This window comes from Methylobacterium sp. WL8 (assembly GCF_008040045.1).
Classification (GTDB): domain Bacteria; phylum Pseudomonadota; class Alphaproteobacteria; order Rhizobiales; family Beijerinckiaceae; genus Methylobacterium; species Methylobacterium cerastii.
On the sequence record NZ_VRVF01000003.1, the window covers coordinates 1 to 56,576 of the forward strand.

At 70.1% G+C, this 56,576-nt stretch carries 53 protein-coding genes and 1 tRNA gene (1 of these 54 running past the window's edge); 23 read left to right on the plus strand and 31 right to left on the minus strand.

Features of this window, described 5'->3' with window-relative positions:
* Positions 1-394 precede the first annotated feature (394 nt).
* From FV234_RS01595 to thrC, 6 genes are all read right to left on the minus strand, one after another.
* On the minus strand, positions 395-1,324 hold the full coding sequence (locus FV234_RS01595; RefSeq protein ID WP_187273547.1) for a ferredoxin--NAD(+) reductase: 930 nt from the start codon (positions 1,322-1,324) through the stop codon (positions 395-397).
* 34 nt (positions 1,325-1,358) lie between these two features.
* Positions 1,359-1,730 (minus strand): hypothetical protein, encoded by a 372-nt coding sequence (locus FV234_RS01600; protein WP_246686099.1) that lies wholly within the window; start codon positions 1,728-1,730, stop codon positions 1,359-1,361.
* Between the two features lie 312 nt (positions 1,731-2,042).
* Entirely contained in the window at positions 2,043-2,474 is a 432-nt protein-coding gene (locus tag FV234_RS01605; RefSeq protein WP_187273548.1) for a DUF805 domain-containing protein, read from the minus strand.
* 167 nt (positions 2,475-2,641) lie between these two features.
* Positions 2,642-5,512 carry an EAL domain-containing protein gene (locus tag FV234_RS01610; RefSeq protein ID WP_147827922.1) on the minus strand — a complete coding sequence of 957 codons (2,871 nt, stop codon included), beginning with the start codon at positions 5,510-5,512 and terminating at the stop codon, positions 2,642-2,644.
* A gap of 210 nt (positions 5,513-5,722) precedes the next feature.
* Positions 5,723-7,018 (minus strand): pitrilysin family protein, encoded by a 1,296-nt coding sequence (locus FV234_RS01615; protein WP_147763346.1) that lies wholly within the window; start codon positions 7,016-7,018, stop codon positions 5,723-5,725.
* A gap of 115 nt (positions 7,019-7,133) precedes the next feature.
* Complete coding sequence (gene thrC, locus FV234_RS01620; RefSeq protein WP_147827923.1) at positions 7,134-8,546, minus strand: threonine synthase; 1,413 nt, start codon at positions 8,544-8,546, stop codon at positions 7,134-7,136.
* A gap of 187 nt (positions 8,547-8,733) precedes the next feature.
* Between thrC and FV234_RS01625 the strand changes: the two genes are divergently transcribed.
* Both FV234_RS01625 and FV234_RS01630 read left to right on the plus strand, forming a co-directional pair.
* Positions 8,734-8,961 (plus strand): hypothetical protein, encoded by a 228-nt coding sequence (locus FV234_RS01625; RefSeq protein WP_147750908.1) that lies wholly within the window; start codon positions 8,734-8,736, stop codon positions 8,959-8,961.
* Entirely contained in the window at positions 8,958-9,236 is a 279-nt protein-coding gene (locus FV234_RS01630; RefSeq protein WP_147827924.1) for a type II toxin-antitoxin system RelE/ParE family toxin, read from the plus strand. The genes FV234_RS01625 and FV234_RS01630 overlap by 4 nt, the downstream gene beginning before the upstream one ends.
* A gap of 229 nt (positions 9,237-9,465) precedes the next feature.
* Here FV234_RS01630 and FV234_RS01635 read toward each other — a convergent pair whose 3' ends face one another.
* The 9 genes from FV234_RS01635 to coxB form a co-directional block, all read right to left on the minus strand.
* Positions 9,466-9,879 (minus strand): DUF4864 domain-containing protein, encoded by a 414-nt coding sequence (locus tag FV234_RS01635; RefSeq protein WP_147750906.1) that lies wholly within the window; start codon positions 9,877-9,879, stop codon positions 9,466-9,468.
* A 64-nt stretch (positions 9,880-9,943) separates the two neighbouring features.
* Positions 9,944-10,711: an SURF1 family protein gene (locus FV234_RS01640; RefSeq protein ID WP_147827925.1), complete on the minus strand. Its 768-nt coding sequence runs from the start codon at positions 10,709-10,711 to the stop codon at positions 9,944-9,946.
* The gene (locus tag FV234_RS01645) at positions 10,708-11,079 is read right to left on the minus strand and encodes a DUF983 domain-containing protein (protein WP_147827926.1); all 372 of its coding nucleotides are present in this window, start codon (positions 11,077-11,079) and stop codon (positions 10,708-10,710) included. The genes FV234_RS01640 and FV234_RS01645 overlap by 4 nt, the downstream gene beginning before the upstream one ends.
* Positions 11,080-11,233: 154 nt before the next feature.
* Positions 11,234-12,091, minus strand: coding sequence for a cytochrome c oxidase subunit 3 (locus FV234_RS01650; protein ID WP_147750903.1), 858 nt, complete (start codon positions 12,089-12,091; stop codon positions 11,234-11,236).
* Between the two features lie 185 nt (positions 12,092-12,276).
* Positions 12,277-12,879, minus strand: coding sequence for a cytochrome c oxidase assembly protein (locus tag FV234_RS01655; protein WP_147763342.1), 603 nt, complete (start codon positions 12,877-12,879; stop codon positions 12,277-12,279).
* Position 12,880: 1 nt separating this feature from the next.
* On the minus strand, positions 12,881-13,060 hold the full coding sequence (locus tag FV234_RS01660) for a hypothetical protein (RefSeq protein WP_147725195.1): 180 nt from the start codon (positions 13,058-13,060) through the stop codon (positions 12,881-12,883).
* Positions 13,060-14,004 carry a heme o synthase gene (locus FV234_RS01665; RefSeq protein ID WP_147763357.1) on the minus strand — a complete coding sequence of 315 codons (945 nt, stop codon included), beginning with the start codon at positions 14,002-14,004 and terminating at the stop codon, positions 13,060-13,062. The genes FV234_RS01660 and FV234_RS01665 overlap by 1 nt, the downstream gene beginning before the upstream one ends.
* Before the next feature lie 328 nt (positions 14,005-14,332).
* A complete protein-coding gene (gene ctaD, locus FV234_RS01670) occupies positions 14,333-15,961 on the minus strand; it encodes a cytochrome c oxidase subunit I (RefSeq protein WP_147750901.1) in 1,629 nt (542 codons plus the stop codon).
* Positions 15,962-16,037: 76 nt separating this feature from the next.
* A complete protein-coding gene (coxB, locus tag FV234_RS01675; RefSeq protein ID WP_147750900.1) occupies positions 16,038-16,874 on the minus strand; it encodes a cytochrome c oxidase subunit II in 837 nt (278 codons plus the stop codon).
* A gap of 329 nt (positions 16,875-17,203) precedes the next feature.
* Between coxB and fdhD the strand changes: the two genes are divergently transcribed.
* Positions 17,204-18,049, plus strand: coding sequence for a formate dehydrogenase accessory sulfurtransferase FdhD (gene fdhD, locus FV234_RS01680; protein ID WP_147763340.1), 846 nt, complete (start codon positions 17,204-17,206; stop codon positions 18,047-18,049).
* A gap of 9 nt (positions 18,050-18,058) precedes the next feature.
* On the opposite strand, the gene FV234_RS01685 is transcribed toward fdhD, so the two are convergent.
* On the minus strand, positions 18,059-19,060 hold the full coding sequence (locus tag FV234_RS01685; RefSeq protein ID WP_147827927.1) for a hypothetical protein: 1,002 nt from the start codon (positions 19,058-19,060) through the stop codon (positions 18,059-18,061).
* A 757-nt stretch (positions 19,061-19,817) separates the two neighbouring features.
* Here FV234_RS01685 and gltB point away from each other — a divergent pair.
* From gltB to FV234_RS01710, 5 genes are all read left to right on the plus strand, one after another.
* Complete coding sequence (gene gltB / locus FV234_RS01690) at positions 19,818-24,518, plus strand: glutamate synthase large subunit (protein ID WP_147827928.1); 4,701 nt, start codon at positions 19,818-19,820, stop codon at positions 24,516-24,518.
* An 84-nt stretch (positions 24,519-24,602) separates the two neighbouring features.
* Positions 24,603-24,839, plus strand: coding sequence for a BrnT family toxin (locus FV234_RS01695; RefSeq protein WP_246685417.1), 237 nt, complete (start codon positions 24,603-24,605; stop codon positions 24,837-24,839).
* Positions 24,781-25,071 carry a BrnA antitoxin family protein gene (locus FV234_RS01700; RefSeq protein ID WP_210246517.1) on the plus strand — a complete coding sequence of 97 codons (291 nt, stop codon included), beginning with the start codon at positions 24,781-24,783 and terminating at the stop codon, positions 25,069-25,071. Before FV234_RS01695 ends, FV234_RS01700 begins: the two co-directional genes overlap by 59 nt.
* 93 nt (positions 25,072-25,164) lie before the next feature.
* Entirely contained in the window at positions 25,165-25,776 is a 612-nt protein-coding gene (locus FV234_RS01705; protein ID WP_147763354.1) for a glutathione S-transferase family protein, read from the plus strand.
* A gap of 48 nt (positions 25,777-25,824) precedes the next feature.
* Positions 25,825-27,258: a glutamate synthase subunit beta gene (locus tag FV234_RS01710; protein ID WP_147763337.1), complete on the plus strand. Its 1,434-nt coding sequence runs from the start codon at positions 25,825-25,827 to the stop codon at positions 27,256-27,258.
* A gap of 15 nt (positions 27,259-27,273) precedes the next feature.
* Here FV234_RS01710 and FV234_RS01715 read toward each other — a convergent pair whose 3' ends face one another.
* From FV234_RS01715 to galE, 3 genes are all read right to left on the minus strand, one after another.
* A complete protein-coding gene (locus FV234_RS01715) occupies positions 27,274-28,575 on the minus strand; it encodes an SGNH family hydrolase (RefSeq protein ID WP_238272555.1) in 1,302 nt (433 codons plus the stop codon).
* Positions 28,576-28,748: 173 nt separating this feature from the next.
* A complete protein-coding gene (locus FV234_RS01720; RefSeq protein WP_147814437.1) occupies positions 28,749-29,963 on the minus strand; it encodes a lytic murein transglycosylase in 1,215 nt (404 codons plus the stop codon).
* Entirely contained in the window at positions 29,963-30,955 is a 993-nt protein-coding gene (gene galE, locus FV234_RS01725) for a UDP-glucose 4-epimerase GalE (protein WP_147763334.1), read from the minus strand. Before galE ends, FV234_RS01720 begins: the two co-directional genes overlap by 1 nt.
* Positions 30,956-31,117: 162 nt before the next feature.
* Between galE and FV234_RS01730 the strand changes: the two genes are divergently transcribed.
* The gene (locus tag FV234_RS01730) at positions 31,118-31,984 is read left to right on the plus strand and encodes a UTP--glucose-1-phosphate uridylyltransferase (protein WP_147763333.1); all 867 of its coding nucleotides are present in this window, start codon (positions 31,118-31,120) and stop codon (positions 31,982-31,984) included.
* Positions 31,985-32,392: 408 nt separating this feature from the next.
* Here the strand turns inward: FV234_RS01730 and FV234_RS01735 are convergent, their stop codons facing one another.
* On the minus strand, positions 32,393-33,295 hold the full coding sequence (locus FV234_RS01735; protein WP_147763332.1) for an N-formylglutamate amidohydrolase: 903 nt from the start codon (positions 33,293-33,295) through the stop codon (positions 32,393-32,395).
* A gap of 211 nt (positions 33,296-33,506) precedes the next feature.
* Here FV234_RS01735 and FV234_RS01740 point away from each other — a divergent pair, with 211 nt between their 5' ends.
* From FV234_RS01740 to FV234_RS01755, 4 genes are all read left to right on the plus strand, one after another.
* Positions 33,507-33,863 carry a response regulator gene (locus FV234_RS01740; protein WP_147727374.1) on the plus strand — a complete coding sequence of 119 codons (357 nt, stop codon included), beginning with the start codon at positions 33,507-33,509 and terminating at the stop codon, positions 33,861-33,863.
* Positions 33,864-33,950: 87 nt separating this feature from the next.
* Positions 33,951-34,220, plus strand: coding sequence for a glutaredoxin 3 (gene grxC / locus FV234_RS01745; RefSeq protein ID WP_147763331.1), 270 nt, complete (start codon positions 33,951-33,953; stop codon positions 34,218-34,220).
* Positions 34,213-35,070: a carbon-nitrogen hydrolase family protein gene (locus FV234_RS01750; protein ID WP_147763330.1), complete on the plus strand. Its 858-nt coding sequence runs from the start codon at positions 34,213-34,215 to the stop codon at positions 35,068-35,070. The genes grxC and FV234_RS01750 overlap by 8 nt, the downstream gene beginning before the upstream one ends.
* Positions 35,071-35,074: 4 nt before the next feature.
* Positions 35,075-35,545: a DUF1178 family protein gene (locus FV234_RS01755; RefSeq protein WP_147763329.1), complete on the plus strand. Its 471-nt coding sequence runs from the start codon at positions 35,075-35,077 to the stop codon at positions 35,543-35,545.
* 31 nt (positions 35,546-35,576) lie between these two features.
* Here the strand turns inward: FV234_RS01755 and FV234_RS01760 are convergent, their stop codons facing one another.
* Together FV234_RS01760 and FV234_RS01765 are read right to left on the minus strand one after the other, a co-directional pair.
* Positions 35,577-36,065: a disulfide bond formation protein B gene (locus FV234_RS01760; RefSeq protein ID WP_147763328.1), complete on the minus strand. Its 489-nt coding sequence runs from the start codon at positions 36,063-36,065 to the stop codon at positions 35,577-35,579.
* Positions 36,066-36,647, minus strand: a complete 582-nt coding sequence (locus FV234_RS01765) for a YqaA family protein (protein WP_147727379.1) — start codon at positions 36,645-36,647, stop codon at positions 36,066-36,068.
* Between the two features lie 141 nt (positions 36,648-36,788).
* Between FV234_RS01765 and FV234_RS01770 the strand changes: the two genes are divergently transcribed.
* The 3 genes from FV234_RS01770 to FV234_RS01780 all read left to right on the plus strand — a co-directional run bounded on the left by FV234_RS01770 (position 36,789) and on the right by FV234_RS01780 (position 37,583).
* Positions 36,789-36,873: transfer RNA gene (locus FV234_RS01770), tRNA-Leu, on the plus strand.
* A 187-nt stretch (positions 36,874-37,060) separates the two neighbouring features.
* Positions 37,061-37,366, plus strand: coding sequence for a BrnT family toxin (locus FV234_RS01775; RefSeq protein ID WP_210246516.1), 306 nt, complete (start codon positions 37,061-37,063; stop codon positions 37,364-37,366).
* A complete protein-coding gene (locus FV234_RS01780) occupies positions 37,350-37,583 on the plus strand; it encodes a CopG family antitoxin (RefSeq protein WP_238272545.1) in 234 nt (77 codons plus the stop codon). The genes FV234_RS01775 and FV234_RS01780 overlap by 17 nt, the downstream gene beginning before the upstream one ends.
* Positions 37,584-37,599: 16 nt before the next feature.
* Here the strand turns inward: FV234_RS01780 and FV234_RS01785 are convergent, their stop codons facing one another.
* Both FV234_RS01785 and FV234_RS01790 read right to left on the minus strand, forming a co-directional pair.
* Positions 37,600-38,292 (minus strand): gamma-glutamyl-gamma-aminobutyrate hydrolase family protein, encoded by a 693-nt coding sequence (locus FV234_RS01785; RefSeq protein WP_147827930.1) that lies wholly within the window; start codon positions 38,290-38,292, stop codon positions 37,600-37,602.
* Positions 38,293-38,356: 64 nt separating this feature from the next.
* Entirely contained in the window at positions 38,357-39,538 is a 1,182-nt protein-coding gene (locus tag FV234_RS01790) for a ceramide glucosyltransferase (RefSeq protein ID WP_147763325.1), read from the minus strand.
* Between the two features lie 121 nt (positions 39,539-39,659).
* Between FV234_RS01790 and FV234_RS01795 the strand changes: the two genes are divergently transcribed.
* Entirely contained in the window at positions 39,660-40,610 is a 951-nt protein-coding gene (locus FV234_RS01795) for an FAD-dependent oxidoreductase (protein WP_147763324.1), read from the plus strand.
* Positions 40,610-41,512 (plus strand): histone deacetylase, encoded by a 903-nt coding sequence (locus FV234_RS01800; protein ID WP_147827969.1) that lies wholly within the window; start codon positions 40,610-40,612, stop codon positions 41,510-41,512. The genes FV234_RS01795 and FV234_RS01800 overlap by 1 nt, the downstream gene beginning before the upstream one ends.
* Here the strand turns inward: FV234_RS01800 and FV234_RS01805 are convergent.
* Positions 41,506-42,084 carry a TetR/AcrR family transcriptional regulator gene (locus FV234_RS01805; RefSeq protein ID WP_306422431.1) on the minus strand — a complete coding sequence of 193 codons (579 nt, stop codon included), beginning with the start codon at positions 42,082-42,084 and terminating at the stop codon, positions 41,506-41,508. The two genes, FV234_RS01800 and FV234_RS01805, sit on opposite strands and share 7 nt — an antisense overlap.
* Before the next feature lie 88 nt (positions 42,085-42,172).
* Here FV234_RS01805 and FV234_RS01810 point away from each other — a divergent pair, with 88 nt between their 5' ends.
* The 3 genes from FV234_RS01810 (at position 42,173) to FV234_RS01820 (ending at position 47,712) form a co-directional block, all read left to right on the plus strand.
* A complete protein-coding gene (locus FV234_RS01810) occupies positions 42,173-43,297 on the plus strand; it encodes an efflux RND transporter periplasmic adaptor subunit (protein WP_147763323.1) in 1,125 nt (374 codons plus the stop codon).
* A 182-nt stretch (positions 43,298-43,479) separates the two neighbouring features.
* On the plus strand, positions 43,480-44,607 hold the full coding sequence (locus FV234_RS01815; RefSeq protein ID WP_246686100.1) for an efflux RND transporter periplasmic adaptor subunit: 1,128 nt from the start codon (positions 43,480-43,482) through the stop codon (positions 44,605-44,607).
* A gap of 39 nt (positions 44,608-44,646) precedes the next feature.
* Positions 44,647-47,712, plus strand: a complete 3,066-nt coding sequence (locus FV234_RS01820) for an efflux RND transporter permease subunit (protein WP_147763322.1) — start codon at positions 44,647-44,649, stop codon at positions 47,710-47,712.
* Here the strand turns inward: FV234_RS01820 and FV234_RS01825 are convergent.
* The 3 genes from FV234_RS01825 to tsaA all read right to left on the minus strand — a co-directional run bounded on the left by FV234_RS01825 (position 47,699) and on the right by tsaA (position 49,640).
* The gene (locus FV234_RS01825) at positions 47,699-48,217 is read right to left on the minus strand and encodes a MarR family winged helix-turn-helix transcriptional regulator (protein WP_187273549.1); all 519 of its coding nucleotides are present in this window, start codon (positions 48,215-48,217) and stop codon (positions 47,699-47,701) included. The genes FV234_RS01820 and FV234_RS01825 overlap by 14 nt on opposite strands.
* A 218-nt stretch (positions 48,218-48,435) precedes the next feature.
* The gene (locus FV234_RS01830; RefSeq protein ID WP_147763320.1) at positions 48,436-49,137 is read right to left on the minus strand and encodes an SGNH/GDSL hydrolase family protein; all 702 of its coding nucleotides are present in this window, start codon (positions 49,135-49,137) and stop codon (positions 48,436-48,438) included.
* Positions 49,134-49,640, minus strand: coding sequence for a tRNA (N6-threonylcarbamoyladenosine(37)-N6)-methyltransferase TrmO (tsaA, locus tag FV234_RS01835; protein ID WP_147763319.1), 507 nt, complete (start codon positions 49,638-49,640; stop codon positions 49,134-49,136). Before tsaA ends, FV234_RS01830 begins: the two co-directional genes overlap by 4 nt.
* 142 nt (positions 49,641-49,782) lie before the next feature.
* Between tsaA and FV234_RS01840 the strand changes: the two genes are divergently transcribed.
* Positions 49,783-51,252: an AMP nucleosidase gene (locus FV234_RS01840; RefSeq protein ID WP_210250839.1), complete on the plus strand. Its 1,470-nt coding sequence runs from the start codon at positions 49,783-49,785 to the stop codon at positions 51,250-51,252.
* 10 nt (positions 51,253-51,262) lie between these two features.
* On the opposite strand, the gene FV234_RS01845 is transcribed toward FV234_RS01840, so the two are convergent.
* The 3 genes from FV234_RS01845 to FV234_RS01855 form a co-directional block, all read right to left on the minus strand.
* Positions 51,263-52,423, minus strand: a complete 1,161-nt coding sequence (locus FV234_RS01845; RefSeq protein ID WP_147827932.1) for an alpha/beta hydrolase — start codon at positions 52,421-52,423, stop codon at positions 51,263-51,265.
* 123 nt (positions 52,424-52,546) lie between these two features.
* On the minus strand, positions 52,547-55,024 hold the full coding sequence (locus FV234_RS01850) for a PBP1A family penicillin-binding protein (protein ID WP_147827933.1): 2,478 nt from the start codon (positions 55,022-55,024) through the stop codon (positions 52,547-52,549).
* A gap of 129 nt (positions 55,025-55,153) precedes the next feature.
* Positions 55,154-55,789, minus strand: coding sequence for an HdeD family acid-resistance protein (locus tag FV234_RS01855; RefSeq protein WP_147763929.1), 636 nt, complete (start codon positions 55,787-55,789; stop codon positions 55,154-55,156).
* Positions 55,790-56,002: 213 nt separating this feature from the next.
* Here FV234_RS01855 and FV234_RS01860 point away from each other — a divergent pair, with 213 nt between their 5' ends.
* Positions 56,003-56,576, plus strand: the 5' portion of a protein-coding gene (locus FV234_RS01860; RefSeq protein ID WP_147827934.1) for an HlyD family secretion protein. Its footprint extends 656 nt past the window's final position; 574 of the gene's 1,230 nt are visible here — the first part of the coding sequence; its start codon is at positions 56,003-56,005; its stop codon lies off the right edge, out of view.

Sequence of the window (56,576 nt, forward strand, 5' to 3'; positions counted from 1 at the left end):
AGGGGCGGCTTTCGCGCGCAAGCTCGGTGCGAGCGGTAGGGGTCCACATCGGCGATCCAGGGTGAGCGTCAGACACTCTCCCAACGCCCGCGACACCTGCCGCTCACCCCATTATGAAACGGGGTCTAAGCGCGGCTTCGCCGGTTTCGATCCTGGGTCGGGGCGGACGGCCTCCTCAACCGTGCAGGTCGCACGCGGGTCCCCTCTCCCGAGCGGGAGAGGGGCAGGGTGAGGGACGAGAACCGTCCGGAGAGGTCACGCCCCTCACTCCAACCCTCTCCCCATGGGAGAGGGAGCCGCGCGGTGCTTCGAGCGATCCTTCCGGGACCGTTGCGCGGCGATGCGTGAAACACCGCGGCCCGAAAGCGTCAAACAAGGCGGCGCGGCGCGCGGTCTACGCGTCGACCAGAACCGGGTAGCAGCGCGCGCCGACGGCGGCGGCCAGCACCTGCACGGCGCCGACGGTCGAGCTGTCGCCGGCCACGTGCACCACGTCGGTGGCTCGGAGCGCCGGAAGGTGGGCGGTGAGCGGGCCCGGCCGCACGTCCGGCGGTCGCTGGCGGCTCCGGTCGGCGCTGAGCACGATGCGCCCGACGCCGGTGGCCCGCAGCCATTCCAGGCTCTCGCGCATGTAGAGGTCGAGGGGATCGCGCGCGCCGACGACGACGCACATGTCGCGGGTCGGCTCGATGTAGCGCGCCGCCCGGGCGATCGACCAGATCTGGCCGAAACCGCAGCCGGCGGAGACGAGGACGAGGCGCCCGCCGCCGGGGCGGTACTGGGCTCGCCCGACCGGTCCGCGGACCTTCACGTCGGCGTGCAGCGGCAGCGAGTCGGCGAGCGACCAGCCGTCCTCGTCCCGCGCGAGGTGGAACACGAGCTCGTTCAGCTCCGCCGAGCCGTCGACGCGCAGGGTCGGGCACAGGGTGCGCAGGCCGACGCCGTCGAGCGCGAGGGCGACCTGGGCGCCGGGGCCGAGCGGCAGGTCCTTGTTCACGGTGACGACCAGCTCGATCACGTGTGTGGTCAGCGCGCGGACGTCGGTGACGGTGCCCGTGCGCATCGCGACCGCAGGCGCCGGTTCCTCGGCCTGCGCGAGGATCGCGGGGCCGGCGGGCAGGGCCAGCCGGATCGGGTCGGTGCGCTCGCGCCGGCCCGGCACGCGGCGCGCGCCCGGGCTTGCGCCCTGTCCCGGCACGGCGGCGCCGTGGGTGGCCTGGGCGTAGGCGATCATCCCGTCTTCGACGGCCGCATCGAGCGGGGTGTCGCCGGTGGCGACGCGCACGGACTTGCCGTTGACGACGAGCGAGCAGCGCGCGCTCATGGTCGTCTCCCGAATGTCATGAGGATGGCAGCGATCAGCGCGCGGACATCAGGAGGCGGTCGACCATCCCGGCCCAGCGCTCGCGGGTGGCGCGCGCTTCCGCGCCGATCGGCTCCGGCTCGACGTACTGTTCCATCCGGGCGCGAAGCGAGGCGGCTTCGGCCCGCTCGGCCATCAGGATCGCCTTCATCACGGCCATCTCGGCCTGGAGACGCTCGACGACGTCCTCCTCGACCTCGTCATCGAAGTCCGCATCCTCGGCCTCGACGGCTTCGAGGGCGGCCTCGTCCGCGATCGTCTCGGAAAACGAAGCCTCGGCGCGCCGCTCGAACGCGGTCGGGGTGGGCATCGCCGCGACCATGTGCGGCGGGTCGAGGCGGATCGGGCGCGCGATCAGCCGGCGCACCACATCGGATCCGCTCGTCTCGCGAAACCGCCTTGCCGCTTCGGCCATCACTGTTCTCCAGCACGCAGGGGGCACGCCGTGCGCCCCGCCATTTCTCCACACAACCTTGCGTCGGCATGGTTAAGGGAGGTTTAAATGGCATGCGGAACCGGTCACGTCGGCCGCCTTTCGACAGGCGCACGCGGCGCCCATTTGGCGACCGAGACACGACGAGCGCCCATCCCCGAGGAACCCGGGAGCGGACGCGCGTCTTCCTCGCGAATCGCTTCGCAGTCCGGCATCCGGCCCCTTCGAAGCGGCGGTCGCGCGGCGTCAGATCGCCGGCGACAGGCCCGTCGGGGCGGCGAGGCTGCGGCCGCGCGGATCGGGACCGAAATTGTTCGGGCCGACGGTGCCGCCGAGGAACCCGGTCTCGATGAAGTACCAGATGTTGGCCAGCGGCACGAGCGACAGCAGCACCCACACGCCGGGCTTGTTGCGGTCGTGGTAGCGCTTGATCCCGAGGCAGACCGACGACCAGACGATGAAGACCGTGGTGAGCAGGTTCAGGACCAAGAACGGGACCGCGTTGGCGCCGTTGACCGAGAAGCCTTCGCCCGCGCCGGCCTCGTTCGGGATCGCCTGAGCCAGGGCGTAGTTCAACGCCGCCGCGACGAGCATGGCACCGAAGACCGAGACGATGACGCCCTTCCAGAAGGTCCCGCGGCCGATCCGGCCTTCGGCGGAGAAGAGTAGTTTTTTCATGATGTTCGCAGCCCTGTCGGCAACCCGGCCACGCATGGTGCTGGGGGATCGGCCGGTGGTCGAGCGTTAGGGCGCGGCGCCGACGCGTTCAACGCGAACCGCAGCCTTGGGACGGTTGGGCAAGAGATCGGGACGCCACGACAAGCGCCCTGTGGATCGAATTTAGATCAGGCCGCTTCCGGTGCCGCGCCGACGAGCTGGCGGGCCTGGAGCATCGTCATCGGCTCGCCGAAGGCGTAGCCCTGAGCGTAGTCGCAGCCGAGTATGGCCAGGGCCTGGGCGTCGGCTTCCGACTCGGCACCCTCGGCAACGATGGCGAGGTTCAGCTCGTTGGCCATCCGCACGATCGAGCGCAGGATCGCGGTCTTGCCCGACGCCATCTGGCGCACGAAGGATTGGTCGATCTTGATCGTGTCGAACGGGAAGCGCTGGAGATAGGACAGCGCCGAATAGCCGGTGCCGAAGCCGTCGAGGGAGAGCCCTGCGCCGAGGTCGTGGATGCGGGTCAGCATCTGGGCGGCGTATTCCGGGTTCTCCATTACCAGGCTTTCGGTGAGCTCGAGCTTCAGCGAGCCCGGGATCACGCCCGAGCGGGCGAGCACCGTCTTCACGTCGTGCAGTAGGTCGTGCCGCAGCAGCTGGCGCGAGGAGACGTTGACCGAGGCAAAGATCGGCGGGTCGACCTCGAGCGAGCGCTGCCAGGCCGCGAGTTCGAGCGCGGTGCGTTCCAGGGCGAAGATGCCGAGGTTCACGACGAAGCCGCTCTCCTCCGCCACCGGCATGAAGGTAGCCGGCGGGATGCGGCCGAGCTTCGGGTGGTCCCAGCGCAGGATCGCCTCGAAACCCGCCACCGTGCGGTCCTCCAGGCGGACCACCGGCTGGAACAGCACCTTCATCTCGTTGCGTTCCAGCGAACGGCGCAGGTCGCTCTCCAGCATCAGCCGGTCCGAGCGCTCCGCACGCATGTCGGCGCGGAACACGTCGATGCGGTCGCCGCCGCCGCGCTTGGCCTGGACCATCGCCGTCTCGGCGTTCTTGAACACCTCGTCGCGCTTCAGGCTGGCGCCGGTCTCGTGCAGCGCCAAGCCGATCGAGACGGTGAGGAAGATCTCGCGGTCGGCATAGGTGATCGGCGTCGCGATGGCGCGGCGGATCATCTCGGCGAAGGCCAGGATGCGGTCGGATTCGCGCTCCGACAGGAGGATGACCGCGAACTCGTCGCCGGCCACTCGCGCCAGCGTGTCCTGCGGCCGCAGCAGGCGCCCGAGCCGGCGCGACAGGGTGAGCAGGATCGAATCGCCGGCCGAGAGGCCGATCGCGTCGTTGATGCCCTTGAATCGGTCGATGTCGAGGACGATCACCGTCGGCTTCAGGCGCGGGTCCTGGCTTGCGAAGGCGAGCGCCGCGTCGAGCCGGTCGCCGAACAGCTCGCGATTGGGCAGGCCGGTCAGGCTGTCGTGCACGGCGTCGTGCAGCAGGCGCTCCTCGGCGGTCTTGATCTCGGTGACGTCGGCGATGGTGCCGACGATGCGGATGACCTCGCCGTCGTTGCCGATCACGGGGCGCGCCTTGAGGCGATACCAATAGTAGGCCCCGCCGGTGGTGCGCAGGCGGAAGTCGTGCACGATGCGACCGCGGCGCTCCTCGATCATGGTGTCGAGGGTCGCCGAGTAGCGCTCGATGTCGAACGGGTGGAGCAGCCCGAGCCAGTTCGCCGCCGGGCCTTCGAGCGCCCCACGCTTGAGGCCGAGCTGGACCTCGATCTCCTGGCCGGCGAAGACGCGGTCGCCCGGCACGTCCCAGTCGAACACCACGTCGCCGGCGCCGGTGAGCGCCAGCGCCCGCCGCTCGGTGTCGGAGACCAGGGCGTGGGTGAGACCGCCGCCGGCGAAGGCGTGCTGCATCACCGTGAAGCCGATCAGCATGACGATCAGCACCAGGCCGCCGATCAGCGCGGGCTGGGTCAGCTCGCTGCCGATCTGTCCGATCACCGCGAAGCCCGCGGCGGTGACCCAGACCACCAGAAGCGTCCAGGTCGGGACGAGCAGGATGGCGCGGTCGTAGCCGTTGTGGGCGGCAAGGTACGCGATCAGCAGCAGCCCGACGCCGGCCACCGCCGCGATCGAGATGCGCGCCACGCCCGCCGCCACCGGCGGATCGAACAGGGCCAGCCCGACGAGGCCGGCGAGGAAGGTCAGCCAGAAGAACGCCACGTGGCTGTAGCGCACGTGCCAACGCGAAAGGTTGAGGTAAGCGAACAGGAACACCAGCAGGGTCGCCGCCAGCACCGCCTCGGCGGAGGCGCGGTAGACCCGCTCGGCCAGCTCGGTGACCGGAAAGACCCGCTGCAGGAAGCCGAAGTCGATGCAGGCGTAGGCCAGCACCGACCACGCCAGGGCGGCGGCCGCGGGGAAGATGATCGCGCCCTTGACCACGAAGACGATCGTCAGGAACAGCGCCAGCAAGCCGCTGATGCCGATGATGATTCCCTTGTACAGCGTCAGCCCGGCGGCCTTCTTGCGGTAGGCGTCCTGATCCCAGAGGTGCACCTGCGGGATGTTGGGGCCGCGCAGCTCGGCGACGTAGGTGATCGTCGTGCCGGGATCGAGGGTGATGACGAACTCGTCCGCCTCGGGGTTCTCGTTGCGCTCGGGCCGGATGCCCTGGCTCGCGGTGATCGCGGCGATGCGCGAGCCGCCGAGATCGGGCCAGACCACGCCGGAATCGACCAGCCGGAAGTGCGGCGCCACGAGGATGCGCTCGATCTGCTCGTCGGTGTCGTTGGTGAGCGCGAACACCATCCAGTCGGGCCGCGCGCCGGCATCGCGCGCCTTCACGACGATGCGGCGGACGATGCCGTCCTTGCCGGGCGCCGTGGAGATCTGGATCAGGTCGCCGTCCGAGCGGTAACGCTCGATCGCCGTGGTCAGGTCGATGACCGGCGCGTCGAGGGTGACCCGCACCGCCTCGACGGCCCGCGCGGAACCGCTGAACAGAAGGCCGCCGAGGAGTGCGAGGGAGAGGGCGAGGATGCGCAACGGGCGAGTGTTCCGGCCGGGTACGGCGGCGAGTACGGCTCAGGTTCCGCGCAGTGGTAGAGGCGGGATTAACCGTGAGCAAGGCGGCTGAGGCCCGGCGGCCGGCGTCACCCACCGCTGGTATGCGCGATCGTCCGGGCCGCAGATCGCCCGCTTTTGCGGCTAAAACAAGTTTCGGGACGCTCCTGAGGGGGGCGTCCCCGGCCGCGTTCAGGCGGCGCGTAAAGCCGCGGTGATCCGGTCGAGGGACGGCAGCTTCTTGATCGGGCCGATGGCGGCGAGCGTCGGCGCGCCCGCGAGGACCGCTCGGCCCGCCGCGCGCACGTGGTCCACCGTCACGGCGTCGACCTTGGCGATCACTTCGTCCGCCGGGATCACCCGGCCCCAGGCGAGGATCTGGCGGGCGTTGCGCTCGATCCGGCCGCCCGGCGTCTCCAGCGCGGAGAGCAGCGAGACCTTCAGCTGCGCCTTGGCCCGGGCGATCTCGACGGTGTCGAGGTCGCGGGCGGCCCGCGCGGTCGCCTCCAGCGTCACCTCGACGAGCTCGGGCAGGTCCGCGCCGGAGGTCGCCGCGCCGATGCCGAACAGGCCGCAATCGGAGAACGGCCAGTGGAAGGCCTGGATCTCGTAGGCGAGGCCGCGGGTCTCGCGCACCTCCTGCCACAGCCGCGAAGTCAGCCCGCCGCCGAGCACCTGCGAGAACATGTGAAGGGCGTAGTAGGCCTCGTCGCGGAACGACAGGCCGGGCAGGCCGATCACGAGGTTGGCCTGCTCGAGCTTCTTCGGCATGCGCCGCTCGCCGCCGCCGTAGGTTCCCGGGATCGCCTCGGGCGCCGCCGCCTTCGCCATGCCGCCGAAATGGCGCTCGGCCGACGCCACGAAGGCCTCGTGCTCGACGGCGCCGGCGGCGGCCACCACGAAGCGGTCGGGGGTGTATTCGCGGGCGAGGTAGGCGCGGATGCCGGCCTCGTCGAAGCTCTTGATCGTCTCGGGCCGGCCGATGATCGGGCGGCCGATCGGCTGGTCGGGGAACGCGGCCTCGGTGAAGGCGTCGTAGACCACGTCGTCCGGCGTATCCTCGATCCCGGCATGCTCCTGAAGGATCACCCCCTTCTCGCGGGCGAGCTCGCCCGCGTCGAACACGGAATCGGTCAGGATGTCGCCGAGCACGTCGAGCGCGGTGCCGACATCCTCGCCGAGCACCCGCGCCGTGTAGCTCGTGCCTTCGGCCGAGGTCGCGGCGTTGATCTCGCCGCCGAGGTTCTCGATGTCCTCGGCGATGGCGCGGGCCGAGCGCGTGCGCGTGCCCTTGAACGCCATGTGCTCGATGAGGTGGCTCAGGCCGCTCTCGTCCGGACGCTCGTGGCGCGATCCGGCCCCGACCCAGACGCCGAGCGTCGCGGTGGCGACGCCGGGCATCGCCTCCGTCGCGACGGTGACGCCGTTGTCCAAGGTGGTGATGCGCAGGCCCGGCGAGGCGGCGTGTGTGGCGAAGTGCTGGTTCATCGTTGTTGCCCTCGATGCAGACGCCTCAAGGGCGTTCCGGCGCACCGGCGCCGATGCGCATTCGCGCTTGCCGACGGTTTCCCGTCGGAGTGGCCGACCGAATCCTGCCCGTCGTTCATGCGCTCCTCGTGATGCGAGCGCGATCCCGGATCAGGGCCTCGACCTCGGCCTGGTCGTTGCCCACTCGTGTCATGCGCTCCGGCCGGTCCATCAGGTCGGCGAGGTGCGGGGGGAGGGCGGGGCGCAGGCCCCCGGTGGCGCGGCTCACCGCGTCGGGGAACTTCGCGGCATGCGCCGTGGCCAGCGCGACGACCGGCGTCGCCGGGTCCCGCTTCAGCAGGCGGCGGGCGGCGCGTACGCCGATGGCGCTGTGGGGGTCGAGCACCATGCCGGTGGCAGCATGGGTCTGGGCGATCTCGTCCATCACGTCGGGCTCGGACACGGCGGTGGCGTCGAACTCCGCCCGCACCGCAGAGAGCACCGCGTCGTCGAGGGTGAAGCCGCCGGACTGCTTCAGGCCCGCCATCAGCCGGCCGAGGGCGGACGCATCGCGGCCGAGCGCCTCGAACAGAAGCCGCTCGAAGTTCGAGGAGATCTGGATGTCCATCGAGGGCGAGGTGGTCGCGTGGACGCCGCGCAGCTCGTAGGCGCCGTGCTCCAGGGTGCGCGCCAGGATGTCGTTGGCGTTGGTGCCGATCATCAGGCGCTCGATCGGCAGCCCCATGCGCTTGGCGACCCAGCCCGCCAGCACGTCGCCGAAATTGCCCGTCGGCACCGAAAACGACACCCTGCGGTGCGGCGCGCCGAGCGCCACCGCGCTGGTGAAGTAGTACACCGCCTGCGCCGCGACCCGGGCCCAGTTGATCGAGTTCACGCCCGAGAGCTTCACCGCGTCGGCGAAGTCGCCGTGCTGGAACATGGCCTTCACCATGTTCTGGCAGTCGTCGAAGTTGCCGTCGACCGCGAGCGCGTGGACGTTGGGCGCGTCGACCGAGGTCATCTGTCGACGCTGCACCTCCGACACGCGGCCGTGCGGGAACAGGATGAAGACGTCGACCTGGTCGAGCCCGCCGAAGGCTTCGACCGCGGCGCTGCCGGTGTCGCCCGAGGTCGCGCCGACGATGGTGGCGCGGCTGCCGCGGGCGCGGAGCACGTGGTCCATCAGGCGCCCGAGCAGCTGCATCGCCACGTCCTTGAACGCGAGCGTCGGGCCGTGGAAGAGCTCGAGCAGGAACAGGTTGTCGTCGAGCTGGGTCAGCGGGCAGATCGCCGGGTGGCGGAAGGTGGCGTAGGCCTCCTCGATCATCCGATCGAGGTCGGCGTCGGCGATCTCGCCGTCGATCAGGGGGCGCAGCACCAGCTTGGCGGCGTCGGCGTAGCGCTTGCCCGCGAGCCCCGCGATTTCCGGTTTCGTGATCGTCGGCCACGCCTCGGGCACGTAGAGCCCGCCGTCGCGGGCGAGCCCGGCGAGCAGGGCATCGGAAAACGAGAGCGGCGCGGCGGATCCGCGGGTCGAGACGTGCAGCACGGGGGCCTCCGGGGAAGGCGCCCCCTCTACACGATCGGTTCGGGCCTGTCGAAACGGGGTCGGCCACAGATCGCCCTCGGCTTTCGCGGCCGCCTGAGAAGGATCGCGCTCGCGATGGCCGACCGAGCCTGTGGCGACGCCATCGATTCCGCTTTTGCCGTCCGCCGATTCCGTCCATCGTGCGAGCATGACGGATCTCCTTGAAAAGGCGGTGGCCACCGCGCGCGGGCTTTCCCCCGAGATGCAGGACGAGGTCGCGCGGGTGGTGCTGGCCTTCGTCGGCGACGACACGGCCGTTTATCGGTTCACGCCTGAGGAAACTGCGGGACTGGACGAATCCGAGCGGGCCGCCGACCGCCCCGAGTTCGCCACGGATGCCGAGGTGCGCGCCATCTGGGCCAAGCACGGCCTGTGAGGCTGCGTTTCACCCTTCCAGCCGCACGTCAGCTCGACCGCATCCTGACGACGATCGGCGAGCAGCATCCGACCGGCGCGCACAACGTGCAGGAACGTATCCGCGCCGTGATCGATGTGTTGCAGCAACAACCCAAGGCCGGCGCCGCGACGGCTCGCCCAGGGGGGCGGCGGATGGTCGTGCGGCCCTATTCCTATGCCGTCGCCGACCGCATCGGGGACGACGAGATCGTCATCCTCGGCGTCCGCCACACGGCTCGGCGGCCTCTCGCCTGAACCGAGGGAGGATCGCAGACGGCGATTCGCCGTTCGGAAACTCACTGGCACCACTGCGTCATCCCGGAGCCGCGCAGCGGAGCCCTGGATCCAGAACCACAGGTCGAGCAGGACTTTCCACCATCGGCGGTTCTGGATTCCAGGCTCGCCTATGGCGACCCGGAATGACGGTGTCGTGCCTTCTGCAAGCGCCCTGCAGGATCGAGGGCTCTACGCAGGCCGTCGCCGTTCAGGCGTTCGTGCCCTCGGCCTTCATCAGCCGGCAGCCGCTGATGCGCCATTGGCCGTCCGCGCCGCGCTCGAGGCTGTAGACGGCGGTCCAATCGATGCCGTCCTCGTCCTGGATCGCCACGTCCTGCGACAGGGCGCCGTCGCCGAGGTCGAGCAGCTTGCCGAAGACGAAGCTGCGGTGGCGGTAGACCGGGCGGTAGCTGTTGCGGACCATGCCGAGGAACACGTCCGCGGTCGGGAACATGCCCTGGATCGACGGCGCCGCCTGAGCGTAGGCGGTGGTGGCGTCGTCGCGCACCAGCGCTTCGGCCTGGCGCGTGATGGTCGCACGCGCTGCGTCACGCGCGCCGTCGTCGGCCGCGTGCGCCGGCGTCAGTGCGAAGGCGAGAAACAAGGCGAGCCAGCAGCGCATCGGGGACCACTCCGCCATCGAACGCGGCGAGTGTAGCCGGCCTCACCGCCGCCGCAAGTGCGACTCAGGCGGCAGGCGGCTCGAGCTCGTGCAGGCGCTTCCAGGCGAAAACGGAAAAGACACCGAGCAGGCAGGCGGCGATGCCGAACCAAGTGAAGGCGTATTGCAGGTGGTTGTTCGGCAGGTCGACCCGGAGCTGCCCGCCGCGCGGCCAGGTCTTGCTCCCGGGGGTGGCGTCGACCTCGATCAGGTAGGGCGTGGCGTCCGGGAACCCGCGCGCGGCGGCGATGCCGGGCACGTCGCGGTTGAACCACTCGTTGCGCACGGGGTCCGGCGCCGGCACGAACATCGTCCTCGGCTCGCTTCCGCGCAGCAGGCCGACGATGGTGGTCTCGCCTTCGACCAGCCCGTCGCGACGGTCGGCCTGGTCCTTCAGCTCGGTCGGCACGAAGCCGCGGTTGACCAGCACGATCGCGCCGTCGTCGCGCCGGAACGGCGTGATCACGTAGTAGCCCTGCAGCGCCCGGCCCGGCGTCTCACCGGCCGCGAGCCCGTGCACCAGGGTCTCGCGGTCGTTGAGGAAGCGCCCGGCGACGCGGACGTGCTCGAACTCGTCGCGCGTGGGGTTCCAGTCGGCGGGCGTCGTCACCGGTTCGGCCTGCGAGCGCGAGACGATGCGGGCGATCAGCGCCTCCTTCTCGCCCTTGCGCTCGAGCTGCCACACGCCGAGCCAGAGCAGGATCGCCAGGGCGATCAGCGTCGCGAGCGCCGGGGGGAACAGATCGCGGATCGCGCCGGGGCGCGTGCGCGGGGCGGTCTCGGCCGCGGTCACAGCTCGAAGCGCCCCTGCTCGGCCTTGTTCGCATATTGCAGGGCGAGGAGCATGCCCTTCAGCGGGCGTACCAGAAGGAGGCTCAAGCCTACGGAGAGCGATCCCGCCACGAGGCCGTGGACCCACATCGGCGGCTGGTAGGTGATCTCCATCCAAAGGGCGAGGCCGACCACGAAGATGCCGACGATCGACATCACAAAGAAGGCCGGGCCGTCGCCGGAATCGAACATCCCATAATCGAGGCCGCAGGCTTCGCAGGAGGGGGCGACGGTGAGGAAGCCCTTGAACAGGTGGCCTTCGCCACAGCGGGGGCAGCGGCCCCGCAGGCCGGTCGAGATCGGGGCTTGTGGCGTGTAGGTCCGGGCCAAGCTCAGGTTCCTTGCATGAGGTGAGGCCCCCCGGCGACGAACGATACGTCGGCCTCCACCACGATATGGGGTCTTGGATACGAAAAAGGGCGGCCTGAGCCGCCCTTCCACGCAATCCCGCCCTGCGTCACAGGGGATCGAGGCCCGGTCGCGGTCAGTGGGCCGCGTGGCCGGCGCCCGAACCCCAGACGTAGATGGCGGCAAACAGGAACAGCCACACCACGTCGACGAAGTGCCAATACCAGGCGGCGAACTCGAAGCCGAGGTGCTGCTTGACCGTGAACTGGCCGAGATAGGCGCGGTACAGGCAGATCCCGAGGAAGATCGTGCCGATGAGGACGTGCGCACCGTGGAAGCCCGTCGCCATGAAGAAGGTCGAGGAGTAGATGCTGCCGGCGAAGCCGAAATGCGCGTGGCCGTACTCGTAGGCCTGGCACGCGGTGAACAGCACGCCGAGGATGACGGTGAGCCACAGGCCGTACTTCAGACCCTTGCGATCGTCGTGCAGCAGGGCGTGGTGTGCCCAGGTCACCGTCGTGCCCGAGGTGAGCAGGATCAGCGTGTTGAGCAGCGGCAGGTGCCAGGGGTCGAAGGCCTCGATGCCCTTCGGCGGCCAGACGCCGCCGGTGAAGCCGACGCGAGAAGCCTGGATCGGGTCGGCGGTGTAGAGCGCCGCCTCGAAGTAGGCCCAGAACCAAGCGACGAAGAACATCACCTCGGAGGCGATGAACATTATCATGCCGTAGCGGTGGTGAAGCTGCACCACGCGTGTGTGGTCGCCGTGGTTGGCCTCGTGGACCACGTCCTTCCACCACGAGAACATGGTGTAGAGCACGCCGAGCGTGCCGGCGCCGAAGATGTAGGGGCCCGGGGTGAGCGTGCCGATCTGCAGGCTCTTCATCCAGAACACGGCGCCGAAGGCCATCACGAAGCCGGAGAAGGCGCCGATGAGCGGCCAAGGGCTCGGTGCAAGGATGTGGAAGTCGTGATTCTTGGCGTGCGCCTCGGCCATCTTACCCGTCTCTCCTCGACCCCGTCGGTCCTGCGCCGTCGCCGGCTCGCGGTCCGTGTACTCTAATACGCCGAATTCGGGCCGTTCGACCCGTCCGGTCTGCCCGCACCCTTAGCGGAGGCGGGCGCGTGTTGTCACGCTTCCCGCGTGGGGAAAACCGGGTGCGCCCGGAAATCCGCGCGCAGTCAGAAGTCGCGCTTCGTGCCGGTGGTGCCCGTGGCGGCGACTGACGCCGGAATCGGCTCACCGTTCTTCGACGCGAAGTAGGTGTAGGACAGCGTCATCTCCGAAAGGTGCGCCGTGTTCGAATCCTTGCGCACTTCGGGGTCGATGTAGAACACCACCGGCACGTCCAGGGTCTCGCCCGGCTGCAGCGTCTGCTCCTTGAAGCAGAAGCACTCGATCTTGACGAAGTAGCTGCCCATCAGGCCGGGTTGGACGTTGAAGGTGGCGACGCCGGTGGAGGGCGTCGCGCCGGTGTTCTTCACCTGGAAGAACACCGTCTTGGTCTCGCCGAGTCGCGCCTCGACGCGACGCGATTCCGCCTTGAACCGCCACGGCAGCGAGGCCGACACGTTGGTGTCGAAGTGTACGACCATGCTGTCGTCGGTCGAAACGCCGGCCGTGAGCGCCGGCCCTTGGCGCGGCGTGCCGTCGTAGCCGGTCGCCTTACAGAACGCGTCGTAGAGCGGCACCGACGCGAAGGCGAGGCCGATCATGCCGACAGCCATGCCCGCGCATGCGAAGGCGGTGCGCAGCATCGTCCGGTTCGGGTTCGGCATGCTCATTCTACAGCGGCCGGTTCAGGATTTGCGGTCCGAGCTTGGCGATCGTCAGGACGAAGAACAGCAGCACCATGGCGCCGAGCGCCAGGGCGATCGCGATCGAACGCTTGCGTCGGCGCGCCTCCTCCTCGGGGGTGAGGGGGCGCATCTCGATCTTGGGGAAGCCGTGCGGATCGTATTCCATCAGGCGAAGACCGGGCGGAACAGGCCGAGGCTCTGCTCGGCGAGCAGCGCCGAGAATAGCACGAACAGGTAGAGGATCGAGAAGCCGAACATCCCCATCGCGGCCTTCTTCTCCGCCTCGCCCTCGCGGTTGCGGTAGACCTGCACGCTGAAGGCGAGCATCCCGAGGCCGCCGACCACGGCGACCACCGCGTAGAGCAGGCCGGCAAAGCCGATCCAGACCGGCACGAGGCCGAGCGGCGCGAGCAGCAGCGTGTAGTAGATGATCTGGCGGCGGGTCGAGGTCGGGCCGGCGGTGTTCGGCATCATCGGGATGCCGGCCTTGGCGTACTCACCAGCCTTCACCAGGGCGAGCGCCCAGAAGTGCGGCGGCGTCCAGATGAAGATGATCGCGAACAGGACCAGCGACTCGATGCCGACCGAACCGCTGACGACCGCCTGGCCGATCACCGGGGGGAGGGCGCCGGCCGCACCGCCGATGACGATGTTCTGCGCGGTCGCCCGCTTCAGCCACATCGAGTAGATCACCGCGTAGAACACGATGGTGAAGGCGAGCAGGCCCGCCGAGAGCCAGTTGGCGGCGAGCCCGAGTACCATCACCGAGCCGACCGAGAGCACTAGGCCGAAGGCCAGGGCCTCGTTCGGCTGGATGCGGCCGTCGGGGATCGGGCGCTTGGCGGTGCGCGTCATGATCGCGTCGATGTCGGCGTCCCACCACATGTTGAGGCAGCCCGACGCGCCCGCGCCGATCGCGATCATCAGCAGCGAGATCACGGCCACGGCCGGCGGGACGTGGCCGTGCGACACGACCATGCCGACCAGCGCGGTGAAGATCACCAGCACCATCACCCGCGGCTTCAGGAGAGCGAAATAGTCCGGCACGTCGCCGCCGACGACGGGGACCGGCGGCACTCCGACGGGCATGCTGTTCGACAGGGTGGTCATGGACACCGCAACCATTCTGCTTTTCGCACTCAAGCCCGCGCGGCGGGAGCGCTCGTTCCGCCGCGGGTAGACGCGAACCGGAACAGGTCCAAACGTCCGGGCAAGGCTCACCCGGAAAAGGGGGGATCCCGCCGAGCTTCGCTCAGACGGGACCGTCGCACCGCCCTTGCCGGGACCCTTCGCGGGAAAGGTCCGGGGAAGGGCGGGGGCTGCAAGCGCAGCCCCCGCGATGGTCGTCGATTCCGCTTACGCGAAACCCACTTCGTTTCCAGTTGGTCGCGTTTTCTTCACGTGAGCCGGATTCCACCTCACTCGAAAACGCTTCCGATCAGTGGTGGCCCGGCTCGTCGACGATGCGGGGCAGCGTCTCGAACTGGTGGAAGGGCGGCGGCGAGGACAGCGTCCACTCCAACGTGGTCGCACCGGGACCCCAGGGGTTGTCCGCAGCCCGCTCCTTCGAGCGGAAGGCGAGGATCACGCCGATGACGAACACCATCATGCCGAGGCCGAAGATGTGGCCGCCGTAGGTCGAGACCTTGTGCCAGCCGGCGAAGGCCTCCGGGTAGTCGGCGTAACGACGCGGCATGCCGGCGAGACCGAGGAAGTGCATCGGGAAGAACAGGACGTTCGCGCCGATGAAGGCCAGCCAGAAGTGCAGCTTTCCGGCCCACTCGGGGATGATGTGGCCGGTCATCTTCGGGAACCAGTAGTAGATACCCGCGAAGATGATGAACACGGCGCCGAGCGAGAGCACGTAGTGGAAGTGCGCGACGACGTAGTAGGTGTCGTGCAGGTACTTGTCGACAGCCGAGTTCGCGAGCACGACGCCGGTGACGCCGCCGACCGTGAACAGGAAGATGAAGCCCACCGCCCAGTGCATCGCCGCGGTGAAGCGGATCGAGCCGCCCCACATCGTCGCGATCCAGGAGAAGATCTTCACGCCGGTGGGCACCGCGATGACCATGGTGGCGAAGACGAAGTACGATTGCGTCTGCAGCGACAGGCCCACCGTATACATGTGGTGCGCCCACACGACGAAGCCGACGACGCCGATCGCGACCATCGCGTAAGCCATCGCGAGGTAGCCGAAGACGGGCTTGCGCGAGAACGTGGCGATGATGTGCGAGACGATGCCGAAGGCCGGCAGGATCATGATGTACACTTCGGGGTGACCGAAGAACCAGAACAGGTGCTGGTACAGGATCGGATCGCCGCCGCCGGCCGGGTCGAAGAAGGTGGTGCCGAAGTTGCGGTCGGTGAGCAGCATGGTGATCGCGCCGGCGAGGACCGGGAGCGACAGCAGCAGCAGGAAGGCGGTGACGAGCTCGGCCCAGGCGAAGAGCGGCATCTTGTGCAGCGTCATGCCGGGGGCGCGCATGTTCAGGATCGTGGTGATGAAGTTGATCGCCCCGAGGATCGAGCCGGCGCCGGACAGGTGCAGCGCGAAGATCGCGAAATCGACGGCCGGGCCGGGGTGGCCCGCGGTCGAGAGCGGCGGGTACACGGTCCAGCCGGTGCCGGCGCCGGACGCGCCGGGCGCGCCCTCGACGAACAGCGAGCAGATCAGGCTGCAGAAGCCCGCCACCGTCAGCCAGAACGAGACGTTGTTCATGCGCGGGAAGGCCATGTCCGGCGCGCCGATCATCAGCGGGACGAACCAGTTGCCGAACCCGCCGATCAGGGCCGGCATCACCATGAAGAACACCATGATGAGGCCGTGGCCGGTCACGAACACGTTGTAGGTCTGCGGATTGGAAAAGTACTGGAGACCGGGCGCCTCCATCTCCATCCGGATGCCGAAGGATAGGAACGCGCCGATCATGCCCGCGCAGAACGCGAACAGCAGGTAGAGCGTGCCGATATCCTTGTGGTTCGTGGAGAGGAACCAGCGGGCGAAGAAGGAAGGTTTGTGGTCGTGGGCCTCGTGGGCCCCTGCATGCGCTGCGGCGGTTGCCATCTGAGCTGAGCCTTGTGCGTGTCTCTCGAGATCTCGGTGGGTCGGGCCGGCGCGGTGCTGGCCCGAGGCGCGCCCTCTATCGGGCGTCGGCGAACTTGGACCCGTCGTCGATGCGGGCGTACTTGGTCTTCGCCTCGCCGAGCCAGGCCGCGTAGGCCTCGTCGTTCACGACGCGCACGACGATCGGCATGTAGGCGTGGCGCTGGCCGCAGAGCTCGGAGCACTGGCCGTGATACGTGCCCTCGCGGTCGGCCTTGAACCAGAACTGGTTGAGGCGGCCCGGCACGGCGTCGATCTTGAAGCCGAAGGACGGCATCGCCCACGAGTGCATCACGTCGGCGGCGGTGACCTGGATCTTCACGATCTTGTTCACCGGCACGACCATCTCGTTGTCGGCCTGGAGCAGGCGCGGCTGCTTGTCCTCGTCGATGTTGGCATCGAACGAGAAGCCGCCGCCCTGGTCTGCGGGGTACTCGTAGGACCAGTACCAGGCGTGGCCGGTCACCTTGATCATCACGTCGGACTTCGGATCCGAGAGCTGAACGCGCAACAGGCGGAACGAGGGGATTGCGACGGCGACGAGGATCAGCACCGGGACGATCGTCCAGGCCACCTCGATCAGGGTGTTGTGGGTGGTCTTCGAGGGCGTCGGGTTCCGCTTCTCGCTGAAGCGGTAGATGCACCACAGGATCAGTCCGAGCACGAACACGCAGATCGCGAGCGAGAGCCAGTGCACCCACGACTCGAACTGGAGGATGTCGCGCGCGTTCTCGGTGACCGGAACCTGGCGGGTCATCTGCCAGGGCTCGGGCTGGCCGATGCCGGCGGCCAGGGCCTGCGACGACGTCAGGAGCAACGCGCCGAACGCGGCGAGCCCCCTCTTGGAGCGGTGTTTCGTCTGCGCCGTCCGCATGTGCCTCTCGTGGCTCCCCTTGGTCACGTTACGCTCCGTCGACCGCCCGCGTCTTGCTTGTACGAGGCCCGCGGTGTCGTCCGGCGGAGTTGGACGCCCTGTCGGCGCGATGCCCGGGTATCCGATCGCGGTGTCAGACCACAAGGTCGTGCAAGGTGCAACCGCACAAGCGTCGCATCGCACGCTTTCCGGATGCGCCGCAGCACCACCGAAAGCATCGCCGCAGGGGCCGGAAGCATTCATGAAGCGGGGGCAGCATCGCCGCAGGCGCGGTCCGGGTCGCCGCCTGCTATGAGGCGGATGCGGAGGCGATCGGCGGGACCAGCGGAATGGCGGACGGAATGCGGACCGGGCGGAGCAGACCGGAGACGGCGGTGCGGGTGGCGACGCGCGTCGTCGCCTACGCCGCGCCGGAGCCGCGCGAGGGCGAGCGTGCGCTCGCCGTCGAGATGCCGGTCAACCTCGTCTACGGAAGCGTGCCCTACGCGGTGATGATGGCGACGCCCGCCGATCTCGAGGATTTCGCCTACGGCTTCAGCCTCACCGAGGGCATCGTCGCCTCGGCCGACGAGATCCGCGGCGCCGCGGTCGAGCGGGGCGAGGGCGGGCTACGGTTGCTGGTGGACCTCGCGCCGGGCCGGCTGCGCGAGCACCTCGCCCGCAAGCGCGCGATCAGCGGGCGCACCGGCTGCGGCGTCTGCGGGATCGAGGACCTCGCCGCCCTGCCGCGGGCGGAGACGCGCGACGCGTCCACCGCCGTGAGCGTCCGGCCGGAGGCGATCGCGCGCGCTCTGTCCGACCTCGGTGACGCCCAGGCGCTCGGGCGCGAGACGCGCGCGGTGCATGCGGCGGCCTGGGCAGGTCTCGACGGCAGCCTCGTGGCTGTGCGGGAAGATGTCGGCCGGCACAACGCCCTCGACAAGCTGATCGGCGCGCTGATCCGCGCAGGCACCGACCCGGCCGAAGGTTTCCTGGTGATCACCAGCCGCTGCTCGTTCGAGATGGTCGAGAAGGCGGCGCATTTCGGCGCGTCGGTCCTGGTCGCGATCTCGGCGCCGACCTCGCTCGCCATCGACCGGGCCCGCCTCCACCGCATGACGCTCTGCGCCATCGCCCGCGCCGATTCGTTCACGGTCTTCTGCGGGGACGAGCGCCTGGGCGCCTGGGTAGCTTGAGGCTTCAGGTTACGGGGTCTGCGCATCCTTGTCGGGCGCACCCGGCACCAGGGTCGCGCCGCCGATGACGCGGACGTTGCGCTTGGTCTCGGGCGGGTTCTGCCAAGTCTGCTCGGCCGCCTTCGCAGCGGGGGGCTTTGCTTCCGCCGCCTTGGTCTCGGAAGCCTTGGTCTCGGAAGCCTTGGTCTCTGGGGATTTCGCCACCGTGCCGTCCGCGGGCGGCTGAACCGCTGCGGGCGTCGCGATGACGGCAGGCGCGGCCGCCTTCGGCGGCTCCGCCGTCGCGACGGGCGCTTCCGGCTTCGGCTCGGGTTTGGCGGCCTCCACCGGGCGCAGCTTCGGCACCTCGGGAACGGTGCGCGCCTGCGCTCTGCCTTCCGGGTTCTTGCCGTCGAGCGTCTTCCCGTCGAGCGTCCTACCGTCCGGCCCCCGGGTCGGGTTGCCGGTGCGTGCGAGCCGGCGCGGCGCCTCGACCGGCCCGCGGCGATCCGGGTTGATCCCGTGCGGGTTCGGCTCTGCAGGCGTGCGGCCGTAGGCGTCTGGTCCGCCCTCGGGCCGTACGAAGCCTGCGTCCGGCACAGGTCGGCGCGGGGGCACGCCGCGGCTCTCCGGCATCGGGATGTCGCCTGGCGGAAGAAGTCGCTCGGCCTGCCGCATCGGGCTCCGCGGCATCGCGTCCTCCTCGGTCCAGCCGTAGCCGGGGGCCGGGCGAGCGATCACCACCGGGCCGTCGTCGAGGCGCTGGCGGCCGAGGATCGCACCGTCTCGCGCGTCGACGAACAGGCGCACGCGGGCGCCGTTCGGGTTGAACGCCTCGACGACGTAGGCGCGGCCGTCGAAGCGCGGCCGGCTGATGCCGCTGAAGCCGCGCTCGCCCAGGCGCCAGGCTACCGCGCGGGGCGGCATGATCGCGTCGTCGAAGGCGTATTGCGCCTGCGCCGCGCCGGTGGCGCCGATCAGCAGGGCGCAGGCCGAGAGGCTCACGCGAAGACGACGATGGAATGGGTTCACGGCTGACATCCGGGTCACGCTCTCACAAATCGCCCGACCTCCTGCGGCGCTCGCCCCGCGCCGGGGAGTTTCGTCGAGGCCCGCCGACGATCCGGAGCGGGCCCCGCGCCGAAGGACCGCGTCCCGCGTGTCCTTCGGCCATTCCGGCAGGGTCGTTGCCCCGCATGCCGCTTGTGCTCGGCGTACGCCATTGACCGGACGATTCGGGCGCAATTGCGGGAGAATGCGGGCGCCAAGCGGCCGATTCCCGATGCAGTTCGACGGCGTTCGGTCGCTCCTGGCGCTGGGATCGAGCAGGGAAGGCGTGGGATGCGGCATCAAAACGCCGCTTTTGCCGGTGTGTGGGCCTTGCTGGAATATTTGAAATCTGCCAGTTTGCAGCGTTAGGACAGTATGACTGTCCCATTTCCGGTGGGCGCGCGCGATGGACGCCGCGCAGCGGGACCTAAGGGTCCGGGGTAGAGGGTTTCGGCACGTGATCATCGTGACGTCGAAACGAGATCTCAAGCCGGTCGCCGTCGAGGCGATCCGGGCCCACGCCGGCTGACATCGGGCCGGTGCGAGCCCGCGGGTTGCGGGCGCTTCCTCCACCGAGGACCCTCCCGAGACCCGACGAGACAAGATGACTGGCCCGGCCTCGCTTGAGTGTCGGGCATGAAACGTGCTCGCGTCGGCGGGCATGGACGTTCGGACGGGTCTGGTCGAACTTTTCGAACTTTCGGGGATGGTGGGCATGGCGGCTTTCGGGAATGCGGACATGACCGTGAGCGGAAACCTCGACGCGGACACCGCGCCGGCTTCGCGCGACGGCGTCGCGCCGCTCGTGGTGCGCGATCCGGCGATGCCGGTCGCCCAGGGTGCCTACGATCCGCGCAACGAGAAGGACGGCTGCGGCGTCGGCTTCGTCGCCGACATGCACGACCGGCGCACCCATGCCATCGTCGAGCAGGGCCTGAAGATCCTGGAGAACCTCGACCATCGCGGCGCGGTCGGCGCCGACCCGAAGATGGGCGACGGTTGCGGCATCCTCACGCAGATCCCGCACGCCTTCTTCGCCGAGGAGTGCTCGCGGCTCGGCTTCGAGCTGCCGCCGGCCGGCGACTACGCCATCGCGCAGCTGTTCATGCCGAAGGCCGAGGAGTCGCGCGCGATCATCGAATCCATCGTCGAGCAGTCGCTCGCCGCCGAGGGGCTTCCCCTGCTCGGCTGGCGCGACGTGCCGGTCGATCCCGAGGACCTCGGCGTCGCCGTGAAGGCGACCGAGCCGCATCACCGCCAGCTCTTCATCGGCCGCCCGGCCTCCGCGGCCGACGGCGACGCGTTCGAGCGGCGGATCTACGTCGCCCGTAAGGTGATTTCCGGCCGCGTCTACGGCCTGAAGGACCCACGGGTGATGGAGTTCTATCCCGTCTCCGTGTCGAGCCGGACCATCGTCTACAAGGGCATGGTGCTGGTGAACCAGCTCGGGAACTACTTCCTCGACCTGAAGGACGAGCGCTTCGTCTCGGCGATCGCCCTCGTGCACCAGCGCTTCGCCACCAACACCTTCCCGACTTGGCGCCTGTCGCACCCCTACCGGATGGTCGCGCACAACGGCGAGATCAACACGCTGCGCGGCAACGTGAACTGGATGGCCTCCCGCCAGGCGAGCGTCGATTCGGACCTGTTCGGCAACGACATCTCGAAGCTGTGGCCGATCTCCTACGAGGGCCAGTCCGACACCGCGTGCTTCGACAACGCGCTCGAGTTCCTCGTCATGGGCGGCTACCCGCTCGCCCACGCGATGATGATGCTCATCCCCGAGGCCTGGGCCGGCAACCCGCTGATGAGCGAGGAGCGGCGGGCCTTCTACGAGTACCACGCCGCGCTGATGGAGCCGTGGGACGGCCCGGCGGCGGTCGCCTTCACCGACGGCCGCCAGATCGGCGCGACCCTCGACCGCAACGGACTGCGCCCCGCCCGCTACATCGTCACCGACGACGGCCTCGTCGTGCTCGCCTCAGAAATGGGCGTGCTGCCGATCCCGGATGAGAAGATCGTCCAGTCCTGGCGCCTGCAGCCGGGCCGGATGCTTCTGATCGACCTGGAGAAGGGCCGCATCGTCGACGACGAGGAGATCAAGGGCGAGCTCGCGGCCGCGCACCCCTACGCCGACTGGGTGAAGAACACCCAGATCGTGCTGGAGGATCTCAAGCCCGTCACCGCTCGCGAGAGCCGCACCGACGTGTCGCTGCTCGATCGCCAGCAGGCGTTCGGCTACAGCCAGGAAGACCTCAAGCTGCTCATGGCGCCGATGGCCGTGACCGGCCAGGAGGCGGTCGGCTCCATGGGCACCGACACGCCGCTCTCGGCTTTGTCCGACAAGTCGAAGTCGCTCTACACCTACTTCAAGCAGAACTTCGCGCAGGTCACCAACCCGCCGATCGACCCGATCCGCGAGGAGGCCGTGATGAGCCTCGTCTCGTTCATCGGCCCGCGCCCGAACCTGCTCGACATGGAAGGCGCCTCCCGCCGCAAGCGCCTGGAAGTCCGCCAACCGATCCTGACCAACACGGACCTCGAGAAGATCCGCTCGATCGGCCATTTCGAGGACCGCTTCGACACAAAGACCCTCGACATCACCTATCCGGCCGAGACCGGCGCGGCGGCGATGAACGGCGCGCTCGACCGGCTCTGCGACCGCGCGGAAGTCGCGGTGCGCGGCGGCTACAACATCATCGTCCTGTCCGACCGCGCGGTCGGCCCCGATCGTATCCCGATCCCGGCGCTGCTCGCGACGGCGGCCGTGCACAACTACCTGATCCGCAAGGGGCTTCGCACCTCGGTCGGCCTCGTGGTCGAATCGGGCGAGCCGCGCGAGATCCATCACTTCGCCTGCCTGGCCGGCTACGGCGCCGAGGCGATCAACCCGTATCTCGCCTTCGAGACGCTGGTGGCGATGAAGCACGAGTTCCCGCCGGACCTCTTGGATGAGGAGATCATCTACCGCTACATTAAGTCGATCGATAAGGGCCTGCTGAAGGTCATGTCGAAGATGGGCATCTCGACCTACCAGTCCTATTGCGGCGCGCAGATCTTCGACGCGATCGGGCTGAACTCGGCCTTCGTCGCGCGCGACTTCTTCGGCACGGCGACGATGGTCGAGGGCGTCGGCATGGCCGAGATCGCCGAGGAGACCGTGCGCCGCCACGCCGACGCGTTCGGCGACGCGCCGATCTATCGCAACGCCCTCGACGTCGGCGGCGAGTACGCCTACCGGCTGCGCGGCGAGGCCCACACCTGGACCCCCGACACGGTCGCGACGCTGCAGCATGCGGTGCGTCTCGGCGTGCCCGAGCGCTACCGCGAATACGCCCGGCTGGTGAACGACCAGGAGCAGCAGCTCAAGACCCTGCGCGGCCTGTTCCGGATCAAGCTCGCCCCCGAGATCGGGCGCGAGCCGGTGGCGCTGGAGAGCGTCGAGCCGGCCTCCGAGATCGTCAAGCGCTTCGCCACCGGCGCGATGTCCTACGGCTCGATCTCGAAGGAGGCGCACGAGACGCTGGCCATCGCCCTGAACTCCTTCGGCGGACGCTCGAACTCGGGCGAGGGCGGCGAGGAGGTCGAGCGCTTCAAGCCGCTGCCGGACGGGCGCTCGCGCCGCTCGGCGATCAAGCAGGTCGCGTCGGGGCGCTTCGGCGTCACCACCGAGTACCTCGTCAACGCCGACATGATGCAGATCAAGGTCGCTCAGGGCGCCAAGCCCGGCGAGGGCGGCCAGCTGCCCGGCCACAAGGTCGACGCCAAGATCGCGAAGGTCCGCTACGCCACCCCGGGCGTCGGCCTGATCTCGCCGCCGCCGCACCACGACATCTACTCGATCGAGGATCTGGCGCAGCTGATCTACGACCTGAAGAACGTGAACCCGGCGGCCGACGTGTCGGTGAAGCTCGTCTCCGAGGTCGGCGTCGGCACGGTCGCCACCGGCGTCGCCAAGGCGCGGGCCGACCACATCACCATCTCGGGCTTCGACGGCGGCACCGGCGCGGCGCCGCTGACCTCGCTGAAGCACGCCGGCGGTCCGTGGGAAACGGGGCTGGCCGAGACGCAGCAGACGCTGGTGATGAACCACCTGCGCGGCCGCGTCGCGCTGCAGGCCGACGGCGGCATCCGCACCGGCCGCGACGTGCTGATCGCGGCGCTCCTCGGCGCCGACCAGTTCGGCTTCTCCACCGCGCCGCTGATCGCGGCCGGCTGCATCATGATGCGCAAGTGCCACCTCAACACCTGCCCGGTCGGCGTCGCGACGCAGGACCCGGTTCTGCGCAAGCGCTTCAAAGGCACGCCCGAGCACGTGGTGAACTACTTCTTCTACGTCGCCGAGGAGCTGCGCGAGCTGATGGCGGCGATGGGCTTCACCAAGCTCGAAGACCTCGTCGGCCGCTCGGACTTCCTCGACAAGGTCGAGGCGATCCAGCACTGGAAGGCGCGTGGACTCGACTTCTCGAAGTTGTTCCACCGGCCCGACGTCGGGCCGGACGTGGCGATCCGCTGGGTCGAGACGCAGAAGCACCCGATCGACGACGTCCTCGACCGGCGCCTGATCGCCGGCGCGCAGAACGCGATCGACACCGGCGAGCCGGTGGTCCTCCACGACGTGATCCGCAACTCCGACCGGACGGCGGGCGCGATGCTGTCGGGCGCCGTCGCCAAGGCGCACGGCCACGAAGGCCTGCCCGACGACACCATCGTGGTGAAGCTCGCCGGCACCGCCGGACAGAGCTTCGGCGCCTGGGTCGCGGCCGGCGTGACGATCGAGCTCACCGGCCACGGCAACGACTACGTCGGCAAGGGCCTGTCGGGCGGCAAGCTGATCATCCGGCCGAGCGATTCGCTCAAGGCGCCCGCCGACAGGACGATCATGGTCGGCAACACCGTGCTCTACGGCGCCATCGCCGGCGAGTGCTACATCCGCGGCTCGGCCGGCGAGCGCTTCGCCGTGCGCAACTCCGGCGCGATCACCGTGGTCGAGGGCATGGGCGACCATGGCTGCGAGTACATGACCGGCGGCGTCGTCGTGTCGATCGGCGAGACCGGGCGCAACTTCGCGGCCGGCATGTCCGGCGGCATCGCCTACGTGCTCGACGAGGACGGATCGTTCTCGGCCCGCTGCAACCTCTCGATGGTCGACCTCGAACCCGTCGAGGAGGAAGACGACCTGATGCGCCGCTTCCACCAGGACGGCGACCTCGAGACCAAGGGCCGCGTCGACATCCTCGCAGACATGTCGGGGCATGACGAGGAGCGCCTGTCGCAGCTCATCACCAACCACCTGAAGTACACGGGCAGCCCGCGCGCCAAGGCGATCCTCGAGGATTGGGCGGGCTACCGCACCAAGTTCGTCAAGGTGATGCCGGTGGAGTACCGCCGGGCGCTCCGCGAGATGGAGATGGCGCGGATGCCGGTGGCGGCGGAGTAAGGACCGTCGCTCTCTCGGTGAGAGACGCCCCTGCGCGTCGTCTACGATGACGAGCAGCGCGCGCACGCGTTGCGTGAGCGCGGGTTGGATTTCGCTCGATGTGGGCAAGTCTTCAACGGGACCGAAGCGACGCGTGAGGACGTGCGGTTCGGTTATAGGGAGACACGGTGGATAACAGTCGGTCTCCTCGACGGCCGAATGGTCATCGTGGTCTGGACGGAACGGGACGGCGATCGACGGATCATCAGCTTGAGGAAGGCCAATGAACGAGAGCAGGCGCAATTCGGCGGCCGCACCCGATCAACCGATGTTTCCCGATGAGATCGGCTGGGATCCCGACGACGCACCGGAGCTGGATGCTGCTTGGTTCGAACAAGCGGATATTCGGGTCGGCGGTCGCTTGGTCGAACGTGGTCATCGCCCTGGTGAGACGGAGCGACTTGTCCTCCCGACGAACCTCGTCGAACGGTTCCGGAGCGGTGGTCCGGACTGGCAGATCCGCATCGAGACCGCGCTGAAGGAATGGCTGAACGAACACCCCGGCCGGCTTTGAAGTCGGTCGGCCATGAAGGAAGACGCCGCCGACGATGGACAGCGCGAGGGGAGGCGCATGACGGATACGTTCTCGACGACGCCGCCCGCCGCCATGCGGATCTACGGCGACCTCACCTCGGGCAACTGCCTGAAGATCAAGATCGTCGCCGATGTTCTCGGCCTCGCCTACGAATGGGTCCAGGTCGATGCGCTAAAGGGCGAGACGCGGACGCCTGCGTATCTCGCCCTGTTCCCGGCCGGGCAGATCCCGGGGGTGGTGTTCGACGACGGGCGGCGCCTCGCCCAGTCGAACGCCATCATGCGGTATCTCGCCCGCGAGAGCGCGCTGCTTCCGGGCGACCCGTTCGCGGCGGCGACCGTCGACCAGTGGCTGTTCTGGGAGCAGTACAGCCACGAGCCGACCATCGCGGTCTGCCGCGTTGAGATGACGTTTCGCGGCGTGCCGCGCGAGGGGCGCGATCCGGGCCGGGTCGCGCGCGGCGAGGCGGCGCTCGACCTGATGGAGCGGCACCTCGCGGAAAGCGAATGGTTCGTCGGCGACGACGTGACCATCGCCGACGTCGCCCTGTTCGCCTACACCCAGTGGGCCGACGAGGGTGGATTCGACTTGGCGGGGAGGCCCGCGATCCGGGGTTGGCTCGACCGATGCAGGGTCGCGTTCCGGCTCGAACCCGACGCTATCGCCGCTGCCGCCGGTCGCTGACCGGAAAGCTGCGACACCGATTTTTCGCTACCGACGCTGAGTACACCGATGGGCAAGATCACCGGCTTCCTCGAATTCGACCGGCAGGACCAGAAGTACCAGCTCGCGGCCGACCGCGTGCGGCACTTCCGCGAGTTCACCCTGCCGCTCGACGAGCACGACCTGAAGAAGCAGGCGGCGCGCTGCATGGATTGCGGCATCCCGTTCTGCCATGGGCCGACCGGCTGCCCGGTGCACAACCAGATTCCCGATTGGAACGACCTCGTCTTCCAGTCGGATTGGGAGGAGGCGGCGCGCAACCTCCACTCCACCAACAACTTCCCGGAGTTCACCGGCCGCATCTGCCCGGCGCCGTGCGAGGAGGCGTGCACGCTGAACCTCGAGAACCAGCCGGTGGCGATCAAGACGATCGAGCAGGCCATCGCCGACCGGGCCTGGAACATGGGCTGGGTGAAGCCGGAGCCGTCGTCGATCCGCACCGGCAAGAAGGTGGCGGTGATCGGTTCGGGTCCGGCCGGCCTCGCGGCGGCGCAGCAGCTCGCCCGCGTCGGGCACGCGGTCCACGTCTACGAGCGCGAGCCGAAGGCCGGCGGTCTGCTCCGCTACGGCATCCCCGACTTCAAGATGGAGAAGCGCCACATCGATCGGCGCGTGAAGCAGATGGAAGCCGAAGGCGTGGTCTTCCACTACAACCAGAACGTCGGCGTGACGAAGCCGGTCGAGGAGCTGACCGCCGAGTACGATGCTGTGCTGTTCTCCGGCGGCGCCGAGGACCCGCGCAACCCGCAGCTGCCGGGGCAGGAGCTCGAGGGCGTGCACTACGCGATGCCCTACCTGATCCAGTCGAACCGGCGGGTCGGCGCCGAGCCGATGCGCGGCAACGGCGAGGCGCCGATCCTGGCGTCGGGCAAGAACGTGGTGGTGATCGGCGGCGGTGACACCGCGTCCGACTGCGTCGGCACCGCGTTCCGTCAGGGCGCCCTGTCGGTGACGCAGCTCGACATCCGCCCGCGGCCGCCCGAGCGCGAGGACAAGCTCTCGGTCTGGCCGTACTGGCCGACCAAGATGCGGACCTCGTCGAGCCAGGCCGAGGGCGCCGAGCGCGAGTTCCAGGCGGCCACCCTCCGGCTCGAAGGCAACAAGAAGGGGCGTCTCACCGGGGTCGTCTGCGCCCGCGTCGACGCCAAGCGCCAGCCCATCGAGGGCTCGGAATTCGTCCTGCCGGCCGACCTCGTGTTCATGGCGATCGGATTCGCCGGCTCGATCCAGAAGGGGCTTCTGGAGCAGTCCGGCATCACGGTCGACAAGCGCGGCAACGTCACGGCGAACGAGGAGGATTACCGCACCTCCGATCCGAAGATCTGGGCGGCCGGCGACATGCGCCGCGGCCAGTCCCTGGTCGTGTGGGCGATCCGCGAGGGCCGGCAGGCCGCCCGCTCGATCGACGAGACGCTGATGGGCGCCTCGATCCTGCCGCGCTGAGTCTCTGCCGGGCGTTCAGCCCGGGGGCCAGCGGAAGTCGTCGGCTCGTCCGGGCTGCGGCAGCGGCGCCGCGCCGCGTTGGAGCGCGCGTTCGACGGTGCCGGTTGCGTCGCCGTCGCGCGGCCGGCCGCTGACGAGGACGCCGCCCGGCGAGAGCTCGACCCGGCCGAGCGGCACGACCGGACCCGCCGCGGGCTTCACCGGCAGCGCCGGCACCCCCGGGGGCTCGGGCAGGCTCGGCAGCATCGCCGTGATCTGCCGGTCGATCGCGGTGACGTCGTCGAGCTTCGTCGGCGCCGCATCCAGCGGCGTCGCAGGCAGGGCCGAGACGGCCGCCGCCGGCTGCTCCGGGGCGGCCGGCGTCGTCGCGCCCATCAGGCGCTTCAACTCCACGTCGGCGAAATGCGCGAGCTTGCGGGCGCCGGCATGGGTGAAGTGCACGCCGTCGGCGGTGCGCAGCTTGGCGGTCTGCCCGTCGAGGTCCGGCCCGGTGGCGGTGTAGTGGTTGCGGTCGTCGGAGAATCCCGGCCCGACGTCGACGTAGGTGCCGCCGCCCTTGGTGACCGCGTCCCGGATGATGTCGTTGATGCTGCCGAGGTCGCGGGTCAGGCTCTCGCTGCGCATCGGCGGGGTGCCGACCCAGACCAGCGGGATCTTCCGGTCGGCGAACACGTTGACCAAGGCCTCGACGCGGGCGCGGTAGAGCTCGCGCCAGCGATCGGTGAGCGGGTCGAGGGTCTGGTCGCCGTCGCGTATCGGCTGGCGATCGTTGGCGCCGAGCATGACCACGGCGTAGCCGACCTTCGGGTTCGCCTTGAGGTAGTCGTCTGCGGCCTTCGGCCAGTCGATGACGTCCCGGCGCACGAGGCCGCTGTCGCCTTTGGCCCTGTCGATCACCGCGATGTCGGCGCTGTCCGCGAAGACGTCGTCGAGTCCGCGGCTCAGGTGGTCGGCCAGCGAATCGCCGAACACCGCGATCTGCACCTTCGCCTCGGTCTTCTTCAACGCCGGCGTCGGGGCCGCGATCGTGGGCGCCGGCCGGGTCTGCGGTCGCCGGATCTGGCGCGGTGCAGCGTCGGCACCGACCGGCGGGCGCGGACGTGGCGGACGGTAGGTCGGGGCGACCTGGCGCGGCTCGGGCGCGCTCGGCCTGTCCTCCCAGGGCCAGTAGAACTGCCTTCGTTCGGGCTCCGGCGCCGTGGCACGGCGCGGGGCCCGAGCATAGCCGTCGTCCTCGCGGTAATAGGCGTCGCGGCCGCGACGGCGCGGCTGGTCGTAGTTGTCGCCCCACTGCGCCTCGGCCGGCGACGGCGGCAGGAGGACGAGCGGTAGAGCGAGGCCGAACCCGAGCGCCAGGACGATGCGGGGCCCCTTGGCGGTTGTCACAACTCGGTTCGTCGCATCGCGTCTCATCCGCCCTCCGTTCATGCGCCCTCCGGTGCCGCGGACTTCGACCCGCGGTTGAGCATAGCCGAGCCCTTACTGCGCGTCTAAGGCCTGCCCGATAGACGGTCACGGAGCGCCGGCGTCGCGTAGCCGTCGGCGGTCAGGCCCTCGCGGACCTGATAGCGGCGGATCGCCTCGCGCAGCTTCGGGCCCGCCCGTCCGTCGGCCTCGCCGGCATAGAGTCCCTCGCGCGAAAGGCCCGTCTGCAGCGTCTGCAGCCCGGCCTTATCGAGGCGGGAGGCAGCGCTCGGCCAGGGGGCGGCGAGCGGCGGCCCTCCGGCCAGCCGGTCGGCGAGGTGCCCGATGGCGAGGGCATACGAGTCCGAGGTGTTGTAGCCGCGGATCACCTCGAAGTTGTCGGTGATCAGGAAGGCGGGACCGCCGGCGCCGCCGGGCAGGAAGACGGACGCGGCCCCCTTGTCCGGCAGGTCGCCGCCGTCGATGCGGCGCACGCCGCGGCGGGCGAAGTCGGAGAGGTCGGCCGCGTAGCGGGTCAGGTCGAACCGGTCGGGGAGGCGGACCGCGTAACCCCAAGAGATGGCGGAGTTCCACCCGAGATCCTTGAGGTAGGCGGCGATGGAGGCGAGCGCGTCGGCGTCGCTCGTCCAGATGTCGCGCCGGCCGTCGCCGTCGAAGTCGACGGCGTGCGCCAGGAAGGTCGAGGGCAGGAACTGTACCTGCCCCATGGCGCCGGCCCAGCTGCCGAGCATCCGCTCCGGCGCGACGTCGCCGCGCTGCAGGATCGCGAGGGCGGCCAGCAGCTCGTCGCGGAACAGCGTGCCGCGGTGCCGCGCGGCGGCGAGGGTCGCCAGGGCGCGGACCGTTGGTACCGTGCCGCCGCTCGCGCCAAAATCCGACTCGACGCCCCAAATCGCCAGCAGCACCGAGGCCGGGACGCCGTAGCGCGCCTCGATCGCCGGCAGGGCCTGACCGAGCGCTGCGGCACGCGCCCGGCCGCGGGCGATCCGCCCGGGCGAGACCGCGCCGACGAGGTATTCCCAGACCGGCCGCCCGAACTCGCTCTGACCCTTGATCCGCGCGAGGACAGTTGGATCGGGCGTCACGCCCCGAAACGCCGCATCGAAGGTCGCGGGCGTGATGCCCTTCGCCAGGGCGTCGACGCGCAGGGCGGCGACGAAGGCCGGAAACGCATCCGATTGGCCGGCCTTCCCGACAGGGGCGGCCTGTGCCGCGAACGCCCCGGAGGCGATGCAGAGGCCGAGCGCGAGAAGCGCGGCGGGGAACGGGTGGATTGCCATCAGATCCGGTTGCGTTTGGACAAGGCGTCTTCCCAATCGAGCGCCTGCCGGACGATCCCGTCGAGGTCGTCGTATTTCGGGCGCCAGCCGAGGCGGTCGCGGATCCGCGACGCCTCGGCGACGATCCGTGCCGGGTCGCCCGGGCGGCGGGTCGAGACGCGAACCGGGAAGTCCCGCCCCGACACGCGCTTCACCGTGTCGATCACCTCCAGCACCGAGTAGCCGGTGCCGTAGCCGCAGTTCAGCGTCAGGCTCTCGCCGCCGGCGCGCAGGTGGTCGAGGGCGACCCGGTGCGCCTCGGCGAGGTCCGAGACCTGGATGTAGTCGCGCAGGCACGAGCCGTCCGGGGTCGGGTAGTCGGTCCCGAACACCTCGAGGTGCGGGCGCTGGCCGAGCGCGGCCTGGGTCGCGACCTTGATCAGGTGGGTCGCGTTCGGCGTCGATTGCCCGGTGCGCCCCCGCGGGTCGGCGCCGGCGACGTTGAAGTAGCGCAGGATGACGTAGCTGAAGCCGTACGCGGCGGCCGCGTCCCGGATCATCCACTCGCTCATCAGCTTCGAGCGGCCGTAGGGGTTGATCGGGTTGGCGGGCAGGTCCTCCGGCACCGGCACCGTCTCCGGCTCGCCGTAGACCGCGGCGGTCGAGGAGAAGATCACGTGCTTCACGCCGGTGCGGACGGCGGTCTCGATCAGGGCGCGGGTCTTGACCGTGTTGGCGAGGTAGTAGTGCAGCGGGTCGGCGACAGAGTCCGGCACCACGATGCGGGCGGCGAAGTGGGCGATCGCGTCGACCCGATGCTGCAGGATCGTCTCGGTGACGAGGGCGGGGTCGCCGACGTCGCCGCGCACGAGCGGCACCTCCGGCGGCAGCGCCCAATCGAAGCCGGTGGAAAGGTCGTCGAGGACGACCACCTCCTCGTGCCCGGCGTCTTGAAGCGCCAGAACCATGTGGCTGCCGATATAGCCGGCACCGCCCGTGACCAGAACCGCCATCGTCGCCCTTGGAAAGAAATCGCTCGCGCAGGCCTGCGCGAGCTTGCTTTTAACCGATAATGCTCAATCGTGCGCCGCGACGGCCCATGGCCGATCGCTCGCCGTGCTAGTGTTGCCAGGAACGCCCGGCCCGTCCAACTCCCACGTTTGGGTTTTTGCTTGATGAAACCGATCCGAAAGGCCGTCCTCCCCGTTGCGGGCCTCGGCACCCGCTTCCTGCCCGCCACCAAGGCCGTCCCGAAAGAGATGCTGACGGTGGTCGACCGGCCGGTCGTGCAGCACGTGGTCGACGAGGCGCGGGAAGCCGGCATCGAGCACTTCATCTTCGTCACGGGCCGCGGCAAGGCGGTGATCGAGGACCATTTCGACATCGCGTTCGAGCTCGACCGGATGCTGCAGGAGCGCGGCAAGCAGGCCGCCTACGAGGAGCTGAAGCGCGACCTGCCGGCCGCCGGCCAGACCAGCTTCACCCGTCAGCAGGCGCCGCTCGGCCTCGGCCACGCGGTGTGGTGCGCCCGCGAGATCGTCGGCGACGAGCCCTTCGCCGTGCTGCTGCCGGACATGCTCAGTCGCGGCTGCATGGGCCAGATGCTCTCCGCCTACGAGCGGCACGGCGGCAACGTCATCGCGGTAGAAGAGGTCGCGCCCGAGGAGACGCACCAGTACGGCATCGTCAGCGTCGGCGAGACCTTCGGCCAGACCTTCGAAGTCACCGGCATGGTCGAGAAGCCGAAGCAGGGAACCGCGCCGTCGAACTTCATCATCTCGGGCCGCTACATCCTCCAGCCGGAGATCTTCGGAATCCTCGAGCACGGCGAGAAGGGCGCGGGCGGCGAGATCCAGCTCACCGATGCGATGATCAAGCTGATGGGAAGCCAGGACTTCTTCGGCATGCGCTACGAGGGCCGCACCTACGATACCGGCTCCAAGCTCGGCTTCCTCACCGCCAACATCGCCTACGCCCTCGATCGCAAGGACCTCGCAGGGCCCCTCAAGGCGGAGATCGCCAAGCTGCTCGCAGATCACTGAGCGTCGCCGGACGTGCAGCCGGTGCGGGCAGGGTATGCGCGCGCGGTAGGGGGATTTCGCTTGCGCTTTGTGCGCCGCAATCTACTTTGTGCATTGCGGGATCGCGATGGCGTCGCGGTCCGGCAGCCCTTCTTGGGCGTTTCCTCCCTAGACTTCGGGCCGCTCCTTCGGGAGTGGCCTTTTTTCTTGGTCGCAGGGCCGAACGGCATTTCGTGGCGCGCCTGAATCATCAGGCCGTGCGGACCCCTTCCTCGGAACCTCTCCGTCATCCCGAGGCCGCGCAGCGGAGGCTGAGATCCAGAGCCGCCGACGGCGCCAGCTGGAAAATGAACCGTGCTTTTGGATTTCTGGCTCGCCTCCGGCGTCCCGGAATGACGGTGTTGTGCGGGTCGTTTTCCTAGACGCGACCTACTCCGCGGCGATGCCGAGCGGCGTCTCCGAGCCGAGCTCGTCGGCGACCTCCACGATCGCACCCCGCAGCGCCGCGACGAGGCCGGAGAAGCCCTGCGTGATCGCAAGGCTCGCCTCGTTCATGTAGAGGGCGCGGTTGATCTCGATCTGCAGCGCGTGCCGGCCGATGTTCGGCTCGCCGTAATGCTCGGTGATGAAGCCGCCGGCATAGGGCTTGTTGCGCACCACCTTGTACCCGCGGGCGCGGAACGCCGCCTCGAAGGCGTCGATCAGGGCCGGATCGCAGGAGGTGCCGAAGCGGTCGCCGAGGACGAAGTCGGCCCGCGCGTCGTGGTCGCGCCCGAGGCTCGAGGACGGCATCGAGTGGCAGTCGATCAGCAGGCAGCGCCCGAATTCACGAACCGTGCGCAGGATCAGCCCGCGCAAGGCCCGGTGGTACGGCTTGTACAACCCGTCGATGCGCGCCACCGCCTCGTCCACCGGCATGCGGCCGGCATAGATCTCCTGTCCGTCCGAGACGACGCGGGGCACCGTCCCGAGGCCGCCCGCCACACGCATCGAGCGGGTGTTGGCGAAGGGCGGCAGCCGGCCCTCGAACATCCGCGGGTCGAGTTCGTAGGGCTCACGGTTCACGTCGAGGTAGGCGCGCGGGAAGTTGCAGCGCAGAAGCGGCGCGCCGAGCTGTACGACCCCGGCGAACAGCCGGTCGACATGGGCGTCCTCCGAGCGGCGGAGCGCCAGCGCATCGAGGCGCGAGGCCTTCAGGAAACTCTCCGGGTACACCGAGCCGGAATGGCCGGTGTTGAAGACGAAGGGCAGGCTGTGCCGCGTCGGTTCGTCCACGACGAAGGCGGGCGAGAATCCGAAGGCGTCGGTCAGGTGCGGGAGGGGCAGCGTCATCGGCAGGAGGCGCACCGTCGGGGATGGGAACGGCCAACGTCAGGTCACACTGTGCGGCGGCGGCGACGGCCTGTCCACTATGCCAACCGGCCAAGTCGAGCACGCGCGGTGCGGCCTGTCACCTCGCCGGACGACCTAATCCTAACGTTCTGTTTACCGAAGCCGCCCTTTATGAAAAGAACGTTGCGATTCGAGGGTTCGGAACCGTCTGATGAAAATTCTCTTGGCGGAAGACGACAACGACATGCGCCGGTTCCTGGCCAAGGCGTTGCAGAACGCCGGCTTCGACGTGCTGTCGTTCGACAACGGCCTCTCGGCCTACAACCGCCTGCGCGAAGAGCCCTTCGAGCTGCTTTTGACCGACATCGTGATGCCGGAGATGGACGGGATCGAGCTCGCCCGCCGGGCGACCGAGCTCGACCCTGACATCAAGGTGATGTTCATCACGGGCTTCGCCGCCGTGGCGCTGAACCCGGATTCGAAGGCCCCCAAGGACGCTAAGGTGCTGTCGAAGCCCTTCCACCTGCGCGACCTCGTCAACGAGGTCGAGAAGCTCCTGGCCGCTTGAGGCGGCCGGCGTGACGTTCCGGCCATAGGCGTTCGGGACCGTAGGCCGCTATATGGTTCGTGTCATCCGCGGGACGCGAACACGCCAATGCATCCGATCACGATCTACACCACGGCGTGGTGCCCCTACTGCTCGGCGGCCAAGAGCCTGCTGAAGGAGAAGGGCGCCGCGTTCCGGGAAATCGACGTCGAGAAGGCGCCGGGCGAGCGCGCGACCATGATGGCGCGGGCGGGCGGGCGCACCAGCGTGCCGCAGATCTTCGTGGGCGAGACCCATGTCGGCGGGTGCGACGACCTCTACGCCCTCGACAAGGCCGGCAAGCTCGATGCGCTGCTGACGGCGTCGGCCAATGCCTGAGCCGCGCTTCGTCGCCGCCTGCGTGCAGATGCGGTCTGGGCGCAACCCGGCCGCCAACCGCGACGCGGCGGTGGCCGGCGTGCGCGAGGCCGCCTCCCGCGGCGCGCAGTTCGTCCAGACCCCGGAGATGACCTCGCTCGTCGAGCGCGATCGGGCGCGACTGTTCGCCGTGGTTCGCGGCCAGGACGAGGACGAGACGCTGGCGGCGCTTCGCGACGTGGCGCGCGAGACCGGGACGGTGGTGCAGGTCGGCTCCCTCGCCATCCTCGCGGGCGAGAAGGTCGCCAACCGTGCCTTTTTGATCGACGCCAACGGCGCGATCGTCGCGGCCTACGACAAGCTTCACCTGTTCGACGTGGACCTGCCGAGCGGCGAGCGCTGGCGGGAATCCTCGACCTATACCGGCGGCGCCTGCGCCGTCGTGGCGCCGACGCCGTGGGCCGAGATCGGGCTCGGCATCTGCTACGACATCCGCTTCCCGGCGCTGTACCGGGCGCTCGCCGAAGCCGGCGCCTCGGTGCTGACGGCGCCTGCCTGCTTCACCAAGCAGACCGGCGAGGCGCATTGGCACGTGCTGCACCGGGCCCGCGCCATCGAGACCGGATCGTTCATGATCTCGGCGGCGCAGGGCGGGAAGCACGAGGACGGGCGCGAGACCTACGGGCACTCGCTCATCGTCGATCCCTGGGGCCGGGTGCTGGCCGACGCGGGCGGCACCGAGCCAGGCGTGATCCTGGCCGAGATCGACCTCGCCGCGGTGGCCGACGCGCGGGCGCGGATCCCCTCGCTCCAGCACGGGCGGCCCTTCACCGTCGAGCGCGTCGGCACGCCCGGAGCCGCCACGACGTGACGGCATGATCCGGTACAACCTCGTGTGCGAGGCCGGGCACGGCTTCGACAGCTGGTTTCCCTCCTCCGACTCCTTCGACGAACAGGCCGCGCGCGGCTTGGTGACGTGCCCGGTCTGCGACTCGACGCACGTCACCAAGGGCCTGATGGCGCCGAGCCTCGCCCGCACCGACCGGGCGCGGGCCGCTGCGGACGGCGAGGCGGCTCCGGTCGTCCCGGCGCCGCCCTCGGCGATGCCGACGACCGGCGAGCCCGAGCGGCGCATCCGCGCGATGCTCCGGACCCTGCGCGAGCAGGTCGTCGCCTCGGCCGAGCATGTCGGAACGCGCTTCCCCGAGGAGGCGCGCAAGATCCATTACGGCGAGACGGAAGAGCGTGCGATCTACGGGCAGGCGAGCCCGGACGAGGCCCGCGCCCTCATCGACGAGGGCATCGACGTCGCACCGCTCCCGCCGATACCCGACGACCGCAATTGAACCGCCGGACGGGCCGGCGCCGGTCGTCGCGTCAGGGCTTTGCCGCGGCCGTGCCGGCGACGCTGGCGAGCACGAAGGCGACGACCGCGTTCCAGCCCGCGAGCGAGATCCCGAGCACCTTCATCGCCGCGACCGAGCAATCGACCACCCTCGTCGTCTGGAGGGCGTTCAGGAAGTCGCCGACGGCGGCCGGGTTCGCGCCGGTCCCGCCACCGCAATCGGTCGGCCCCGGCCAGAACCCCCATTCCGCGCCGGCATGGTAGGCGCCGAGCCCGGCCCCGTAGAGCAGGCCGGCCGCGGCCAGCCCGAGGGCCAGGCGCGAGAGCCGCTCCGGCAGGAAGAGAGCCAGCAGGCTCAACGGCACGGCGGCATAGTAGGGCAGGCGCTCGGTCAGGCAGAGCTTGCACGGCGCGTAGCCGTAGCCGAACTGCAGCACGAGGGCGGCGCCCACCGTGAGCACGGAGCCGATCAGAAGGCTGAGCGCGGCGCGGCGCAGGCGCAGCAGGGCGGCGTAGCTCATCTAGAGGATCACCTTGAACAGGACGAAGCCGAGGACGATCACCGCGACCGAGATCGCGACGACCGCGTTGAGGTGCCGGTCAAGCACGCCGCGGATCTGGACGCCGTAGCGCCCGAGCAGCCCCGCCAGGATGAAGAAGCGCGCCCCGCGGGTGACGATCGACAGCAGCGTGAACCAGAACAGGCTGTAATGGGCGAAGCCCGAGGTGATGGTCACGAGCTTGTAGGGGATCGGCGTGAGGCCCTTCAGCAGGATCACCCAGTGGCCGTACTCGGCATAGGATTGCTGGAAGGTCGCGGCCTTGTCCTGCAGCCCGTAGAGGCGGATCAGCCAGGTTCCGAGCGAGTCGAACAGCAGCGCGCCGATGGCGTAGCCGACGAGACCCCCGAGCACCGAGCCGACCGTGGCGATCAGCGCGTAGAACCAGACCCGGTCGGGCCGGCTCACCGCCATCGGCACCAGCATCGCATCGGGCGGAACCGGGAAGAACGAGCTTTCGGCGAAGGCCACGGCACCCAGCACGTAGGGCGCCGACGGCTTGCCTGAGAGCGCGAGTATCCACTCGTAGAGGCGGCGGATCATCGGGACCGTCTGCATCCGGTTCGGGGAGAGGGCGCCCTTTGAGCACAGCCGGCCCGAACGCACCAGCGTGCCGGCGCACGCGGCGCGAGCCCGGAAAGGGCTTGGCCCGACCGCGGAACCTGTGCGAAAAGGCTCCCCGTCGCGGGTATGGTGGAACTGGTAGACGCGGGCGACTCAAAATCGCCAGCCGCAAGGCGTGGGGGTTCGATTCCCTCTACCCGCACCAAAAGTGTCATATCCGAAAGCGGCCCCGATGCCTTGCCGGGTGTCAGTCTCCGCTTCTCGATGACAAATTCAGATTTTGAAGTTGGGGCGATGCAGTCTCCCGACGCTCTCAGGAAGCGGTTGGTCGCCGGCCGGTCACTTTCGGCCTGTGTTGCGTTCGTCGTCGCGAGCGAACAGTCTGTACGGCGATGCTGACGGTCGCGGGCTTCGAATGGGATGGGGGCAACTGGCCCAAATGCGGCCGGCACGGCGTTTCGAAGGGTGAGATCGAACACGTCATCGCGTCCGCGCGTTTCGTCGTCGACGATCCGAGCCCGATCGAGAAACGCTTGCGAACGGCCGGCCGGACGGAGGCAGGGCGCTTCGTGTTCGTGGTTTTCACGCTGCGCCAGATAGATGGTCGGACCATGATACGACCGATCAGTTCGCGGTACATGCATGCGAAAGAAGTGAAGAGCTATGAAGACGCCATGGCCCGTGCTGACGACAGATGACGAGGCAGAGCGCTTCGTCGCAGAGGCGGACCTAACCGAATACGATTTTTCGGCGATGGTTCCGGTGCCGTTCGCGTTCGAGACGAAGGCTGCGGCCTTCAACATGCATATCCCGCAACCTCTGCTCGACGCCGTGAAGGCGAAGGCCAAGGCGAAGGGAATCCCCTTCACCCGCTACGTCCGCATGCTGATCGAGCAGGACGTGGGGCGTACCTGACCCTTGGTCCCTTGGGCTATTTGCCTTCGAGGAACCGACGGATCCAGCCTCCGACCCGGTGCCGGTCGTCCGGTGCGTCGAGGGAGACGAGCGCGGCCCGTGCGCGTTCGGGGTCGTCCTGCGCCTCCGAATGGCCGGCGATCAGCGCGCGGGTGTAATCGGGCTCGAATTCCGGGTGGAACTGCACCGAGAGCGCGGCACGGTCCTCATAGGCCAGCATCGCGTAGGGGGTGAAGGCGCTCGCCGCCAGCACCCGGGTGGCGGGCGGAGCTTCGACGACCTGATCCTGGTGGAAGGCCGCCACGGCGATCCGGTCCGCGTCGTCCATGTACGGCGCCCACTCGGTCACCGCATAGCTGTGGAGCCCGAGCCCGCGGCCCTTCCCGGAGCGGACCGCGCGGCCGCCATAGGCCTCCGCCATGACCTGATGGCCGAAGCAGATGCCGACCAGCGGCTTGCCCGGTGGCAGCGCGCGCAGGAACCCGATCAACGGCGCGATCCAGGGCAGCGGATCGTAGACGCCGGCGGCCGAGCCGGTGACCGCGTAGCCGTCGAAGGCATCCGGGTCTGTTGGTAGCTCGCCGGCGCGCACGTCGAGGATCGTGGCGGCATGCGCCGGGCCGATCATGCGCGCGGTCATCGCGCCGTAGGACGGGAAGCGGGCGAGCCGCGTCGGCGGCGAGCCGGCTTCGAGGATGGCGATGCGCACGGGCTGACCGTTGCTATGGGCGACAGGCTCGGCATCGCGCCGTTCACAGCGCGATGCAACCGCCTCAGGCGGCGCGTGCCCGCCGGAGGACCGCGCGCGGGCCGACGGCGCCCTTCAGGCGGATGTCCATGGCGTTGCCGCGCCAGACGATCGCGCGATGGGTCCAGGCCGCGCACCAGACCAGTGGGATCAGGGCGTCGCGCAGCAGGAAGCCGACGAGCAGCCGCGGCGCGTGGAACCAGCCGGCGCGCGCGGCGAGCCGGAACTCGGCCGCGTAGCCCAAAGCCGACAGCGCCGCGAGCCCGGCCGCCGCTGTCCAGGTGCCCGCGAGCGACCCCGCAATCACGAACGGCAGCAAGGTGCCGCTGGCGATCTCGGGCGCGAAGAACAGCGGGAACGTCACCCGGCGCAGGCGCGCCCAGCGGATCTGCCGCGACCAGACCTCGAACGCCGCGCGGCGCCCCAGCGGCTGCTCGAACGGCGCGGCGACGAGGTGGACCCGGCGGCCGGCCGCGCGCACGAGCTTCGTCGCCGCCGCGTCCTCGGCGATCTCCGCGGCGAGCGCCCGGATGCCACCCCGCGCCTCGAGGAACGGGCGGTGCCAGAGCATGCTCTTGCCCTGCGCGAAGCCGAGCCCCACCGCCTCGCCGGCATATTGCCAGCGGGCTTGCAGGGTGTTGAGGAAGGCGCATTCGACCGCGGCCCAGATCCCGTCCGGGCGGGCGCCGATCGGCGTCGAGCAGACGAGGCCGGTGTCGTCGCGCCAGGCGGCCTGCAGTTGCTGCAGGTAATCGGTGGGCATCAGCACGTTCGAATCGGCGATGACGATCCAATCGTGCCGCGCCGCCTCCCATCCGCGCACGCAATTGTTGAGCTTCGGGTTGTCGCTGATGCGCTCGTCGCCGACGAGGATGCGGGCCGGGACCCGCGGGTGCGCCGCGACCAGCCGGCGGACCAGCGGCAGCACGGGGTCGGCGGCGTCGGCGACGCAGAAGACGATCTCGTAGGCCGGGTAGTCGAGGGCGAAGCCGCGGGCGAGCGTCTCCTCGCTGAAGGTCTCCAGGCCGCAGACCGGACGCACCAGCGAGACGGGCGCGCCCACCGGAAACGTCGTCCCGGACGCATGTCGCCCGATCCGCCGGCCGGCGACGACGAGGCTCGCGAGGTGCAGGGCCGTCAGGAGTGCGCAGAGCACGAGGGCGACCGTGGTGCCGTCCGGGGCCGGAAAGGTGCTGACGAGACCCATGCGGCGGGCATCTCCGAACCGGCCTGTCCCGCGGCGCGCGGCCGCGTCGGCTGACTGCCCCTAACAGCGCGCGCGTTTCAGCCGTATGACAGCAGCACCAAGCGGATGAGGGAGCGAAGCTTTGGCCGGAGGCGGAACCGTCGCGATCCTCGGGGCCGGCATGGCGGGTGCCGCCGCCGCCCGGCGCCTCGCCGAGGCCGGCCTCGACGTCCGCGTCTTCGACAAGGGCCGCGGCATCGGCGGGCGCATGGCGACGCGGCGCACGCAAGCCGGCGCCCGCTTCGACCACGGCGCACAGTTCTTCCGCGCGAAGGGCGAGGCGTTTCGCGCGCAATGCGCGGCCTGGATCGCCGCCGGCGTCGCCGCGCCCTGGGACGTCGAGGGCCGCGAGGTCGGCCTGCCCGGCATGCCGGCGCCTGTCCGCCACCTGCTCGACGGGCTGCCGGTGTCGCTGGAGACGACGATCGCCTGCGTCGCGCGGGGGGATCGCGGCTGGATGCTGACGGATGCCGCGGGCGCGACCGAAGGCCCATTCGCCGCCGTGGCGGTGACCTTCCCGGCGCCGCAGGTGACGGCGCTGATGGAGACGAGCGGCGTCGCGCTGCCGGGGCCGGAGCGCGCATCCTACGCGCCGTGCTGGTCGCTGCTGCTCGACCTCGATGCGGCACCAGGCTTCCCGGAAGCGCATCTCACGTTTCCGGAGAGTCCGATCGCGCTGATCGCGCGCGAGGAGACCAAGCCCGGCCGGGCGCCCGGGCATCGCCTCGTGGTCCACGCCGCGCCGGATTGGTCGCGCGCCCACCTGGAGGAGGCGCGCGAGGCAGTGCAGGCCGCCCTGGTCGCCGCCCTCGAAGCGCGCCTGGGGACGTCGGTCCGCCCGACCTACGCCGCCGTCCACCGCTGGCGCTACGCCATGGTCGAGTCGGCGCTCGGCCACCCCTGCCTCTACGATCCGGCGCAGCGGCTGGGTGCCGCCGGCGACTGGTGCCTGGGTCCGCGGATCGAGGCGGCCTTCGACAGCGGCCGGGCGCTCGCCGACCGCATCGCCGCCGACCTGACGTTCGGGCGGTGATCCCGCCCATCGTGTTCCATCCGGCCTACGAGGCGATCCTCCCGGCCGGGCACCGCTTCCCGATGCGCAAGTACGGGCGGCTTGCCGAGGTCCTGATGGAGCGCGGGCTGGCGCCGCGCGGGTTCACGACGCCGGAGCCGGCCTCGCCCGACCTCCTACGGTTCGCCCACGACGCGTCCTACGTCGAAGCCGTGCTCGGGCTCGCGGTGCCGCGGGCGATCGAGCGGGCGATCGGCCTGCCCGTGGACGAGAGCGTGGTCCGACGCTCGCGCGCCTCCGTCGGCGGCACGCTGCTCGCCGCGCGCCTCGCCCTGGTGCAGGGACTCGCCGGCAGCGCCGCCGGCGGCAGCCACCACGCCCGGCGCGAGCAGGGGGCGGGATTCTGCGTGTTCAACGACGTGGCGGTCGCGGCCCGCGCGCTGCAGGCCGAGGGTGCGATCCGTCGGGCGCTCGTGGTCGATTGCGACGTGCACCAGGGCGACGGTACCGCCGACTGCCTCGCCCGCTCACCAGACCTGTTCACGCTGTCGATCCATTGCGAGAAGAACTATCCGACCGCCAAGATCGCCGGCGACCTCGACGTCGGCCTGCCCGACGGGCTCGACGATGCCGGCTACCTCGCCGTGCTCGAGGCGCGGCTTCCGCCGTTGCTCGACGCGCTGGCGCCCGACCTCGTCTTCTACAACGCCGGCGTCGACCCGCACCGGGACGACCGCCTCGGGCGTCTCGCGCTCACCGACGACGGGCTGCTGGCGCGCGACCGCTACGTCGTCGGGCAGGCGCGGGCGCGGGGCATCCCCCTCGTGGCGGTGATCGGCGGCGGCTACACCCACGACGTCGACGCGCTCGCAAACCGCCACGCCCTGGTGTTCCAGGCGCTCGCCGCCAACGCGCTCTACTGAGCCTTCGGCAGTGCGCGCGCCTGCGCCTCCAGCGCGTCGAACAGGCGGTCCAGCGGCGCGCCGTCGATGCGGTGGAAGTCGAGGGACCGGCTCAGCATCAACCCCAGCACCGCGAAGGTCAGCGCCGCCCCCTGGCCCGACCGCGCCTCGGCCGCGCCCATGGCGGCGAGCAGCTCGCTCAGGAACTGCGAGAACGCCGCCGCCGCGTCGGCGTTGTCGGCCGACGCGATCAGCAGCGAATCGGGAAAGCCGCATTCCTCGGCGTAGACCTGGCGTGCATGCGCGACCACCGCGAGCGGCAGCGCCGCCGGCCCGTGGGGGGCGGAAGCGAGGCACGCGGCGATGCCGACGCGGATCCGGCCGACCTTGCGGACGGCCAGAGCGGTCAACAGCGCGTCCTTGGACGCGTAGTGGTGCAGCACCCCGCCCTTGCTCAAGCCGGCTTCCACGGCGACCGCGTCGATGGTCAGCGTCCGGGTGCCCGAGCGCCGCAGCAGCGCCTCGGCCGCGTCGAGGATCACCTCGGCGCGGTCCTGCCGGCGGCTGCGCGCCTTGGCCGTCACGTCGTCCATCTCCCTACCCCGTAAAAACCGTCTGGACGGTCGGTAAGATAGTGGATAGGTTCGCGCCGCGATAGAGCGTGCGGAGCCGAGGAACGCCGTGAACCGAAGTTTCCCCGTCGTGCTTGTCTCCGCTCTTGCCGCGGCGCTGCTCGCGGCGGCCGCGGCAAGCGCCGAACAAGCCGAACCGCAAGCCGGTGCGCCGGTCGGCCTCATGGCGCAGACCCTGGTGCGCACCGTGATCGCGACGAAGAGCATGATCGCTTCCGACGCCGTCTTCACCGGCGACGTCCAGGCCCAGGGGCAGACCAGCGTCTCGTTCCGCACCGCCGGCAAGATCGAGACCCGCCTCGTCGAGGTCGGCGACCACGTCGCCGCCGACCAGGTCCTGGCCCGGCTCGATCCGCGCGAGCAGCGCTCGAACCTCGCCAACGCGCAGGCCGCGCTCGCCTCGGCCGAGGCCCTGTCGACGCAGGCCAAGCTCGGGTTCAAGCGCCAGGAGCAGCTGATGGCCAGCGGCTACACCACGCGGCCCTCCTACGACAACGCCGAGCAGCAGCTGCGCACGACCCAGGCCGCGGTGGATTCGGCCAAGGCGGCGCTGGGGACCGCGCAGGAGCAGCTGTCCTACACCGAGCTGCGGTCGGGCGTGGCCGGCGTGGTGCTGAGCCGGTCCCTGGAGGTCGGCCAGGTGGTGCAGGCGGGGCAGTCGGTCCTGACCCTGGCGCAGGACGGGCCGCGCGACGCGGTCTTCAACGTCTACGAGGCGCTGCTCGCCGCGCCGCCGCAATCGGGAACCGTGGACGTGACGCTTCAGGGCAACCCGACGGTCACCGCCCTCGGCAGCGTCCGCGAGATCTCGCCCAGCGTCGACCCGGCTTCCGGCACGGTGCGGGTGAAGGTCGGCCTCAAGGAGACGCCGCCGGCGATGACGCTCGGCGCGGTGGTGATCGGTCGCGGCCGGTTCCAGAGCCATGCGGCGGTCGTGCTGCCGTGGTCGGCCCTCTACCGCTGGAAGAACCAGCCCGCCGTGTGGGTGCGCGACCCAAGCGCCGGGACGGTCGCGCCGCGCGTCGTGACCATCGACCGCTACGGCCCCGACAGCATCGCCCTGGCGGGCGGCGTCGCGTCCGGCGAGGAGGTCGTCATCGCCGGCATCCAGTTCCTTCGCCCGGGCCAGACCGTGACGGTGGCCGAGCAGGTCGCGACGGGAGCCGCGAAGTGATGGTGTTTCACCCGATCGCTGACGGTTTCCGCGCGTCGCATCGCGGCCCCCTCTCCCAGGGCGAGAGGGTTGGGGTGAGGGGCGTGACCTCTCCGGTGAGTTCTCGTCCCTCACCCTGTCCCTCTCCCGCTCGGGAGAGGGGACCCGCGTGTCACGCCGCGCCGCAGGTGAAGGATGGAAGCGTGAGGCATTCCGCGTTTCGCGGCATCCAGCTGCCTCTCGTCACCATCCTCGCCGGGACATCGCTGCTCGCACTCGCCGCCTGCAAGCCCGCCGAGGAGGCGAAGGCGCCGCCGGTGCGGCCGGTGCTGTACGCCGTCGCCAAGCCGATCGAGGCGGTGCGGTTCGGGCCGTTCGCCGGCACGGTCGAGCCGCGCTACCAGTCGCAGCTCGGATTCCAGGTCGGCGGCCGCGTCGTCGCCCGCGACGTGACCGTCGGCGACCTCGTGAAGAAGGGGCAGCGGCTCGCCGCCCTCGACACGGTGGTGCCGCGCTTCGCCATGACCCGCGCCGAAGCCGACGTCGCCGACGCCAAGGCGCAGTCCGAGAACGCCGCCGCCACCGAGGCGCGGACGCGTCGCCTGATGGAGGGCGGCAACGTCACCCAGGCCCAGCTCGACGGCATGGTGGCCAACCGCGACACGGCGCAGGCGCGCCTGACCCAGGCGCAGGCGAGCCTGCAGAAGGCCCGCGACCAGATGGGCTACACCGAGCTCCACGCCGACTTCGACGGCGTCGTCACCCAGCGCAACGCCGAGATCGGGCAGGATCTCACCGCCGGGCAGACGGTGGTGACCGTGGCCCGGCCCGAGGTGCGCGAAGCGGTGGTGGACATCCCCGACGACCTCGTCGCGGCCATGCCCAAGGACGGCCGCTTCACCGTCGCCCTCCAGAGCGCGCCCACGGTGACGGCGGTCGGCACCGTGCGCGAGACGGCGCCCTTCGCCGATTCGAGCACCCGCACCCGGCGCATCCGGATGTCGCTGGAGAACCCGCCGGGCGCCTTCCGGCTCGGCGCGACGATCACCGTCTCGCTGGTGCGCAAGGTCCCGCCGCGCTTCGTCCTGCCCGCCACCGCCATCCTGAGCGCAGACGGCCGCGACGCGGTCTGGGTCGTCAACGCCGCCGGCGACGCGGCCAAGCGCGTCGCGGTCACGGTGGCCGACCGGAGGGGCGACTACGTCGGCGTCGCGAGCGGCCTCTCGGCCGGCGACCGCGTCGTGGTCGCCGGCGTCTACTCCCTCGCCGAGGGCCAGGCGATCCGCCTCGCGGATACGCCCATCGCCGTTCCCGGCACGCAGGACCTTTGATCGTGGGCGGATTTTGAATCGTGGGCAGGATTTCCGATCGTGGGTAACTTCAACGCGTCGGAATGGGCGCTGTCGCACCGCTCGTTCGTGTGGTTCCTCATGGCGATCTGCCTGGTGGCCGGCACGCTCGCCTATCGCGGCCTCGGCCGCGAGGAGGACCCGCCCTTCGCGATCAAGACGATGGTGGTGCAGGCGGTCTGGCCCGGCGCCACGATCGGCGACACCCTCGAGCAGGTCACCGACCGGATCGAGAAGGAGCTGCAGCAGGTCGCGACCCTGGACTACGTCCGCAGCTACACCACGCCGGGCAACGCCACGGTGTTCGTGCAGCTGCGCGACACCACGAAGGCGTCCGAGATCCAGCCGTCGTTCTACCAGGTCCGCAAGCGCCTCGGCGACATCCAGGGCACCTTCCCGCAGGGGATGCAGGGGCCGTTCTTCAACGACGAGTTCGGCGACGTCTACGGCAACGTCTACGGCTTCACCGCCGACGGCCTGAGCCACCGTCAGCTGCGCGACTACGTCGAGGGCGTGCGCACCGAGATCCTCAAGGTGCCCAACATCGGCAAGACGCAACTGCTCGGCACGCAGAAGGAAACGATCTTCCTCGACTTCTCCACGCGCAAGCTCGCCGGCTACGGCATCGACATCCAGTCCCTGATCAAGACGCTGCAGAGCCAGAACGCGATCTCGCCCTCGGGCGTGGTCCAGGCCGGCCCCGAGCGGGTCTCGGTGCGGGTGAGCGGGCAGTTCTCGTCCGAGACCTCGCTGGAGACGATCAACCTGCGGATCAACGACCGCTTCTTCCGCCTCTCGGACGTGGCCGAGATCAGCCGCGGCTACGAGGACCCGCCCGCGGCGCTGTTCCGCGTCGATGGCAAGCCGGCGATCGGTCTCGCCATCGCCATGCGGCCGAACGCCAACCTGCTGCATTTCGGCGAGGACCTGAAGGCGCGGATGCGCCTGATCGAGGCCAAGCTGCCGATCGGCGTCGGCATCCACTTGGTCTCCGACCAGCCCCGCATCGTCGAGGAGGCGGTCGGCGGCTTCACCCAGGCGCTCGTCGAGGCGGTGGTGATCGTGCTCGCGGTGAGTTTCGTCAGCCTAGGCGTGCGCGCCGGCTTGGTGGTCTCGATCTCGATCCCGCTGGTGCTCGCCATCGTCTTCGTGGTGATGCAGATCATGGGCGTCACGTTGCAGCGCATCTCGCTCGGTGCGCTGATCATCGCGCTGGGCCTGCTGGTCGACGACGCGATGATCACCGTCGAGATGATGGTGGCGCGGCTCGAGCTCGGCGATTCGCTGAAGAAGGCTGCGACCTTCGCCTACACCTCCACCGCCTTCCCGATGCTGACGGGCACGCTGGTGACCGTGGCCGGCTTCCTGCCGATCGGCTTCAACGGCTCCTCGGCCGGCGAGTACACCTACTCGCTGTTCGTGGTGATCGCGGCCTCGCTCCTGGTCTCGTGGGTGGTGGCCGTGCTGTTCGCGCCGCTGATCGGCGTGACATTGCTGCCCAAGACCATGAAGAAGCACAGCCACGAGCCCGGCCGCATGGGGCGCCTGTTCCTGCGCGTGCTCGTCGCCGCCATGCGCTGGCGCTGGCTCACGGTCGCTGCCTGCGTCGCGCTGCTCGGCCTGTCGATCTTCGGCATGACCTTCGTGCAGCAGCAGTTCTTCCCGGCCTCCGACCGCACCGAGATCCTGGTCGACTTCACCCTGCCGCAGAACGCCACCATCACCGAGACGCGGGCGCAGATGGACCGGTTCGAAGCCACGTTGAAGGGCGACCCGGACATCGAGCGCTGGTCGTCCTATGTCGGACAGGGCGCGGTGCGTTTCTACCTGCCGCTCGACCAGCAGCTCGCCAACAGCTTCTTCGGGCAGGTCGTCGTCGTGACGACGTCGCTGGAGGCGCGCGACCGCCTGTTCCCCAAGCTCGAGGCGCGGACGAAGCGCGACTTCGTCGGCACCGACGTGTTCGTGAACCCGCTCTCGCTCGGCCCACCGGTGGGACGGCCGATCCAGTACCGCCTCAGCGGGCCGGACCTGCAGGTGGTGCGCGCCAAGGCGCTGGCGCTCGCCGACATCGTCGCCAAGAGCCCGCATGTCGGCGTGCCGACCTTCGATTGGAACGAGCCCGGCAAGGTGCTGCGGGTCGAGATCCTGCAGGACAAGGCGCGCCAGCTCGGCGTCACCAGTCAGGACATCGCCGGCATCCTCAACGGCGTCGTCGGCGGCTCCTCGATCACACAGGTGCGGGACTCGATCTACCTCGTCAACGTCGTCGGCCGGGCGCAGGCGGCGGAGCGGACCTCGCTGGACACCCTACAGAGCCTGCAGGTGAGCCTGGCCAACGGCTCGGTGGTGCCGCTGCTCGCCTTCGCGCGGATCGGCTTCGACCTGGAGCAGCCGATCGTCTGGCGCCGCGACCGGGTCGCGACGCTCACGGTTCGCGCACCGATCGTCGACGCGACTCAGCCGCCGACGATCGTGGCGGCGCTCGCCTCCGACATCGCCGCCTTCACGGAGGCGCTGCCCGAGGGTTATGCGCTGGCCACCGGCGGCGCCGTCGAGGAGGCGGCCAAGGGCCAGGGACCGATCGCGGCGGTGGTGCCGGTGATGCTGCTGACCATGGCGGTGTTCCTGATGATCCAGCTTCAGAGCGTCCAGAAGCTGTTCCTGGTGTCGAGCGTGGCGCCACTCGGGCTCATCGGCGTCGTCGCGGCGCTCCTGCCCTCGGGCAAGCCGATGGGCTTCGTCGCGATCCTCGGCATCCTGGCGCTCATCGGCATCATCATCCGCAACGCGGTGATCCTGGTGAGCCAGATCGAGGAATGCGAGGCCGACGGGCTCGGGCCCTGGGACGCGGTGGTGGAGGCGACGCGCCACCGCATGCGCCCGATCCTGCTGACGGCGGCGGCGGCGAGCCTCGGCATGGTGCCGATCGCCCGCGAGGTGTTCTGGGGGCCGATGGCCTACGCGATGATCGGCGGCATCATCGCGGCGACTTTCCTAACGCTGTTCTTCCTGCCGGCGCTCTACGTCGGGTGGTACCGGATCCGCCCGCCGGCCGCGAACGGTCCGAAGCCTAACGCGGCTTGATCGCCCGCCGCGGCGAGGTCGGCGGTGCGGACTCGATCGGGGCGACCCGCTGCGGCGGGATCGCCACCGGCGTCGAGAACGCGCCCAGGTTGTCCACCAGCTTCGTCAGCAGGCGGATCGTCTCGGCCACCTCGTCTTCCTTGAGCGCGGCGAGGAAGTTGCGCTCGCGCTGCAGCGCCACCACGGTGATGCGGTCGTGCAGGTCGAGGCCGGCGGGCGACAGCGCCAGCAGGCGGCGGCGTGCGTCCTCGGCGTCGCCGCGGATCAACACGAGGCCGCGGCTTTCCATCCAGGCGATGCTGCGGCTCACCACCGCCTTGTCGAGGGCGGACAGCTCGCAGATCCGGTGTGCGGTGATCCACGGGTCCGAGGCGAGCCGGTACATGATCCGCCAATCGGTCAGGCCGACGCCGAAATGCTGCCGGTAGAAGATCGACGCGTTGTTGGTCAGCGTGTTGGACAACAGGGTCAGCAGCGCCGGCACGTAGACCTTCGGGTCCACCATGGCGCTCGTGCTTCCGTTTACGTCGGGCGTCTCGTCTGCGCCCTCGTTCGATCGACCCATTGGCCACACCCCGCCGGGACTTGTTCACCCGTTCATCGCCACGCGATGCCGGATCGTCCCGGTCGCCGGAATACTTAGACCTGTTCCCGGGCGTTGCGCACCTGCAACGTGGAAACTTGTCTCCGCCGACACAACCTTATTTGCCGGCGGAAGTTCGCTTAAGGCGTGCCGGCGCTGCACAGAGCGGGCGCGAGGGCGGCGAGCGCGGGGCGATAGGCTGACAAGTGCAAGCCGTCGCGCATCGCGCCGGGCTTGGCGAAGCCCGTGGTCCCGTCTCGGATGGCGGCGAACGGGTCGGCGAAGCGGCAGCCGAGGCGCGTGCACAGGGCCTTCAGGCGCTCCGAGTAGTCGCCGACCGCCAGCGGGTCGAGGCGTCCGTCGAGCTCGCGCCCGATCGGCGGAAGCGCGGTGACCACGAGGCGATCCGTCGTGGCCGTCAGCTGCCGGATGATCCGCGTCGCGGCCGCCTCGTAGCGCGCCGCCGCGGCCGGGTCGCGCGGGTCGTTCTTGGACAGGATGTCGTTGGTGCCGATCGTCAGCACGGCGGCCCGCGGACGCACGGGAAACCGCAGGGTCGCGACGAGGTCGGCGTAGACCGGTGCGGTGGCGCCGCTGACGCCGCCGTTGACGAGTTCCAGGCCGCAGGGCCGCTGGGCCGGGGCCTGCAGCTCCGCGTGGGAATCGCCGGCCAGGAACACGTAGGCCGCCGGCGCCTCGTCGAGATGCGCCTGCACCGCGTAGAGCCGTCCCAGGGCGTAGGCCCGTACGTTGACAGGGGCGGTGGCGAGCATCCGCCCGACCAGGATGCCGGCGCCGACGAGCAGCACGGCGGTGGCGGCGAGCGCGACCCGGCGCCTCATGCGCGGACGGTCCCGGCTCGGTCGACCGTGGCCCCGGGCCGGGAATCGGTGGTGGCGTAGTAGGGCTTGATGTCGAGGAGCGGCGTGCCGTCGAGGCAATCGAGCCCGCGTACCGTCAACGTCGCGCCATCGCGCCCTAGCAACTCCACCACAGAGAGCGCGATCGGGTTGGGGCGCGCCGGCGAGCGCAGCGAGAACGTGCCGCGGCTCCCGTTCGCGTGGCGCGGGCGCTGGACGAGGAGGCCGCGCTCGGCCCGGTCCATCCAGTAGAGCAGGATCAGATGGCTCGCGCCCTCGACGTTCCGGAGGCCCGCGGCGTAAACCGGATCGACCTCGACGGTGCAGGCCGCGTCGGTCTGCAGCCCGTTCTTCGGGCACTGCCCGCGGATGGTCCACGGCGTGCGGATACGGCCGATGAAGTGCACGCCGGCATCGGCCTGCTCGGGGAGGGCGATTGCCTCCTCGCCCTCGCGGCGCGCGAAATCGTTGCTGTCAGCGTCCATGGCGTCCCGACCGGTCCGTCCGGCGGCTTTCCGACAAGTCGGCGCGGACCGCAAGCCCCGCCTCGCGCGACCGGGCAGGGGGGTGTAGAGCCGAGACGAAGCAGCAAGGGGATCGCGCGTGATCGAGAACGAACTGCGCCCGATGGAGACGGTGGCCGACGTCGCGACCGCCGTGGACCGGCTCGTCGAGCTGCATGCCGGCGCGACCCAGGCCCTGCGCACGGCGCTGACCCGGACCCTCGACGGCGGCACGCCGCCGGACGCCGCCGAGCGGCTGCAGTTCCGCTACCCCGAGCTGCGCGTCACCTACCGGCCCGCCGGCCCGGTGCCGCGGATCAGCCGCGCCACCGCCAAGATGCAGGCGCCCGGCACCTACAGCACCACCGTGACCAGCCCCGCGGACTTTCGCGCCTACCTGACGGCGCAGCTCGAGCCGCTGGTGGCCGATTACGGCGTCGGGCTCGAGGTCGGCCTGAGCGCGCAGGAGATCCCGTATTCCTACGTGCTCGAGCCGGGCACCGACCTCGGCGCCGGGCGGGTGAGCCCGGCCGAGCTCGCGACCTGGTTCCCGGTGCCGCTGCTGTCGCTCGTCGGCGACGAGATCGCCGACGGCCTGTGGCAGCCAATGGCCGACGAGCCGCGCCCGCTCGCCCTGTTCGACGCCGTGCGAGTGGATTACTCGCTGCGCCGCCTCGTGCACTACACCGGCTGCGACTGGCGCGAGGTGCAGCCCTGGATCCTGCTCACCAACTACCACCGCTACGTCGACCAGTTCGTCCGCCACGGACTGGAGCGCCTGGCCTCGGGCGCGGAGGGCTTCACCAAGCTGGTCATGCCGGGCGGCATCACCGTGACGCGCGGCGAGGCGGCGTCGGCCGATCCGGCGGCGCTGATGGCGGCCTCGCCCTGGCATCGCTTCCAGATGCCGGCCTACCACCTCGTCGCGGAAGGTGCCGACGGCACCGCGCAGGGCACCACGCTCGTCAACATCGGCGTCGGCCCGTCGAACGCGAAGACGATCACCGACCACCTCGCGGTGCTGCGTCCGCATTGCTGGCTGATGGTCGGACATTGCGGCGGCCTGCGGCAGTCGCAGACCATCGGCGACTACGTGCTCGCCCACGGCTACATGCGCCGCGACCGCATCCTCGACGAGCTGGTGCCGCCGGACGTGCCGGTGCCGGCGCTCGCCGAGGTGCAGCTCGCGCTGCAGGCCGCGGCCGCGCAGGTGACGGGCGAGAAGGCCGACGCGCTCAAGCGCCGCCTGCGCACCGGCACCGTCGTCACCTACGACGACCGCAACTGGGAGCTGCGCTTCAGCCAGGAGCGCCGCCGGATCAACCTCAGCCGCGCCATCGGCGTCGACATGGAAAGCGGGACGATCGCCGCGCAGGGCTACCGGCTCCGCGTCCCCTACGGCACCCTGCTCTGCGTCTCCGACAAGCCGCTGCACGGCGAGATCAAGCTGCCGGGCGCGGCCAACGCGTTCTACGAGCGCGCGGTGGCCGAACACCTGCTGATCGGGCTCGCCGCCCTCGACATCCTGCGCGGCGACCGCCACGGCCTGCACTCGCGCAAACTCAGGAGCTTCGACGAGCCGCCGTTCCGGTAGAGCGTCCTCGCTATTTCAGCGTGCCGGCAATCCAGCCGATGATCGCGTCGGCGACCTCGCCGTTGTTGGTCTCCAGCATCATCATGTGGCCGTTGCCGTGGATGCCGTGCTCGGCCAGCGCCAGCCGGTCGGGCTTGGCGCCGGCCTGTTCGAGGAAGGCGCCCGTGCAATCGTCCATAGTCGCGCGGAACGACGCCTCGGCCGTGACGATCACGGCGGGCACGCGCGCGAGGTTCGGCAGCTTGCGTGCCGGCTCGGCCTGGAGCCAGCAGCGGATCTGGCCGGGGCGGAGCGGCGCCTCGGACTGCGCCACCACCAAGTCCGTCGAAGACGAGACCGGCGGATCGAAGGTCAGCGGCACGCGGGTGATCCCGTAGGGCCGCGCGCGGGCCTCGCCGACCTTCTCGTACCAGTCGGCGCCGCCCTTGAAGCGGATGTCGTAGAAGGTCGGCCCGTTCGGCTCGACGGCGACGTGTGCCTTCACGAGGTCGGGCCGCCGGTCGGACACCGCCCAGCCGAACACGCCGGCCTGCGAGTGCGTCAGCAGGACGGAGGGACCGATCTTCTCCAGAAGCGCGATCAGCGCCGGGTCGACGAGCTCCTCGCTGCGCAGGGCGCTGGCGATGAACGGGACCTGCGAGAAATAGAACTGGTCGAACGCCGCGTTGCCCTTCACGCCGGCTCCGCCCGGCCAACGGGTGTGGAGCTTGGCCTGCGGGAACAGGCCGAAGTTTTCCTGGCCCGTGAAGATCGTCTCGAGGTCGTTCGGCGCGAGGCGCGCATAGGGCCCGTAGGCCTCCGGGTTGTCCCCGGATCGGCCGCGCCCGACCTGATCGACCACGTAGACCGCAAAACCCTTCTCGACGAAGCGGTCGACCCAGCCGGGACGGCCGTCGGGCGTGCCGAGGAAGTTGACACCGGTCTGCGCCGTGCCGTGCACCATCACCACGGGGTAGGGCTGCGTCACCTGCGCCGGCGCGTGATACTGGACGAACATCTGCCCGACCGCAGCCGCCTTGCCGCCGGCCGTCTCGTAGGTGCCCCCGACGAAGAAGTAGCCCTCGCGCTGCGCCGGCTTGAAGGTCGCCGGGTGGTCGGGGGCGGGCTCGGCCAGGGCCAGCGAGCCGAAGCACAGCAGCGCGCATACGCCGCCCAGGACGGGTTTCCGCATCGTGACCTCCCATCGACGTTCTGTTCGCGTCGGATGGGACGCTAGCAGCCGGACAGCGTTCGCGTCAGGCCGGATGGAGTGGGGACCGAGAGGGCGAAGGCCGTCTGTCCCGGCACGCGTCCGTCACCGCCGCCCGCCCCACATCCCGGTGCGTTCCGAGCGGGCCTGCTCTTCCGCCGCCAACAGGTCCGGCGGGGCGTCCTCGGTGGCGCGGGCGCCGCCGGCCGAGAGGATCAGGGCGGCGAGGTCGTCGCCGTCGATGCGGCACCGGGTGCCTTGGGTCCCGCCGGCATCGGGCGTGCACACCACCTCGCGGCGGCGCAGGTATCGGGCGAGCTGGCGGGCGAGGTGGCCGCCCTGGCCGTCGACGCCCGTGAGTCGCACGGTGCGGCCGCGGAACGAGAGCGTGCCGGTGTCGATCACCTCGGGCACGCCGCGCGCCTCGGAGCCGGGGGGCTGTGCGGCGGGCGCAGCCGGTGCGGGGGCGGCGGTCGCCGGCTCGGCCGGCTGCGGCGCGGCCTTCGCCGCGGAGGGGCGCTTTCGGCCCTTCGCCATCTGGGCCGAGGCGCGCTGCACGAAGTCGCGGAAGATCGAGGCCGGGACGTCGCCGCCGCCGACGCGGTTCATCGACGAGTTGTCGTCGTTGCCGACCCAGACGCCGACGACCATGTCCGGCGTCATGCCGATGAACCAGGCGTCGCGATAGTCCTGCGTCGTCCCGGTCTTGCCGCCGACCGGCTGGCCGGACACGCGCGCGCCCTTGCCGGTGCCGCCGTCGACCACCGCCTGCAGCGAATCGAGCATCATCGTGCGGCTGTCGCCCGGCAGGCCGGCCGCGGGCTTGGCGTCCGGGTGGACGTAGAGCGGGGCCGCCGCGCCGCCGCGGATCGCGTGGATGTCGAAGCTCTCCACCGGCGTGCGGTTGGCGAGCACCCCGGCATAGGCGCGCGTCATCTCCAGCAGCGTCACCTCGGCCGAGCCGAGGGAGAGGCTCGGCACGTTCGGCAGCTCGGACTGGACGCCGAGCCCTTTGGCCGTCGCGATCACCGCCGGGATGCCGAGCTCGTCGCCGAGCTGGGCCGCCACCGTGTTGATCGACAGGGCGAAGGCGGTCCGCAGCGGCACCGCGCCGCGGAAGCGGTTGTTCGAATTCTGCGGCTCCCAGTCGCCGATCTGCACCGGGCGGTCCACCAGCACGGTCTCCGGCGTCAGGCCGTTCTCGTAGGCCGTGAGGTAGACGAACAGCTTGAACAGCGAGCCGGCCTGCCGCTTGGCCTGGGTCGCGCGGTTGAACTGGCTGTCCTCGTAGTCGCGCCCGCCCACCATCGCGAGGATCGCGCCGTCCTTGGACATCGCGACGAGGGCGCCCTGGCCGATCTTCTTCTTGCCGCCCTCGGCGTCGAGGCGCCGGGCGACGACGCCTTCGGCGAGGCTTTGGAGGTCGAGGTTCAGGGTCGAGCGCACGGTGAGGTCGCCGGGCGCGTCGGTGAGCTTCTTGGCGTCGGCCGCCAAGAGGTCGAGGAAATAGTTGCTGCCCGGCGGCGTCTCGGGGGGCGTGCGCAGGGTCACGGTCTTGGCGCGCGCCGCGTCGGCCGCTTCCGCGGTGATCGCGCCGGTCTCGACCATGGTCTGCAGCACCACGTCGGCGCGCTCCTTGGCGCCGCCGAAGTTGCGCGTCGGGGCGAGCTGCGAGGGCGCCCGCACCAAACCGGCGAGCATCGCCGATTCCGGCAGGGTCAGGGCCTTGGCGCCCTTGCCGAAGTAGCGCCGCGCCGCAGCGTCGATCCCGTAGGCGCCGGCGCCGAAATACGCGGTGTTGAGGTAGCCGAGCAGGATGTCGTCCTTGCTCATCTCAGATTCGACCCGCAGCGCCAGGAACGCCTCCTGGACCTTACGGCGCAGGGACTTCTCCTGGTTGAGCGAGGTGAGGCGGACATATTGCTGGGTGATCGTCGACCCGCCCTCGCGCACGCCGCCGCCGACGGCGTTGCGCCACGCCGCGCGCATCAGCCCGCGCAGGTCGATGCCCCAGTGGCTGTAAAAGCGCCGGTCCTCGATCGCGACGATCGCCTGGGCGAGGTGGGGCGGCAGGTCGGCCTTGGTGATCGGCTGCCCGCGGAACGCGCCGCGCGTGGCGAAGACCCGGCCGTCGTCGGCCTCGACGGTGAGCGCCCGCTGGCCCTGGTCGATCACCACGCCGCCGAGCGGCGGCAGAGTCAGGAAGGCGAACAGGACGTAGGCGGCCAGCGCCGCCAGCGGCAGGGCGACGACGAGCGCGGCCGCAATGAGGATGGGGCGCAGCGGCCTTCGACGAAACGCCAGAAGTGACCGGGCGGGCAGCGCCGCCTCCGCACTCTCGACCGGAGCGCCCGGATCGGCTGCCGCCGCCGCCCGGCGCCGCGCTGCGAGGCCGCCGACGAGCGAGCCGGTGGCGCGCGCCGCATCCCGACCCGTGCGGCCGGCACCCCGCGCCGCTCCCGCGGCGAGGATGCCGAGCTGGCGCGCCAGGACCTTGGCGGCGGCGGCCGCTTCCCGCGCCGCGGCGCCCGTGTCGGGCGGGGCAGCGTCGGGGGGGCGTCGATCCGGGTCGGGTGAGCTCATCGCGTTCCTGAACGGGTACAGATCTGTACCGGTGCACATGCGGAGCGACCGCCCCCGGGTTGCGCCGTTCTAGAACAGTCGGGCCGGGCGAAGCTATGCCGTTCGCCGCCCGGCGGAATTGGCGATGGATCAGACCCCGTGGCGGAAGGGCATCGGCGAGCCGGCCGCCTCGTGGCGGTCGCGCAGGCGGACGCCGAGGATCACCAGCAGCACGCCGAAGGCGACCGCGTAGGCACCGAGCCACCACGTGAGCACCAGGGCCGACATGCCCGGCTCGACCAGCAGCACCCCACCGAACAGGATCGAGACCAGGCCGCCGAGGCCGAGCCACCAGCGGCCGAAATGCAGGTGGAGGCGGAAGGCCGCCGCGATCATCAGGGCGCCCGTCACGATCGCCCAGATCGCCACCAGCAGCACGAAGGCCCACACGGCGGCGCCGGGCACGAAGAAGGCCGCCACGCCGACGAGGATGTCGAGCAGACCTTCGATCAGCAGGAAGCCCCAGCGCTCGTGCGCCTGCGCCGCCCGCACGGACGCGATGATTGCGAAGATGCCGTCGGCGACCATGTAGGCCGTGAAGAACCACACCAGCGAGAGCACGAAGGCTGCCGGCGCCACGAAGGCGAGCACGCCGAACAGGATCGCGACCACGCCGCGCAGGGCGACGAGCCACCAGTTGCGCGCGAGCGTCCGGCTCATGGCATCGAGGCGCGCGATGCCGACGAGCGGAACGCCGGCCGGGTTGGTTCGGGTGAAGAGGGCCATCGTGTCGGCTCGCTGAGAATTCGGAATGTCGGTCCGGCGCAGAACGCCGCACCGCAAACGCGCGTTCCCACCGCGACGTCGGCACCGACGCGGTGGGCGCGCGCGAGGTCCGGAACTTTGCGGCCGCGCCGGCTTTTGAGTCCGCGAGGCGGGTGTTCGATCGCTCCGGCCACTCACGGGTGGCGGGACGCGCGTGGGCGGTTATCTTATCCGATGCTAGACGAACAGCGCCAGGCGACGGCCCTGGATCAGCCGACGCGCCCGCTCGAAGACCGCGCCCTGCCCGAGCGCCGCGACATCATCGACCTCAAGCCGCCGGAGGACGACGCCCCGGTCGACGACGAGGCGCAGGACAAAGCGAAGGCCGGCTCCGAACAGGAGGACGATTCGGACGACGAGGACGAAGAAAACCGCCCGGGCATCCTCAAGCGTCATCCGTGGTGGTTCGTCCTCGGCGGCATCGCGATCGTGCTGCTCGGGGTGGCCGGGTTCTTCTACTGGCAGATCTACTTGCATCCTTACGAATCCACCGACGACGCGTTCGTCGACGCGCGCCAATTCTCGGTCGCCCCGAAGGTGTCAGGCTACGTCGTCGCCGTCGCGGTGACCGACAACCAGCACGTCGAGACCGGGGCGACGCTGTTCCAGATCGACCGGCGCGACTACCAGGTCGCCCTGGAGCAGGCGCAGGCGCAGATCGCGTCGGCGAAGGCCTCGATCCAGAACGTCGACGCGCAGGTGGAAGCGCAGAAGGCGCAGGTCGAGGTCGCCAAGGCGCAGGTGACGC

Coding starts and splice junctions, on each gene's coding strand:
- FV234_RS01595 (WP_187273547.1), bottom strand. CDS start 1,324: ATGAGCGCGCGCTGCTCGCTCGTCGTCAACGGCAAGTCCGTGCGCGTC.
- FV234_RS01605 (WP_187273548.1), bottom strand. CDS start 2,474: ATGAAAAAACTACTCTTCTCCGCCGAAGGCCGGATCGGCCGCGGGACC.
- FV234_RS01615 (WP_147763346.1), bottom strand. CDS start 7,018: ATGAACCAGCACTTCGCCACACACGCCGCCTCGCCGGGCCTGCGCATC.
- FV234_RS01625 (WP_147750908.1), top strand. CDS start 8,734: ATGACGGATCTCCTTGAAAAGGCGGTGGCCACCGCGCGCGGGCTTTCC.
- FV234_RS01635 (WP_147750906.1), bottom strand. CDS start 9,879: ATGCGCTGCTGGCTCGCCTTGTTTCTCGCCTTCGCACTGACGCCGGCG.
- FV234_RS01650 (WP_147750903.1), bottom strand. CDS start 12,091: ATGGCCGAGGCGCACGCCAAGAATCACGACTTCCACATCCTTGCACCG.
- FV234_RS01655 (WP_147763342.1), bottom strand. CDS start 12,879: ATGAGCATGCCGAACCCGAACCGGACGATGCTGCGCACCGCCTTCGCA.
- FV234_RS01660 (WP_147725195.1), bottom strand. CDS start 13,060: ATGGAATACGATCCGCACGGCTTCCCCAAGATCGAGATGCGCCCCCTC.
- FV234_RS01665 (WP_147763357.1), bottom strand. CDS start 14,004: ATGACCACCCTGTCGAACAGCATGCCCGTCGGAGTGCCGCCGGTCCCC.
- ctaD (WP_147750901.1), bottom strand. CDS start 15,961: ATGGCAACCGCCGCAGCGCATGCAGGGGCCCACGAGGCCCACGACCAC.
- coxB (WP_147750900.1), bottom strand. CDS start 16,874: ATGCGGACGGCGCAGACGAAACACCGCTCCAAGAGGGGGCTCGCCGCG.
- fdhD (WP_147763340.1), top strand. CDS start 17,204: ATGGCGGACGGAATGCGGACCGGGCGGAGCAGACCGGAGACGGCGGTG.
- gltB (WP_147827928.1), top strand. CDS start 19,818: ATGACCGTGAGCGGAAACCTCGACGCGGACACCGCGCCGGCTTCGCGC.
- FV234_RS01700 (WP_210246517.1), top strand. CDS start 24,781: ATGAACGAGAGCAGGCGCAATTCGGCGGCCGCACCCGATCAACCGATG.
- FV234_RS01705 (WP_147763354.1), top strand. CDS start 25,165: ATGCGGATCTACGGCGACCTCACCTCGGGCAACTGCCTGAAGATCAAG.
- FV234_RS01710 (WP_147763337.1), top strand. CDS start 25,825: ATGGGCAAGATCACCGGCTTCCTCGAATTCGACCGGCAGGACCAGAAG.
- FV234_RS01720 (WP_147814437.1), bottom strand. CDS start 29,963: ATGGCAATCCACCCGTTCCCCGCCGCGCTTCTCGCGCTCGGCCTCTGC.
- galE (WP_147763334.1), bottom strand. CDS start 30,955: ATGGCGGTTCTGGTCACGGGCGGTGCCGGCTATATCGGCAGCCACATG.
- FV234_RS01730 (WP_147763333.1), top strand. CDS start 31,118: ATGAAACCGATCCGAAAGGCCGTCCTCCCCGTTGCGGGCCTCGGCACC.
- FV234_RS01735 (WP_147763332.1), bottom strand. CDS start 33,295: ATGACGCTGCCCCTCCCGCACCTGACCGACGCCTTCGGATTCTCGCCC.
- FV234_RS01740 (WP_147727374.1), top strand. CDS start 33,507: ATGAAAATTCTCTTGGCGGAAGACGACAACGACATGCGCCGGTTCCTG.
- grxC (WP_147763331.1), top strand. CDS start 33,951: ATGCATCCGATCACGATCTACACCACGGCGTGGTGCCCCTACTGCTCG.
- FV234_RS01750 (WP_147763330.1), top strand. CDS start 34,213: ATGCCTGAGCCGCGCTTCGTCGCCGCCTGCGTGCAGATGCGGTCTGGG.
- FV234_RS01755 (WP_147763329.1), top strand. CDS start 35,075: ATGATCCGGTACAACCTCGTGTGCGAGGCCGGGCACGGCTTCGACAGC.
- FV234_RS01760 (WP_147763328.1), bottom strand. CDS start 36,065: ATGAGCTACGCCGCCCTGCTGCGCCTGCGCCGCGCCGCGCTCAGCCTT.
- FV234_RS01765 (WP_147727379.1), bottom strand. CDS start 36,647: ATGATCCGCCGCCTCTACGAGTGGATACTCGCGCTCTCAGGCAAGCCG.
- FV234_RS01775 (WP_210246516.1), top strand. CDS start 37,061: ATGCTGACGGTCGCGGGCTTCGAATGGGATGGGGGCAACTGGCCCAAA.
- FV234_RS01790 (WP_147763325.1), bottom strand. CDS start 39,538: ATGGGTCTCGTCAGCACCTTTCCGGCCCCGGACGGCACCACGGTCGCC.
- FV234_RS01805 (WP_306422431.1), bottom strand. CDS start 42,084: ATGGACGACGTGACGGCCAAGGCGCGCAGCCGCCGGCAGGACCGCGCC.
- FV234_RS01825 (WP_187273549.1), bottom strand. CDS start 48,217: ATGGTGGACCCGAAGGTCTACGTGCCGGCGCTGCTGACCCTGTTGTCC.
- FV234_RS01830 (WP_147763320.1), bottom strand. CDS start 49,137: ATGAGGCGCCGGGTCGCGCTCGCCGCCACCGCCGTGCTGCTCGTCGGC.
- tsaA (WP_147763319.1), bottom strand. CDS start 49,640: ATGGACGCTGACAGCAACGATTTCGCGCGCCGCGAGGGCGAGGAGGCA.
- FV234_RS01840 (WP_210250839.1), top strand. CDS start 49,783: ATGGAGACGGTGGCCGACGTCGCGACCGCCGTGGACCGGCTCGTCGAG.
- FV234_RS01845 (WP_147827932.1), bottom strand. CDS start 52,423: ATGCGGAAACCCGTCCTGGGCGGCGTATGCGCGCTGCTGTGCTTCGGC.
- FV234_RS01850 (WP_147827933.1), bottom strand. CDS start 55,024: ATGAGCTCACCCGACCCGGATCGACGCCCCCCCGACGCTGCCCCGCCC.
- FV234_RS01855 (WP_147763929.1), bottom strand. CDS start 55,789: ATGGCCCTCTTCACCCGAACCAACCCGGCCGGCGTTCCGCTCGTCGGC.